At 62.2% G+C, this 55,213-nt stretch carries 64 protein-coding genes and 1 pseudogene (1 of these 65 cut by a window edge); 35 read left to right on the top strand and 30 right to left on the bottom strand.

Annotation, left to right across the window (positions count from 1 at the left end):
* From J1M87_RS26860 to istB, 9 genes and pseudogenes are all read left to right on the top strand, one after another.
* A protein-coding gene (locus J1M87_RS26860; protein ID WP_206492733.1) for a hypothetical protein crosses the window boundary here: on the top strand, positions 1–151 show its 3' end. Its footprint begins 785 nt before the window's first position; only the last 151 of its 936 coding nucleotides appear in the window; its start codon lies beyond the left edge, outside the window; it ends in the stop codon at positions 149–151.
* A gap of 1 nt (position 152) precedes the next feature.
* Positions 153–701, top strand: coding sequence for a hypothetical protein (locus J1M87_RS26855; RefSeq protein WP_206492732.1), 549 nt, complete (start codon positions 153–155; stop codon positions 699–701).
* 130 nt (positions 702–831) lie between these two features.
* Positions 832–1,986: pseudogene (locus J1M87_RS26850) on the top strand (IS3 family transposase).
* A 416-nt stretch (positions 1,987–2,402) separates the two neighbouring features.
* Positions 2,403–2,819 (top strand): SAV_915 family protein, encoded by a 417-nt coding sequence (locus J1M87_RS28935; protein WP_241257502.1) that lies wholly within the window; start codon positions 2,403–2,405, stop codon positions 2,817–2,819.
* Positions 2,816–3,100 (top strand): hypothetical protein, encoded by a 285-nt coding sequence (locus J1M87_RS26840; RefSeq protein WP_206492731.1) that lies wholly within the window; start codon positions 2,816–2,818, stop codon positions 3,098–3,100. The genes J1M87_RS28935 and J1M87_RS26840 overlap by 4 nt, the downstream gene beginning before the upstream one ends.
* Positions 3,101–3,102: 2 nt before the next feature.
* Entirely contained in the window at positions 3,103–4,170 is a 1,068-nt protein-coding gene (locus J1M87_RS26835; protein WP_206492730.1) for a hypothetical protein, read from the top strand.
* 295 nt (positions 4,171–4,465) lie between these two features.
* The gene (locus J1M87_RS26830; RefSeq protein ID WP_206492729.1) at positions 4,466–4,954 is read left to right on the top strand and encodes a hypothetical protein; all 489 of its coding nucleotides are present in this window, start codon (positions 4,466–4,468) and stop codon (positions 4,952–4,954) included.
* Positions 4,955–5,365: 411 nt separating this feature from the next.
* Entirely contained in the window at positions 5,366–6,883 is a 1,518-nt protein-coding gene (gene istA, locus J1M87_RS26825; RefSeq protein WP_206492728.1) for an IS21 family transposase, read from the top strand.
* The gene (gene istB / locus J1M87_RS26820) at positions 6,880–7,692 is read left to right on the top strand and encodes an IS21-like element helper ATPase IstB (protein WP_241257501.1); all 813 of its coding nucleotides are present in this window, start codon (positions 6,880–6,882) and stop codon (positions 7,690–7,692) included. The genes istA and istB overlap by 4 nt, the downstream gene beginning before the upstream one ends.
* 14 nt (positions 7,693–7,706) lie before the next feature.
* Here the strand turns inward: istB and J1M87_RS26815 are convergent, their stop codons facing one another.
* The gene (locus J1M87_RS26815) at positions 7,707–8,123 is read right to left on the bottom strand and encodes a nucleoside deaminase (protein ID WP_206492727.1); all 417 of its coding nucleotides are present in this window, start codon (positions 8,121–8,123) and stop codon (positions 7,707–7,709) included.
* 65 nt (positions 8,124–8,188) lie between these two features.
* Between J1M87_RS26815 and J1M87_RS29545 the strand changes: the two genes are divergently transcribed.
* Positions 8,189–8,266 carry a hypothetical protein gene (locus J1M87_RS29545; protein WP_374222429.1) on the top strand — a complete coding sequence of 26 codons (78 nt, stop codon included), beginning with the start codon at positions 8,189–8,191 and terminating at the stop codon, positions 8,264–8,266.
* Between the two features lie 216 nt (positions 8,267–8,482).
* Here the strand turns inward: J1M87_RS29545 and J1M87_RS26810 are convergent, their stop codons facing one another.
* Positions 8,483–9,301, bottom strand: coding sequence for a hypothetical protein (locus tag J1M87_RS26810; RefSeq protein WP_206492726.1), 819 nt, complete (start codon positions 9,299–9,301; stop codon positions 8,483–8,485).
* Positions 9,302–9,772: 471 nt separating this feature from the next.
* Here J1M87_RS26810 and J1M87_RS26805 point away from each other — a divergent pair, with 471 nt between their 5' ends.
* The 6 genes from J1M87_RS26805 to J1M87_RS26780 all read left to right on the top strand — a co-directional run bounded on the left by J1M87_RS26805 (position 9,773) and on the right by J1M87_RS26780 (position 13,354).
* Positions 9,773–10,297, top strand: coding sequence for a DUF3558 domain-containing protein (locus tag J1M87_RS26805; protein WP_241257499.1), 525 nt, complete (start codon positions 9,773–9,775; stop codon positions 10,295–10,297).
* A gap of 13 nt (positions 10,298–10,310) precedes the next feature.
* On the top strand, positions 10,311–10,712 hold the full coding sequence (locus tag J1M87_RS26800) for a hypothetical protein (protein ID WP_206492725.1): 402 nt from the start codon (positions 10,311–10,313) through the stop codon (positions 10,710–10,712).
* Between the two features lie 183 nt (positions 10,713–10,895).
* A complete protein-coding gene (locus J1M87_RS26795; RefSeq protein WP_206492724.1) occupies positions 10,896–11,105 on the top strand; it encodes an SAV_915 family protein in 210 nt (69 codons plus the stop codon).
* Positions 11,102–11,290: a hypothetical protein gene (locus J1M87_RS26790; RefSeq protein ID WP_206492723.1), complete on the top strand. Its 189-nt coding sequence runs from the start codon at positions 11,102–11,104 to the stop codon at positions 11,288–11,290. The genes J1M87_RS26795 and J1M87_RS26790 overlap by 4 nt, the downstream gene beginning before the upstream one ends.
* Before the next feature lie 2 nt (positions 11,291–11,292).
* Positions 11,293–12,309 (top strand): hypothetical protein, encoded by a 1,017-nt coding sequence (locus J1M87_RS26785; RefSeq protein ID WP_206492722.1) that lies wholly within the window; start codon positions 11,293–11,295, stop codon positions 12,307–12,309.
* Between the two features lie 256 nt (positions 12,310–12,565).
* The gene (locus tag J1M87_RS26780) at positions 12,566–13,354 is read left to right on the top strand and encodes a hypothetical protein (RefSeq protein WP_206492721.1); all 789 of its coding nucleotides are present in this window, start codon (positions 12,566–12,568) and stop codon (positions 13,352–13,354) included.
* Positions 13,355–13,459: 105 nt separating this feature from the next.
* Here J1M87_RS26780 and J1M87_RS26775 read toward each other — a convergent pair whose 3' ends face one another.
* The 3 genes from J1M87_RS26775 to J1M87_RS26765 form a co-directional block, all read right to left on the bottom strand.
* Positions 13,460–14,278, bottom strand: coding sequence for a hypothetical protein (locus tag J1M87_RS26775; protein ID WP_206492720.1), 819 nt, complete (start codon positions 14,276–14,278; stop codon positions 13,460–13,462).
* Between the two features lie 126 nt (positions 14,279–14,404).
* Complete coding sequence (locus J1M87_RS26770; protein ID WP_206492719.1) at positions 14,405–14,797, bottom strand: tautomerase family protein; 393 nt, start codon at positions 14,795–14,797, stop codon at positions 14,405–14,407.
* 412 nt (positions 14,798–15,209) lie between these two features.
* Entirely contained in the window at positions 15,210–15,350 is a 141-nt protein-coding gene (locus J1M87_RS26765) for a hypothetical protein (RefSeq protein ID WP_206492718.1), read from the bottom strand.
* Between the two features lie 67 nt (positions 15,351–15,417).
* Between J1M87_RS26765 and J1M87_RS26760 the strand changes: the two genes are divergently transcribed.
* The 5 genes from J1M87_RS26760 (at position 15,418) to J1M87_RS26740 (ending at position 18,502) form a co-directional block, all read left to right on the top strand.
* Positions 15,418–16,008, top strand: a complete 591-nt coding sequence (locus tag J1M87_RS26760) for a DUF3558 domain-containing protein (protein WP_206492717.1) — start codon at positions 15,418–15,420, stop codon at positions 16,006–16,008.
* A gap of 12 nt (positions 16,009–16,020) precedes the next feature.
* Positions 16,021–16,422, top strand: a complete 402-nt coding sequence (locus J1M87_RS26755; RefSeq protein ID WP_206492716.1) for a hypothetical protein — start codon at positions 16,021–16,023, stop codon at positions 16,420–16,422.
* Between the two features lie 128 nt (positions 16,423–16,550).
* Positions 16,551–17,153 carry a hypothetical protein gene (locus J1M87_RS26750; RefSeq protein WP_206492715.1) on the top strand — a complete coding sequence of 201 codons (603 nt, stop codon included), beginning with the start codon at positions 16,551–16,553 and terminating at the stop codon, positions 17,151–17,153.
* Between the two features lie 32 nt (positions 17,154–17,185).
* Positions 17,186–17,962: a hypothetical protein gene (locus J1M87_RS26745; protein ID WP_206492714.1), complete on the top strand. Its 777-nt coding sequence runs from the start codon at positions 17,186–17,188 to the stop codon at positions 17,960–17,962.
* Positions 17,963–18,004: 42 nt separating this feature from the next.
* Entirely contained in the window at positions 18,005–18,502 is a 498-nt protein-coding gene (locus tag J1M87_RS26740; protein WP_206492713.1) for a hypothetical protein, read from the top strand.
* A 145-nt stretch (positions 18,503–18,647) separates the two neighbouring features.
* Here J1M87_RS26740 and J1M87_RS26735 read toward each other — a convergent pair whose 3' ends face one another.
* From J1M87_RS26735 to J1M87_RS26690, 10 genes are all read right to left on the bottom strand, one after another.
* On the bottom strand, positions 18,648–19,505 hold the full coding sequence (locus tag J1M87_RS26735) for an alpha/beta hydrolase (protein ID WP_307830932.1): 858 nt from the start codon (positions 19,503–19,505) through the stop codon (positions 18,648–18,650).
* 304 nt (positions 19,506–19,809) lie between these two features.
* Entirely contained in the window at positions 19,810–20,052 is a 243-nt protein-coding gene (locus J1M87_RS29540) for a hypothetical protein (RefSeq protein ID WP_206492712.1), read from the bottom strand.
* The gene (locus J1M87_RS26725) at positions 20,049–20,306 is read right to left on the bottom strand and encodes a helix-turn-helix domain-containing protein (RefSeq protein WP_206492711.1); all 258 of its coding nucleotides are present in this window, start codon (positions 20,304–20,306) and stop codon (positions 20,049–20,051) included. The genes J1M87_RS29540 and J1M87_RS26725 overlap by 4 nt, the downstream gene beginning before the upstream one ends.
* A 204-nt stretch (positions 20,307–20,510) precedes the next feature.
* Positions 20,511–21,092, bottom strand: a complete 582-nt coding sequence (locus J1M87_RS26720) for a zeta toxin family protein (RefSeq protein ID WP_206492738.1) — start codon at positions 21,090–21,092, stop codon at positions 20,511–20,513.
* Between the two features lie 27 nt (positions 21,093–21,119).
* Entirely contained in the window at positions 21,120–21,473 is a 354-nt protein-coding gene (locus J1M87_RS26715) for a hypothetical protein (protein ID WP_206492710.1), read from the bottom strand.
* 82 nt (positions 21,474–21,555) lie between these two features.
* A complete protein-coding gene (locus J1M87_RS26710; protein ID WP_206492709.1) occupies positions 21,556–23,181 on the bottom strand; it encodes a long-chain fatty acid--CoA ligase in 1,626 nt (541 codons plus the stop codon).
* Between the two features lie 163 nt (positions 23,182–23,344).
* On the bottom strand, positions 23,345–24,406 hold the full coding sequence (locus J1M87_RS26705; RefSeq protein ID WP_206492708.1) for an alpha/beta hydrolase: 1,062 nt from the start codon (positions 24,404–24,406) through the stop codon (positions 23,345–23,347).
* 71 nt (positions 24,407–24,477) lie between these two features.
* Positions 24,478–25,362, bottom strand: a complete 885-nt coding sequence (locus J1M87_RS26700) for a hypothetical protein (RefSeq protein ID WP_206492707.1) — start codon at positions 25,360–25,362, stop codon at positions 24,478–24,480.
* A 71-nt stretch (positions 25,363–25,433) separates the two neighbouring features.
* Positions 25,434–26,789 (bottom strand): L-fuculokinase, encoded by a 1,356-nt coding sequence (locus tag J1M87_RS26695; protein WP_206492706.1) that lies wholly within the window; start codon positions 26,787–26,789, stop codon positions 25,434–25,436.
* Positions 26,790–26,799: 10 nt separating this feature from the next.
* Positions 26,800–27,804, bottom strand: a complete 1,005-nt coding sequence (locus J1M87_RS26690) for a LacI family DNA-binding transcriptional regulator (RefSeq protein WP_206492705.1) — start codon at positions 27,802–27,804, stop codon at positions 26,800–26,802.
* A 102-nt stretch (positions 27,805–27,906) separates the two neighbouring features.
* Between J1M87_RS26690 and J1M87_RS26685 the strand changes: the two genes are divergently transcribed.
* Complete coding sequence (locus J1M87_RS26685; protein WP_206492704.1) at positions 27,907–28,461, top strand: AAA family ATPase; 555 nt, start codon at positions 27,907–27,909, stop codon at positions 28,459–28,461.
* On the opposite strand, the gene J1M87_RS26680 is transcribed toward J1M87_RS26685, so the two are convergent.
* Both J1M87_RS26680 and J1M87_RS26675 read right to left on the bottom strand, forming a co-directional pair.
* Positions 28,446–29,453 carry a LacI family DNA-binding transcriptional regulator gene (locus J1M87_RS26680; RefSeq protein WP_206492703.1) on the bottom strand — a complete coding sequence of 336 codons (1,008 nt, stop codon included), beginning with the start codon at positions 29,451–29,453 and terminating at the stop codon, positions 28,446–28,448. The two genes, J1M87_RS26685 and J1M87_RS26680, sit on opposite strands and share 16 nt — an antisense overlap.
* Before the next feature lie 31 nt (positions 29,454–29,484).
* Positions 29,485–30,210 carry an SDR family oxidoreductase gene (locus tag J1M87_RS26675; RefSeq protein WP_206492702.1) on the bottom strand — a complete coding sequence of 242 codons (726 nt, stop codon included), beginning with the start codon at positions 30,208–30,210 and terminating at the stop codon, positions 29,485–29,487.
* A 407-nt stretch (positions 30,211–30,617) separates the two neighbouring features.
* Here J1M87_RS26675 and J1M87_RS26670 point away from each other — a divergent pair, with 407 nt between their 5' ends.
* The 3 genes from J1M87_RS26670 to J1M87_RS26660 are packed head-to-tail and all read left to right on the top strand — an operon-like array spanning position 30,618 to position 33,514.
* The gene (locus J1M87_RS26670; protein ID WP_206492701.1) at positions 30,618–31,397 is read left to right on the top strand and encodes an ATP-binding cassette domain-containing protein; all 780 of its coding nucleotides are present in this window, start codon (positions 30,618–30,620) and stop codon (positions 31,395–31,397) included.
* On the top strand, positions 31,394–32,491 hold the full coding sequence (locus J1M87_RS26665; RefSeq protein WP_206492700.1) for an ABC transporter permease: 1,098 nt from the start codon (positions 31,394–31,396) through the stop codon (positions 32,489–32,491). The genes J1M87_RS26670 and J1M87_RS26665 overlap by 4 nt, the downstream gene beginning before the upstream one ends.
* Positions 32,492–32,542: 51 nt before the next feature.
* Complete coding sequence (locus J1M87_RS26660; protein ID WP_206492699.1) at positions 32,543–33,514, top strand: ABC transporter substrate-binding protein; 972 nt, start codon at positions 32,543–32,545, stop codon at positions 33,512–33,514.
* 138 nt (positions 33,515–33,652) lie between these two features.
* Here the strand turns inward: J1M87_RS26660 and J1M87_RS26655 are convergent, their stop codons facing one another.
* Both J1M87_RS26655 and J1M87_RS26650 read right to left on the bottom strand, forming a co-directional pair.
* Complete coding sequence (locus J1M87_RS26655; protein WP_206492698.1) at positions 33,653–34,444, bottom strand: acyl-CoA thioesterase II; 792 nt, start codon at positions 34,442–34,444, stop codon at positions 33,653–33,655.
* Between the two features lie 79 nt (positions 34,445–34,523).
* The gene (locus J1M87_RS26650) at positions 34,524–35,573 is read right to left on the bottom strand and encodes an SDR family oxidoreductase (protein WP_206492697.1); all 1,050 of its coding nucleotides are present in this window, start codon (positions 35,571–35,573) and stop codon (positions 34,524–34,526) included.
* Positions 35,574–35,736: 163 nt separating this feature from the next.
* On the opposite strand from J1M87_RS26650, the gene J1M87_RS26645 reads away from it, so the two are divergent.
* The gene (locus tag J1M87_RS26645) at positions 35,737–35,979 is read left to right on the top strand and encodes an ArsR/SmtB family transcription factor (RefSeq protein ID WP_374222428.1); all 243 of its coding nucleotides are present in this window, start codon (positions 35,737–35,739) and stop codon (positions 35,977–35,979) included.
* Here J1M87_RS26645 and J1M87_RS26640 read toward each other — a convergent pair.
* Complete coding sequence (locus tag J1M87_RS26640) at positions 35,963–37,444, bottom strand: SAM-dependent methyltransferase (RefSeq protein WP_206492695.1); 1,482 nt, start codon at positions 37,442–37,444, stop codon at positions 35,963–35,965. The two genes, J1M87_RS26645 and J1M87_RS26640, sit on opposite strands and share 17 nt — an antisense overlap.
* A gap of 114 nt (positions 37,445–37,558) precedes the next feature.
* On the opposite strand from J1M87_RS26640, the gene J1M87_RS26635 reads away from it, so the two are divergent.
* Positions 37,559–38,062 (top strand): hypothetical protein, encoded by a 504-nt coding sequence (locus tag J1M87_RS26635; RefSeq protein ID WP_206492694.1) that lies wholly within the window; start codon positions 37,559–37,561, stop codon positions 38,060–38,062.
* A gap of 201 nt (positions 38,063–38,263) precedes the next feature.
* Here the strand turns inward: J1M87_RS26635 and J1M87_RS26630 are convergent, their stop codons facing one another.
* The gene (locus J1M87_RS26630) at positions 38,264–39,511 is read right to left on the bottom strand and encodes a TetR/AcrR family transcriptional regulator (protein WP_206492693.1); all 1,248 of its coding nucleotides are present in this window, start codon (positions 39,509–39,511) and stop codon (positions 38,264–38,266) included.
* A 173-nt stretch (positions 39,512–39,684) separates the two neighbouring features.
* Here J1M87_RS26630 and J1M87_RS26625 point away from each other — a divergent pair, with 173 nt between their 5' ends.
* Together J1M87_RS26625 and J1M87_RS26620 are read left to right on the top strand one after the other, a co-directional pair.
* Entirely contained in the window at positions 39,685–39,945 is a 261-nt protein-coding gene (locus J1M87_RS26625; RefSeq protein WP_206492692.1) for a LuxR C-terminal-related transcriptional regulator, read from the top strand.
* Positions 39,946–40,052: 107 nt separating this feature from the next.
* Positions 40,053–41,069: an SMP-30/gluconolactonase/LRE family protein gene (locus J1M87_RS26620; RefSeq protein ID WP_206492691.1), complete on the top strand. Its 1,017-nt coding sequence runs from the start codon at positions 40,053–40,055 to the stop codon at positions 41,067–41,069.
* A gap of 61 nt (positions 41,070–41,130) precedes the next feature.
* Here J1M87_RS26620 and J1M87_RS26615 read toward each other — a convergent pair whose 3' ends face one another.
* Both J1M87_RS26615 and J1M87_RS26610 read right to left on the bottom strand, forming a co-directional pair.
* Positions 41,131–41,574: an SRPBCC domain-containing protein gene (locus J1M87_RS26615; protein ID WP_051047991.1), complete on the bottom strand. Its 444-nt coding sequence runs from the start codon at positions 41,572–41,574 to the stop codon at positions 41,131–41,133.
* Between the two features lie 45 nt (positions 41,575–41,619).
* Entirely contained in the window at positions 41,620–41,961 is a 342-nt protein-coding gene (locus tag J1M87_RS26610; protein ID WP_206492689.1) for a helix-turn-helix domain-containing protein, read from the bottom strand.
* 110 nt (positions 41,962–42,071) lie between these two features.
* On the opposite strand from J1M87_RS26610, the gene J1M87_RS26605 reads away from it, so the two are divergent.
* The 3 genes from J1M87_RS26605 (at position 42,072) to J1M87_RS26595 (ending at position 43,815) form a co-directional block, all read left to right on the top strand.
* Positions 42,072–42,761 (top strand): DUF998 domain-containing protein, encoded by a 690-nt coding sequence (locus J1M87_RS26605; protein WP_206492688.1) that lies wholly within the window; start codon positions 42,072–42,074, stop codon positions 42,759–42,761.
* 64 nt (positions 42,762–42,825) lie between these two features.
* Positions 42,826–43,404 carry a DUF3558 family protein gene (locus tag J1M87_RS26600; protein ID WP_206492687.1) on the top strand — a complete coding sequence of 193 codons (579 nt, stop codon included), beginning with the start codon at positions 42,826–42,828 and terminating at the stop codon, positions 43,402–43,404.
* A 132-nt stretch (positions 43,405–43,536) separates the two neighbouring features.
* Positions 43,537–43,815: a hypothetical protein gene (locus J1M87_RS26595; protein WP_206492686.1), complete on the top strand. Its 279-nt coding sequence runs from the start codon at positions 43,537–43,539 to the stop codon at positions 43,813–43,815.
* 57 nt (positions 43,816–43,872) lie between these two features.
* Here J1M87_RS26595 and J1M87_RS26590 read toward each other — a convergent pair whose 3' ends face one another.
* Entirely contained in the window at positions 43,873–45,243 is a 1,371-nt protein-coding gene (locus J1M87_RS26590; protein ID WP_206492685.1) for a dicarboxylate/amino acid:cation symporter, read from the bottom strand.
* Positions 45,244–45,594: 351 nt separating this feature from the next.
* On the opposite strand from J1M87_RS26590, the gene J1M87_RS26585 reads away from it, so the two are divergent.
* Both J1M87_RS26585 and J1M87_RS26580 read left to right on the top strand, forming a co-directional pair.
* Entirely contained in the window at positions 45,595–46,272 is a 678-nt protein-coding gene (locus tag J1M87_RS26585; RefSeq protein WP_206492684.1) for a vancomycin high temperature exclusion protein, read from the top strand.
* Positions 46,269–46,970: an aminoglycoside 3'-phosphotransferase gene (locus J1M87_RS26580; RefSeq protein WP_206492683.1), complete on the top strand. Its 702-nt coding sequence runs from the start codon at positions 46,269–46,271 to the stop codon at positions 46,968–46,970. The genes J1M87_RS26585 and J1M87_RS26580 overlap by 4 nt, the downstream gene beginning before the upstream one ends.
* A gap of 18 nt (positions 46,971–46,988) precedes the next feature.
* Here the strand turns inward: J1M87_RS26580 and ehuA are convergent, their stop codons facing one another.
* Genes ehuA through ehuB form a run of 4 tightly spaced genes read right to left on the bottom strand, consistent with a single transcriptional unit; the run spans position 46,989 to position 50,057 of the window.
* Positions 46,989–47,750 carry an ectoine/hydroxyectoine ABC transporter ATP-binding protein EhuA gene (gene ehuA / locus J1M87_RS26575; protein ID WP_206492737.1) on the bottom strand — a complete coding sequence of 254 codons (762 nt, stop codon included), beginning with the start codon at positions 47,748–47,750 and terminating at the stop codon, positions 46,989–46,991.
* Positions 47,751–47,769: 19 nt separating this feature from the next.
* On the bottom strand, positions 47,770–48,414 hold the full coding sequence (gene ehuD / locus J1M87_RS26570; protein WP_206492682.1) for an ectoine/hydroxyectoine ABC transporter permease subunit EhuD: 645 nt from the start codon (positions 48,412–48,414) through the stop codon (positions 47,770–47,772).
* A complete protein-coding gene (gene ehuC / locus J1M87_RS26565) occupies positions 48,411–49,142 on the bottom strand; it encodes an ectoine/hydroxyectoine ABC transporter permease subunit EhuC (protein WP_206492681.1) in 732 nt (243 codons plus the stop codon). Before ehuC ends, ehuD begins: the two co-directional genes overlap by 4 nt.
* A 24-nt stretch (positions 49,143–49,166) precedes the next feature.
* Complete coding sequence (gene ehuB / locus J1M87_RS26560; RefSeq protein ID WP_206492680.1) at positions 49,167–50,057, bottom strand: ectoine/hydroxyectoine ABC transporter substrate-binding protein EhuB; 891 nt, start codon at positions 50,055–50,057, stop codon at positions 49,167–49,169.
* Between the two features lie 363 nt (positions 50,058–50,420).
* Between ehuB and J1M87_RS26555 the strand changes: the two genes are divergently transcribed.
* Positions 50,421–52,016 (top strand): ABC-F family ATP-binding cassette domain-containing protein, encoded by a 1,596-nt coding sequence (locus J1M87_RS26555; RefSeq protein WP_241257497.1) that lies wholly within the window; start codon positions 50,421–50,423, stop codon positions 52,014–52,016.
* Between the two features lie 9 nt (positions 52,017–52,025).
* On the opposite strand, the gene J1M87_RS26550 is transcribed toward J1M87_RS26555, so the two are convergent.
* A complete protein-coding gene (locus tag J1M87_RS26550; RefSeq protein WP_206492679.1) occupies positions 52,026–53,642 on the bottom strand; it encodes an AMP-binding protein in 1,617 nt (538 codons plus the stop codon).
* Between the two features lie 20 nt (positions 53,643–53,662).
* On the bottom strand, positions 53,663–54,910 hold the full coding sequence (locus tag J1M87_RS29350; RefSeq protein ID WP_206492678.1) for a DUF2786 domain-containing protein: 1,248 nt from the start codon (positions 54,908–54,910) through the stop codon (positions 53,663–53,665).
* Positions 54,911–55,213: the final 303 nt, after the last annotated feature.

Raw genomic sequence — 55,213 nt, 5'->3', positions numbered from 1 at the left:
TATCACCCATGCGGTCGCGGTCGGCGACTCAGAATCACAGGCTCAGACGCCAGAGGTAGTCATGGCAGCGATGACTACAGCGACAACAGACTTCAGGCGGAACCTATCCCTGATTCTTGGTGACGGTTCTGGAGACCAGGACGGAACATGAGATGACCAAGGTGCGGGCCGTCCTCGAGGACAGGCCTTTCGTCATCACGCTTCTACTGCTTGTGGCAGTGTCGGGCCACGCCCTGGCCGCCCACTTTCGTGACATTCCCGCGCCTGTCGAGCGTCTTGTTCGCGAGGCGGGGGATGGGACGGGGGTGAGCATCGCTCTCGGGTTGGCGTCAGTAGCCGCCATTGCCGCAGGTTTCGCCGGCGCAATCATCGTGTTCGGCATCAGCGGAGACACCGCCATCATGCGACAATTCCGGTTGAAGACCGCACGAGCTTTGCGCGCGAACTGGGTTTCGGTGATCGGCAGTTCGTTTCTCTCGGCAGTCCTTAGCCTCATCGCGGCGGGGTTTGTGGCTGCGCAATGGTATGAGTTGTCTGCACCAACCCTAACGTTTGGATTGCTGCTACTCATCCACAGCTTGCTAAGGATGATGTGGTTGTTCGGAGTCCTGTTGAGCTTGGTAACGACCCAGGACCAACGTGATGACCGTCGTGCTCGAACGAGAACGTTGTCGGACATATTCCGGAACCGAGCGGCCTAGACCTTCCAGTCCTTCGGGATTCGGCAACCTCGGCATGGGTGCCGTAACCGACGCCCGGGTCGGGACTGCCCCAGCTTTGGTTGACATCTGATCTGTGAGGATCGCTCCTCACGGTGGAAGGATGTTCACCATGCCGAAAGCATTTCCCGAGGAGTTCCGCCGCGACGTCATCGCCGTCGCACGCAAGGGCGAGGCCCCGTTGCGTCAGATCGCGAAGGACTTCGGAATCTCCGAAGGTTGCCTGCACCGCTGGCTCAAGATTGCCGATCGTGAAGACGGCGTCGTCCGTGACGGCCGGCAGAACCCTGGTGACGAGTCCGCTGAGCTGCGGGAGCTAAAGAAGCGCAACCGGCTGCTCGAGCAGGAAAACGACGTTCTGCGGCGAGCCGCCGCCTATCTGAGTCGAGACATACTCCCAAAATGATCTACCCGCTGGTCCTCGACCTTGCTGGCGACGGAGTACCCGTCACAGTGACCTGCCGGGTTCTCGGTTTCTCAACCCAAGCGTTCTACAAATGGAAGAAACAGCCAGTCACGCAACGAGATTGGGATGATGCGCATCTGATCAACATTGCTCGTGAGATCCACGACGACGACCCCGCATTCGGCTACCGCTTCATCGCAGACGAACTACCCGACCGCGGGATCACCGCCAGCGAGAACCGGGTCGCGCGGTTGTGCTCACAAGAACGCATCTGGTCGGTGTTCTCGAAGAAGCGAGGCCTGGACAGGAAGGCCGGCCCGCCGGTTCACGACGACCTCGTCGACCGTCAGTTCACCGCACGGGCCGCGGACGAGCTGTGGCTGACCTTTCGTCACCGAACACCGCACCGACGAGGGCAAACTGTATCTCTGCGCGATCAAGGACGTCTGGTCGAACAGGATCGTCGGCTACTCGATCGACTCCAGGATGAAGGCCTCGTTAGCGGTGTCAGCATTGGATAATGCTGTGGCGCAAAGAGGCTCGGTGGGGACTATCGTGCATTCGGATCGCGGTAGCCAATTCCGATCCAGGAAGTTCGTACATGCACTGTCGCGCAATGGGTTACGAGGTTCTATGGGGCGGGTCGGGGCGTGCGGTGACAACGCCGCGATGGAGTCGTTCTTCGCACTCGTGCAGAAGAACGTCCTCGACCGCCAGCGGTGGTCGACCCGCGAGCAACTACGGCTGGCGATCGTGACATGGATCGAAAAGACCTATCACCGCAAACGCCGTCAACGGCGCCTCGGCAAGCTCACCCCTATCGAGTTTGAGACAATCAACCGGACCGCACACGCGGCCTGAATCGCTCAACCCCACTAGTCAACTGAAGTCGGGGCAGTCCCGATGCCCGGTGTTGGTCTACCGTCCGTTCGAATGAGGCTGCCCTGGTGTCTGATCGGAACGTGATCTGCGTCTGACTCGCTCAGGACGATCCGACTGCCGGCTGGTGGCGCTTTGTGCTCGAAGGCGGCTACGCCAACGGTGGGGTCTGGATAGATCTTGCGAAACACGCTCAGGCAGTGGGTTTCACACCACAGACGCGGCTGATCTTCCGTCAGAGTCTCGAACCTGCTTACCTGAAGGAGCGGTCCCGTCTCATCCCGAGAACATGCCGAAACGGTGTGTGAACAGTGGTGTCGAAACGGTGGTGGTCGACCCGAGGACTTCGCGGAGTGGCCATGGCTGTTCGAGGCGGGGAATCGAACGGGGGAGGCGACATGGCAGGCGCTTTCTCGATGAGCGACCTTCTCGGTCGTAAGTGCTCGTCGCTCAGGAAAGGAACCGAACAGCCACTCGCTGCGTCTGATCTGTCGTGGGGCCGACCTCCCCGCGGTCGATCAGGGGAGAAGATGCGGCTACCGGACAACATTCCACCCGTGGTGTACGTGCCGTGCACTGCGCATGTCTCAGTCGTGGAGCAGGCAGTGGTCGATCTGCGGACCACCCGGGACGGGCGTAGTGCCCTGCTGGCGTATTCGGCACTGGATCGGCTCCACACTTGCTGTGGCGACGAGCAACCGTGGATGGTGCTCCCGAGCACGGCCCTGTCGAAGATTCACGAGTCGCATCCGTTCGACCTCCTGCTGATGGACGTCATGATTCCCCAGCACGAACGTCGGAGCGTCCACACATGACCCTGTATGTCGACGTCGCGGTGCTACGCGATTCCGCGGACGCAATGATGAAGATTGCCGACGACTTCGACAGCGCAGCGTCATCGATCCCCGACGCCGCCGATACCGGTATCGGAGCGCCGGCGCTGGCCGGGATGCTGGCGCTGTTCACCGGTCGCGCCAGCGAACTGCAGACCGCATTGGCGTCGTATTCGGTCGCGCTCGATGAGTGCGCCTCCGAATACGAGGCCCAGGACGCCGCCACAGCGGAGGAAGTCAACGCTGCGCTCTGGGAGAAGTGACGGTGCCCATCGACACGAAAGTCGACGGCAACGTGGGCTCGGTGCACGCCGTGGCCGGGTGGCTTCGCAACAGCTTCGCCGATGGCCTGCGCACCTCCATCGACACACTGGACACCACCAGAAATCGAACCGACGCCGGATGGGACGGCCCCGCATCCGAAGCCTTCTTCGCGCAGGCGCTTACCACCACGGACGGTGCCTCTCAGTTGGCAACTGCAGCAGCAGATTACGCCGCCAAGGTCGATGCTTTCGCTTCGGCGCTACAGGCATTGCACGACGGTATGCGTGACATCCGATCGGACGCAATCGATGCTGGACTCGACGTCATCGACGACGCCATCATCGAACCCATCGACGATGCCCTGCGCGATACTTTCGACGCTCTGGAGCGCAGAGTCGCGCAACTGCGCGGCGAAGAGACCATGGCGGGCGAGAAGCTCAAAGTCGATTACATCGACGCGGCAGCCAAGACCTTCTTCTTCGGTGGCTCGGTAGCAATCGGGTTGGCGCAAGCGGCGATGGAAACGCGCGCGTGGTTGATGACCACGAAAGCCAAAGGCCTGTATGCGCAGGCCGTTCGATGGGCCGAGTTTGCCCGCACGGCCCCCGCAGGGTCTCCCTTCTCGGCTGTCTACCGCGACTTCGGATTTTCCGACTTCCTTCGGGACCAAGCCGATGACGTGGTCCGGAATGCAGATGACCTGAACTCGAAGGCAGGAAGATGGGCCTTGCGGGCGGGAGGTGGCTTGGCGGTGCTCAGCATTGGCTACGACATCGCTAACGGTAAGCCCGTCGACCAGGCCGTCGTTGCCGGTGGTTTGGGGTTCGGGGCGTCGGTGGCCGCAGGTGCATTGATCGGCACCGCGATACCCATCCCTGGGGTGGGGACGCTCGCTGGCGCTATTGGTGGCGCAGCATTCGGCATCTTTACCTCGGGAATGGTCGACAGCCTGTACGAAGATGGGTTCGACTCGGTCGGCGATGCTGCGCAGGATGGCTTGAGTGCCCTCGTAGACACGAAGTCTGCGGTGTCCGACCTCACGACGGAAGTGTGGGATGCAATCTTCTGACTCGTCGAGCCATGGAACACCGGAGTACGTGGCTGAGACTCGTTTCGACTTGAAGTTCTCGGCGCAAATGCTGTGTCTCGAGTTGATCGGAATTCTTTTCTTGTGGGGCGGCGCTACTAACATGACCACTCTGGGCCCAGTATTTGGCACCGCGCTTATGTGCTTGTCCGGTATCTACTCCATCCCTCCCGTCATCCAACTGTTCTATCAACCTGGGACGTCATCGGGATCTCGTGTTCGACGTACGACGAGCGGGTCGACCGTGCGCTATCGGCATGCTGTGCTGTGGCTGTGTATGGCCGTCGTGGTGTTCGCTGGATCGGGAGTCCTACTCCTGGGTCTGGGCCCCGGTTCCCTGTTCGCCGTTATACCGTTCGCGGTTGTGGCGGCCGCGTGTTTCGCTTTCCCAGTAGTCATATTGACAGGCAAGGTGCGCCAGGGATTCGTGGAACTGACGCCCAATGGCGTCACCCAGCGGGGATACGGGTTCGTGAAGATGATCCCCTGGGAATTGATCAATGATGTCCGGCTGGAGCCGCACTGGCCGCCGTCGATTCTGGTGGTGACCGACTACTACCCGCCGTACTCGCATACCAAAACCACACGACTGCCGATGGACGCAAACCCCAGTCCGCTGCCTGGAGCCTTCATCGACTGTCGCTTCTTCGACATCCATCCTGTCGTTTTCGTCCAATGGATTCGCTTCTACCGCGACTACCCGACGCTGAGAAAAGAACTAGGTACTGATGCCGCCACCGAACGGCTTGCAAGCCTGCTGCCATGACCGACAAGACATGTGGAAAAGCTTCTGCGCCTAGACGGCCTACCAGGCAATCCTGTTGACGGATCGGGCGGCGAGCGTCATAGGGCCGGATGAAACCCAGTCAGTGTGAAGATCGTGAACCCAGCAGTATTGCTCATGCCTCCTCACCGATGTCTTCGAGCCACAGGCCCGGTCGCTCCTCCAACATGCGTTCCATGAGCTGCAGACAGGCGGGGTCGTCGACGACGTCGACCTGAACCCCATGTTCTGTCCGTGGCCATGAAAAAGTACCCACTGGTGGCCAGGTCGAGGTCCCCACTGGTGGCCAACTGAAAGTCCCCACCCCGTGTTCGTCGTGTCGATCAGGAACTCGTGGCCCGAGCGGTGACGGTGAAGGTGCCAACCACACACCGCACCGCCCGGGGAGTTCCATTGAAGTCTGCGAGGGAACGCATGGACATCATTTCCGTTTACCGCGAAGTCGGGTCGTACCGAGGAGCCGCCGAACTCGTCGGCACCACCCACAAGACCGTCAAACGCACCATTGAGAAGTTCGAAGCCGACCGGGCCGGCCAATCACTACCGCAGCGGGCCGAGCGTGAACGCAACTACGCCGCCGTCGCCGATCTGGTAGCCGAACGGGTCGACAAATCTCAGGGCAGAATCTCCGCGAAACGGATCCTGCCGATCGCCCGCAAGGCCGGCTACACCGGTTCAGACCGCAACTTTCGCCGCCTGGTGGCCGAGGAGAAGCAACGCTGGCGCACCGACCATCACCGCGGTCGCCGGCCCGCGGTATGGGCACCGGGCGACTACCTGATCATCGACTGGGCCACAGTGGGCGGACTGCACCTGTTCTGCGCCGTCATGGCGTACTCGCGGTGGCGGTTCGCTGCATTCGCCACCGGCGAGAAAGCAACCACCACAATGGCATTGATTGCCGAAGCGTTGGCTGCTGTCGGGGGCGTCCCGCGCAAGGTCCTCGCCGACCGCATGGCATGCCTCAAGGGCGGCGTCGTCGCGAACCTCGTCATCCCCACCCCGGACTACGTCCGCTTCGCTGCTCATTACGGGTTCGCACCGGACTTCTGCCACGCGAACGACCCACAATCGAAAGGGGTGGTGGAAAACCTCGTCGGCTACGCCCAACACGATCTCGCTGTCCCGTTGCTCACCGAAGCAGCCGTCGCCGGCACCACCGTCGATGTCCATACCGCCAACGCCGCCGCCAGGGTGTGGTGCACAGAAGTCAACGCCCGCATCCATTCGGAGATATGCGCGGTCCCGAACGACAAACTCGATCAAGAGCGAGAGTTGCTGTCTCCGTTGCCATCACTACGACTGGAGATCGGTCCACCACCGGTGACCCGCAAAGTCGACCGCCTGTCCTGCGTGCGGTTCGCGTCCGCGCGCTACTCGGTGCCCGTCCGGTTGATCGGCGCGACCGTCACTCTCGTCCAGAGCGAGGGACGGTTGGTGGTCGTCGAGCCGGCTACCGGTGAGGTCGTCGCCGAACACGACCTGGGCCAGCCGGGCACCGCGTCGGTCCTCGATGCCCACTACGGCGGTGCCCGACCCGCGCCCCATCGCGGCCCCAGACCGAGAACCATTGTTGAGCAACAGTTCTGCGCACTCGGACCCGAAGCGGAAGCATTCCTTGTCGGTGCCGCCGCGATCGGCAACACCAGGCTCGGATCCGAACTCGAGATCCTGCTGGCACTCGGTGCGGCGCACGGCACCGCGCAGTTGGTGGCAGCGTTGACCCGGGCGGTGGCCTTTCAGCGCTTCCGGGCCGCCGATGTTCGCTCGATTCTCGCTGCCGGTGCCGGAGCACCGCAGCCCAGGCCTGCCGGGGACGCGTTGATCCTGGACCTGCCGACCGCACCGACACGCTCCCTCGATGCCTACGCCATCCGGACCCCTGCCGCCGATACGCAGGTGCCGTCATGACCGACACCGCCACAACCGCAGCGACGAAGCCTCCGAAGATTGCTGCGCCCCAGCATGTTCCCGAACTCGCAGCCGATCTCGACGCCGGACTGCGGCGCCTCAAACTGGCTGCGATCCGCCGGCACGCACCGGAGGTGTTGATCACCGCGAAAACGCAACGCTGGACCCCGGAAGAAGTGCTGCGGACGCTCATCGAGTCCGAACTCGCAGCACGCGATGCCTCCAACATCGTCAACCGACTCAAAGCGGCCGCGTTCCCGGTGACGAAAACGTTGGAGTCCTTCGACGTCGCCGCGTCGTCGATCCAACCGAAAGTGTTCGACTACCTCTCCAGCCTGGAATGGGTTCGGAGACAATCGAACCTGGCCATGATCGGACCCGCCGGGACAGGCAAGTCGCACACCTTGATCGGACTCGGTGTCGCCGCCGTCCACGCCGGCCACAAGGTCCGCTACTTCACCGCCGCCGATCTCGTCGAAACCCTCTATCGCGGATTGGCCGACAACACCGTCGGCAAGATCATCGAATCACTGCTGCGGGTCGACCTGATCATCATCGACGAAATGGGCTTCGCCCCGCTCGACGACACCGGCACCCAGTTGCTGTTCCGTCTCGTCGCCGGAGCCTACGAACGCCGCTCCTTGGCGATCGGATCCCACTGGCCGTTCGAGCAATGGGGACGGTTCCTGCCCGAGCACACCACCGCCGCCTCGATCCTCGACCGACTTCTGCACCACGCCACCATCGTCGTCACCGACGGTGAGTCCTACCGCATGAAAGACGCACAACACCGAAAGGACCGCCCCTGAAAAACCGGGAAACATCAACACGGGCCGGGGACTTTCACCTGGCCACCAGCGGGGACATCAACTTGGCCATTGACATGTTCGCGGAGCAAGCTTTCCGACATCTCGAACGAGCGGTTCTCACCGATGACGATTCGCGGAATCTCGTACAGCAGCGCAGTTCCCGCACACATGAAACACGGGGACAACGTGGTGTAGAGGACCGACTTTCGATACACCGCAGCCGGCAGCCGTCCTGCTCGTTCGATGCAGTCAGTTTCTCCGTGACGGATCGCGCTGTCCATCTGGACCCGGCGATTCCGCCCCACCGCCAGTACTTCACCGTCGTGGACGAGTGCCGCACCGATCGGAACGCCGCCTTCCTCCCAGCCGATCCGGGCCTGCTCGCTGGCGAGTCCGAGAAAGTACTCGTCGGTGCGTGCGGGATCGGTCACGGTTCCTCCTGAGCGTCTACGAACTGTGGATGTAACCCTCGTCAGTCGACCAGGCGTCGGACAGAATGCCAAATTCCGACCTCGTGGTGACGGGTGAGGGCGTGTTCGATCGCACGTCGCTGACGGGCAAACTCGTCGGATAGGTCGTCCAAATATGTTCGGATGCTTCGGTTCCGGTGGCAGTGGTCGCCGGTGCGGTGTAATTCGGACGTCGAGGTGCGGACCGTGTCGTTGACGGATCTTTCCGGCAGCGTGGAGGCGGCCATGGCGGATCCGCGACGATGGTTGAGGGAAGCTGGCGTCTGGCGGACGAGATGTTGTGAAGTCCGGCAGCTCCGCGAAGTACTACCCGGTGATGATCATCTGTTGGCGTCGCCGGTTTGGTAGTAAGGCAGTGACTTCATCGCATCCAGGACGGCGGGTCGAAAAGGTTGCGGCACTATGTATTTGTCGTCGCATACCAGCCACCCGTCGGCGATGAATTGATCCAGCATGCCGCGGAGTATCAGTGCCTCGATGTGTTCGTACAGATCCCCGGCGGCGGCCGGGCCGACTGCAGGGAGCCGCGTCCGCGGAGTGTCCGTCATCGCGGCCAGAACGATCTGCCCGGCGACGACATCGACAGCGGGGGAAGGGCGGAGGGGATCCTCGGTGAAGAAGTGGCGACGGATGATGTGCGAGAGGGCTGTTCGATGCGAGGCCAGTCCACTGGGAAGCGCGTGGGCGAATTCGTGCGCATGCGGACCGGGAACTGCTGTGGTGGAGGTTAACTCGATCAATCCTGCTGCCTTCGCCGCATCCCACAGTGTCATCAAACCGGGAACCTCGAGCATCGATCTCGACCTCGATGCACGCATATCCAGCTCCACGCCGACGGCTTTCGCCAGCTCGCTGACCGACCCTGGCCTCGGGACACCTCTGCCGGCGATCGGTCGTGACCTGTCGAGCCAGCCGAGGAGTGAGCGAAGCTGCGCTATCGGCTTCGATGCCGTCAGCGCTGACAACTCTTCCTCGGCGTCCGGTGGTGCGAGCTCGATGGCGTGGGGCGACACCTGTACGACCGGAGACTGGACTGCCGGCTCGACGACGTCGGCGAAGTCCCAGGTGTTTCGAGATCCCCGGCGACCGAACAGTGGAATCACTTTTGCGAGGTCGCTGCCCGTGCGGTGGGGAGTCACACACACATCCTAGGAAGAGTGCGGAAGCCGTGACGGAGAGAGTCGAGCAGCGGGCTGGTGTCGAAGTGTCGCACGTAGGTCGATGTGCATGCCGGTTCATCGTTGACATCGGAATCTCTACCGGCGAGCCTTCAGGTGGTTCTTCCCGCACGACCAGAGACTCGACACGACGAAGGCGAAAGCTGGTTCCGCGTGCTCAGGCGAGAGTGGGCTCGAGTCGAACGAGGACGTGATTATGCGGCAAACGGATTGGTGATTCGCTGGGCCAGCCTAAGTTTTTTCGCCGCAATCCGGTGGCTGGGGGCTTCGGATCTGATTCGAGAGCGAAGTGCTTGAATCGGCAAACGCGACAGGAACTCGCATGGTGGGCTGGAACCGATTCGTCATGGGCTGCGTCCAACGCAGTGGACGGGGTCGACGAAACGGAATGGTGTGAACACAAAGCGATGGTGGGCAGCAGTTGCTGTTGGCATGACTGTGCTGGTCGCCGGATGTGGTGGGGTGACCGACGGTGCGCCGGCTGCGGCACCGTCGACGACGCCATCCGTCGCTACGCCCGCGTCGACGGCAGCGTGGGACCCGTGCACCATCCCGGATGAGGCGATCGAGGCGGCAGAGCTGGCAGTGGAAACCAAGAAGGCCAATTTGGTAGGGGAGCGTCCGATTTCGCCGGATTGGTCAACGTGCTTTTGGTTGAATCCGCTGCCGGACACGTGGTACACCCTCGGCATCTTCTCATCGACTTTCTCGTTGGACTATCTACGCGAGGCCGGCCCGTTCGAGCAGTTCACTCCGGTCGACGGGTTCGATGGCCTGCGGTTCCAACGCAAGATCAAGTACGACGAAGTCAGTTGCGGCATTGCTTTCGGGCGCGATGGAGGGGTCATCTACTTCATGCTCGACGGTTTTGTGTCGGCGGAACCTCTCGAAGATCCGTGCGTCGAGGTTGAACGTGTGGCGCGTTCGCTCCGTCCGTTCTTGCCGTCGTCGAAGTAGCAGGAGGAAGCCTATGGGTTCGGAACTGAACGATTTGGGGTCGTCGATGCAGCAGTGGCAGGCGCTGTCTTCGCAGGCCGAGGCAGGGGTGCTCGAGATTCCGGAGGGCGTGGCATTCCAGTGCGACGAGGTGTGCGCGGCATACATCAGGCACCTTGAACAGATGGTGGGCCAGACGAAGTCGCTCGTGGACGTGAAGGCCTTCGGCACCCTCGATTCGGCTCGCCAGCTCGGTGAGAAGTTCGAGAGAATCGCGTACAGCGGCGAGCGATCGTTGCGGGTGGTGCTCTTGCAGCACATCGATGTCATCGAATTGATGCGGTCGGTGTTCCGTCGCTACTTCGATGAGGCCGAGTACGCCGATCGGCGGACGCTGAAGTCGATTACCGACATCGCGGAGGGTGCTGGGAAGTAACACGGCGCTGCCCGGATGCTGCTCGGTTCAGATGGGGAACCGAACACCCACTCGCTGCGTCTGATCTGTCGTGGGGTTCGACCTCCCCGCGGTCGATCAGGGGAGAAGATGCGGTTACCGGACAACATTCCACCCGTGGTGTACGTGCCGTGCACTGCGCATGTCTCAGTCGTGGAGCAGGCAGTGGTCAATCTGCGGACCACCCGGGACGGGCGTAGTGCCCTGCTGGCGTATTCGGCACTGGATCGGCTCCACACTTGCTGTGGCGACGAGCAACCGTGGATGGTGCTGCCGACAACGGCCCTGTCGAAAATCAATGAGTCGCATCCGTTCGACCGGCTGCTGATGGACGTGATGATTCCCCAGCGCGAACGTCGGAGTGTTCACGCATGACCGCCGATACCGGTATCGGGGCGCCGGCGCTGGCCGGGATGCTGGCGCTGTTCACCGGCCGCGGCAGCGAACTGCAGACCGCATTGGCGTCGTACTCGGTCGCGCTTGACCAATGCGCCTCCGAATACGAGACCCAGGACGCCGCCACAGCCGACGAAGTCAACGCTGCGCTCTGGGAGAAGTGACGGTGCCCATCGACACGAAAGTCGACGGCAACGTGGGCTCGGTGCACGCCGTGGCCGGATGGCTTCGCAACAGCTTCGCCGATGGCCTGCGCACCTCCATCGACACGCTCGACGCCACCAGAAATCGAACCGACGCCGGATGGGACGGCCCCGCATCCGAAGCCTTCTTCGTGCAGGCGCTTACCACCACGGACGGTGCCTCTCAGTTGGCAACTGCAGCAGCAGATTACGCCGCCAAGGTCGACGCCTTCGCTGCCGCATTACAGGCATTGCACGACGGGATGCGGGATGTGCGGTCAGACGCCTCTACCGCCGGGCTGACTGTCCAGGGCGACATCATCCTCGATCCGTCTGATGACGAGCTACACAACATCTATATCGTGCTGGCAGGTCGGGCAGCCCAACTACGCGAATATGAAACAGCAGCAGGCGAAACCCTCAAAACCGACTACTTGTCTGCCTCAGCCAAAACGTTCTTCTACGGTGGTTCAATACTTGTCGGAATAGCCCAAGGGCTGGCGGAAGTCGACGCCTGGTTGATGGGTAAAAACTCGAAGTTCCACCTGGATGAGGCGCTGAAGTGGGCCGACCTTGCCCGCAATGCACCTGACGGATCACCCAGAGCGTTGGTTTATCGTGACTTCGACGCATCGACGATGGCGCGAAATCTCGGCGATGACCTGGCAAAATCTGTAGCCGAACTGGAGGCCAAGACAAAGTCTTGGGGCCTGCGAGCAGGTGGGGCGCTCGCCGGATTGAGCATCGCCTACGACATCTACGAGGGAAAGCCCGTCGATCAGGCGGTGATCGCAGGCGGCCTGGGGTTTGGTGCCTCTGTCGCGGCAGGCGCGCTCATTGGAACCTTGGTTCCGGTCCCTTTCGTGGGGACCGTGCTAGGCGCAGCGGGGGGGGGGCGCCGCAGTCGGCATCTTTACCTCGGGAATGGTCGACAGCCTATGGGTAAATGGAACGGACCAGGTAGGTACTGCAGCTTTGGAGGGCTGGGGTGCTGTAGTTGACACCAAGAATGCGATTTCCGACCTCACGACAGGAGTGTGGGATGCACTCTTCTGAACCTTCGATCCAGTGGACGTCACAGCATGTAGCCCAGGACGTCATCGGCCTTCTTCGACAGTCGCTTCTTCGACGTCCACCCGGTCGTCCTGACCCGATGGATCTGGCTATACCTCCACCATCTCAAACTCCGAGGTTTACTCGGATCAGGCACCGCCGCCGAGCGCCTCGCGAACCTGCTGCCATAAGGATAGGGACCGGATGAATACGTTCGACGCACCGACCAGTGGAACAGAAGAATATGTGCACGACAACCGAATCGACCTCAAATTCATTGCAGGCGTGTTATTTCTGGAATTCTTTGCCTTCGCGTTCGTATACGGCGCATCGGGACCAGAAGGTTCTAGTCCGGACATCGGAGGGATCCTTTTCGGTGTTGTACTAGGTCTGATCCCGGCCATGCGATTCATCCATCGTGCGGGGCGTCGCACTGGATTCGGCGTCCGTCGAACAGCAGCTGCGTCAACGGTCCGATACACTCACGGGGTACTCAGGTTGAGTATGCTTTTGGTGCTACTCGTAGCAATTGCACTCATAATGTTCGGCATTTCGACCGGCGAAGCGGGCGGGCTGATCATTTTTTCGCTCTTTTCCATCCCGTTCCTTGTCTCGTGGGCCGCACTTATCCGCAGTGAGAGGGGACGGCCCCGCATCGAACTGACAATCGACGGGATCGTTCAGCAAGGCCTCGGCTTCAAGAAAAGCATTCCGTGGAATTCGGTGGCGTCGGTTCTGCTGCAGCCGACATGGCCGCCCGCAATCGGAGTGATGGTGCCGTGGGGCGAACCGTTCGAGCACACCAAGACCTGCAAGTTGAGGTTGGACGAACAGCCGGGCCTCTTCTCAGGCGCATTCATCGACTGCCGATTCTTCGACGTCCATCCCGTCGTCCTCACCCAATGGATCCGCTTCTACCTCGAATATCCAACGCTCAGGCAGGAACTCGGTACAGATGCCGCCACAGACCGCCTCGCGAACCTGCTGCCATGATGGGGTAGCGTCGTGAGTAATGCATGGTTGAGGGAAGCTGGACGGCGTCTGGCGGACGAGATGTTGTGAAGTCCGGCAGCTCCGCGAAGTACTACCCGGTGATGATCATCTGTTGGCGTCGCCGGTTTGGTAGTAAGGCAGTGACTTCATCGCATCCAGGACGGCGGGTCGAAAAGGTTGCGGCACTATGTATTTGTCGTCGCATACCAGCCACCCGTCGGCGATGAATTGATCCAGCATGCCGCGGAGTATCAGTGCCTCGATGTGTTCGTACAGATCCCCGGCGGCGGCCGGGCCGACTGCAGGGAGCCGCGTCCGCGGAGTGTCCGTCATCGCGGCCAGAACGATCTGCCCGGCGACGACATCGACAGCGGGGGAAGGGCGGAGGGGATCCTCGGTGAAGAAGTGGCGACGGATGATGTGCGAGAGGGCTGTTCGATGCGAGGCCAGTCCACTGGGAAGCGCGTGGGCGAATTCGTGCGCATGCGGACCGGGAACTGCTGTGGTGGAGGTTAACTCGATCAATCCTGCTGCCTTCGCCGCATCCCACAGTGTCATCAAACCGGGAACCTCGAGAATCGATCTCGACCTCAGCGCACGCGGATCCAGCTCCACGCCGACGGCTTTCGCCAGCTCGCTGACCGACCCTGGCCGCGGGACACCTCTGCCGGTGATCGGTCGTGACCTGTCGAGCCAGCCGAGGAGTGAGCGAAGCTGCGCGATCGGCTTCGATGCCGTCAGCGCTGACAACTCTTCCTCGGCGTCTGGTGGTGCGAGCTCGACGTCGTGGGGCGACACCTGTACGACTGGAGACTGGACTGGCGGCTCGACGACGTCGGCGAAGTCCCAGGTGTTTCGAGATCCCCGGCGACCGAACAGTGGAATCACTTTTGCGAGGTCGCTGTCGGTTCGGTCAGGACGCACGAGCACATCATAGGAAAGGTGTAGGTGCGGTGACGGACCTGGATCTTTCCAGCGAACGAGGTCGGCCGGCAGCCGACCTCGTTCGGTTTGTGTCGCGGCCACGCTCGGTCGGTCGGCGCAGCGGGGCTAGAGCTGGCCCTCCAAGAACTGGGCCACACCGTGCCCGAACGACCAGTCAGCGGGGGTGTTCTCGGACACCGCGATGATCAGATCGTCGCCCGAAAGCCCGGTCTGCTCCTTCAACCGCTCGGCGAGCGTCGAGTACAGGGCCTTCTTGTTGTCCTCGTCCCGACCCTGCTGGGTGATCTGAATCATGACGAGGTCGTCGGAGCGGGTGTAGCCGAGGCCGGTGTCCTCGGCGATCAGGTTGCCGGGCTTGTGCTCGGTGATGATCTGGTAGCGGTCGCGCGGTGGGGCATCGAAGGTCTCACGCATGACGTCCTGGACGATGTCGGCGAGCTTCTTTACCTCGTCCGAAGTGCGACGGTTCTCGATGATGTCGATTCGCACGAGTGGCATGGTCTTTCCTGTCCTTCAAATTGATTGGTAGACGGCTCATACCCTCGCTCGAATTTCGATAAACCGAATGTCCGACCTCGGCACCTGAGGCGCTGACCACACCTGACGCTCAGCCGTTCACCCTCAAAAGCGGCCACTTGGGCCTGTTCGGCACCACGATGTAGCCAGACGGAACAACTGCACGTAGAACACGGCAGCCCACACGCTGCCACTCGCGCCGCGCGATGACTGTCCAATAGCAGTGACATGGTGACGGTGGGCGCACGGCGAACCCGAGTATCTGAGGCCAAGCCATCAAGTCGAGATCCTGGATCCGACCACGCGCGCGTTGGGGGCGAACGCACTCAGTTGGAGGCCGTCGGAATCGGTGAACCTCAGCTGCGCGCAGGGCTTGCGGTCTTCTATTCCGAGATCACACGCAAACTCGGTCGGCCAGGCCGAGCTGGCCGGTGGCGTCGATGACTTCGGCACCGTCGCGGACCTGACTTCGGATCTCCGCAGGTCGATATTCTTCCAGTTCAGAGCGCCATTGTTCTCCTTTGACGTGCAGCATCGATCGACCGGTGTAAAGCCCGAGGGCAACTGGCGGAACTGTCCGGTCACTCGCTGCGTCCAAGGTAATGGAAGGGTCGATGAAACGGAGTGATGTGAGCACTAGGCGATGGTTGTCGGTGGTTGTTATAGCGATGGTGCTGGGGGCAACAGGCTGCGCCGGAGCGACCGAGGGCGCACCCCTTGCAGCATCGTCGACGACCTCAACCGTCGCTACGCCTGCGTCGACGGCGGCGTGGGATCCGTGCACTATCCCGGACGAGGCAATCGAAGCCGCTGGGCTTGACGTAGAAACCAAGAGCGCCAATTTGGTTGGTGAACGGCCGATTTCGGCCGATTGGTCGACGTGCTTTTGGAGGAATCCGCTCCCAGAATCGTGGTATAGCGTCGGCATCTTGTCGTCGACGTTTTCGTTGGACTACTTGCGCGAGGCAGGACCGTTCGAGCAGTTCACTGCCATCGACGGGTTCGACGGTCTGCGGTTCCAACGCAAGATCAAGTACGACGAAGTCAGTTGCGGGATTGCCTTCGGCCACGAGGGTGGCGTGTTCTATTTCTTCCTAGAGGGTCTGGCCCGCATCGAGCCCCTCGGAGATCCGTGTGTCGAGGTCGAGCGCTTGGCTCGGTCGCTTCGTCCGTCAATGCCGTCGTCGATATGACAGGAGAAAACGATGGGTTTGGGACCAAGTGAGCTGGCTGCGTCGATGAGCCAGTGGCAGGCGCTGTCTGCTCGAGCAGAGGCCGGAGTGTTGGAAATTCCGGAAAATGTGGCGTTCCACTGCGACGAGGTGTGTGCGTCCTACATCAGGCATCTGCAGGACATGGTGGTGAAGACGGGACGGTTGGTCGACGTCGAGGCTTTCGGCACCCTCGATTCGGCTCAACAGCTTGGTCGGAAGTTCGAGAGGATCGCTCACAGCGGAGAGCGATCATTGCGGGTGGTGCTCTTGCAGCACATCGATGTCATCGAATCGATGCGCTCGGTGTTTCGCCGGTACTTCGACGAGGCCGAATATGCCGATCAGCGGACGTCGAAGTCGATCACCGACTTCGCGGAGGGCACGGGGAAGTGACCGTGGCAAGTGTGAATGGGTGAGAACACCAAACATGGCAGGATGCTTGTGCGCCAGTGACCGTCGGGTTCGTCGAACACCGATCGGTGCGGAGCAACGGTGAAGCAACTCTTTGGGGGAGAGATCTGTTGGGGGACATGCTGGGCACCGATCTCGATGACCTACTGGGTCTGATGATGGCGACGCAGGATGGCATTGTGGGCAAGCGCAGTGCTGCAGTGCTGACGTTGGTCGCCGCTGGAAGCGCGATGATAACGGACGGCGTTGCTCTCGCCGATCGCCTGGCCGAAGTGGACTTGGCGGTCGACAGGTGCGCGCAGAGCTGGGTAGGTGATGCCAGTGCTGCCGCGTCGATGTCTGCGATCTCGGAGGCAGGACTTGTCAGCAACGGTGCAATCGGTATCAAAGAAGTCCCTGACGTCTACAGGAGCGAGGACGGTACATCGCTGCTGCCGTACTCCCAAGCGTCCGAGAAATACATCGCCGAGCCCGATCCTTCGGTACGGCGTGCAGCCACCGCATCTGTGACCTACTTGATCGAGGGGGCCGGCATCTCGAATCTCGAGGAGTATGCGCGCAACGCAACAGGGGATGGGCAACGGGATTTGTTGACGGCGGCGATTCGACCCGAAGGCAACAACCCCAGCAAGGCCGAAATCTTGGACTGGCTGGCAAGCGGTGCATCAGGTCGTGACTTGAACAACCAATGGCCTGTGGAGATCTACGGATGAGAGTACTTTGCCGGCAGAAGGTAGTAGTCGCTGTGCTGATGGTCACGTTGGCGAACATCACGGCGTGCGGTTCTGTCGTCGACGGGCCCCAGGCTTCGGAGACAAGTGCAGCTCCGCGTTGGCCTGCCACCAACAACTACGAAGTTCCCGATGGCATCGCGAATGCAACGATGGTGTGGTCGGCGGAATCTGGAATCGACCTTTTTTCCATTGAGGGGACCCTGGCCCGTGCTACCTATGAATCGGTCGCTATCGGGTGGATGGTTGGATTGGATTACACATACATCGGATTTCCGGCCAGTTCCAATAGTGTGCCCGGTGGCCCGTTGTACTCTACGTTCCGTGCCGAAACGGGCGACGGCCCGTTTGCAGGAACAGTCAATGGTCATATTCAGCAGATAATTCCGACCGATACGGGTTTCGACGCAATTTCATGCTTGCTGACAGCAGGATTGGACGTCTCAGTCGATGGAAAATATGCCCCGTCAGGGCTCACCAACGGAGGAGGACAAGAGCTACGCTCGCGCTTCATTCGTGTTGATGACATTCCTTCGGTGCACCTCTCGGTCGCATCGTCTCCCACCGGTGGACTGCACTGGCAGGCACCGACCGACAACAGATTTGCTGGGTGGAAAATCGACGGTCTAATCGATATCGACCCGATCACATCGGGGACTGGTCGCTGCAATCCGTGGGCAAGATCGCTGTACCCGGACACAACTCCTGTCATCCCTCGTGACGCATACGCCAACGAAGATCCACCTCCGGTGCAGCCTGCGTATCCCGGATGGCCGGACGGAAGCAACTGACCTGTCTCCGAAAGACTTACGTGCACCCAAGGAGTAGAGCCCGTGATCGACGAAGAACTCGGAGCGAAAGTCCGTCGACTGCAACAAGCGGTCGACGAGGTCCACGGACACACGTACCTCGACGGCGTCAGCATTCGGACCGACGCCAACGGTCGACTCACCGAGCTCGTCTGTGGACACGAAGCATGGGGTCGCGGACCCGAGGTACTGGCTGAGACGATCATGCGTGCCTACCGACAGACCGCCGACGATGTCCTTCGACGCTCGACATCGATCATGGCGGAACTGCGGGACGACCCAATCGTGGCTCGTATCGTCGACGCGACCGACAGTAGATCTGACCCAGAATGTGGAAGCGAAAGGCCATTTGACGCAACGGGATCGGTGGCATGGTCACCACGGCCGTCCCATTCGGGTGAGATCTCCGTAGAGCAACAGGATCTTTCCGGGGCCTCATACATCCAGTCTGTGAACCGCGAAGTCGACGACCGCGAAGACGGCGGTGACGCATATTTTCATCGGAAGTCTTGGCTGGAATAGCATGTGCGTCGGCGTTCAATCGGCTGAGCAAAGCCTCGACGAACCGGTTACGTCGCGCCGAGGAGATCACCTGAAACGACAAATGTCCGATCCGTCCGGTCGATTGCTGCGTCAGACTCAGCCTGCGGTTTTCGGACGTTAGATGTCAGCCCAGCGCGCTCAGCAGCACTGCATCGAGTTCCCCCGCTGGCAGCATCGGCAACATGTGGTGGCTGCAGCCGGTCAAGACGACGGTGTGCGCGTGCGGGAGAACCTTCCCGACAGCGTCGGCAGCACGAGAACTGTCGTGCACCTTGCTGTCCCCGGCAAATACAACGGTGACGTCCGCGGACAGCGTCGCCCACCGATCTCGTTGTGGCCGGCGGGGGACCACTGGTTTCGCCGACGGGAAGTCGGCACCTCGTTCGGTGAGCTCGAGCCAGTCGGCGTCGAGCGGCGCATTCTGCGTTTCCCACCGGATCAGAGAGCGCATACGTTCGCGAGTCGGTCGCACCAGCTGCGGCACCGCGTGCAGGAGGTACGCCAGGCGCATGCCGACGAAACGCGAAGGGGGATCGAGGAGGACTAGTGTGGCAATGCGCTGCGGCCGGTGCAGCGCGTACGCGAGCGCCACCGTCGCCCCGTAGCCATGTCCGACCGCCGAGGTCCGCGTGACCTCGAGGGTGTCGAGAACCTGATCGAGCCAGGACATCAGGTCATCGACAGTGCGGATCGGCTTCCGACCGACCAGGCTTCGTCCGGGCTCACCCATCGGGTCGATTGCGAAGACCCGGTAGTGCCGGGCCAGGGTCGCGACGTTGGCGAACCAGACGGTCGAGGTTGCGCCGCCGCCGGGCAGCAGTACCACCGGCGGCCCCTCCACGTGTCCGGAGACGTTGACTCGGGTTGTGCCGTAGTCGGATTCGACGTCGATGGTGTCGATGGGCACCGGCCACTTGGCAAGCACGCGGTCGTAGGCCGCAAAGAATGCCTCGCCTGCGGAGCTAGTACTGAACCCGCTCACCGGACCCCCTAATATCTCGACAATCGAGATATTAGATCATCGTGATAGTTTTCGGCAACCCTCCCCCCGGGACGCTGACGCCGCCGACGAAGGAATGCGGGATGCTCAGGAAACTGTGAAAGGCATTGCGTCGCAACATGATGACTCGCGAATCGCCGGGTGAGGGGAGGTCGGCGCGGCCATGAGCGGCGCCTCGGCATGATGCTGTAAGCCGGTATCCCATGCACCGAACTGCGCCAGCACCATCAGTTCAGGACAGCTCGGTGCAGCGCTGATCGAGCGGGCGCTTCAACTGCTGTGCCTGCTAGTCTTCGAATCCGGTCACATCGAATTCGTCGAGTCGCTCGCTCAGGTATTCCCAATCTTCCGGCGGACTCGACGAAATGCATTCTTGTCCTGCGAGATCCGGTGCAGAAGCGCTGCCGAGGTAATCGCTGACGTATCGAGACACGACGTCGTTCCCCACACACGTCAGTGAGCCGGCGAGAAGATCGCCCTTGTAGACATCGGCTGCATCGACATCCCGCAGCTCGGATGCTGGGATCATGTCGGGTCCAGTGGCGGCACAGGCGATTCGGCGCGTGTCAGCAAGGTGATCTCGCAGCCCAGCGCTTCGGCGACAGCGACCGCGCCGTCGAGCTGCACCGTGTCTTTTCCGCCCTCGAGCGCGTGGACGGGCGACCGCCCCACGCCGGCGAGTAGCGCCAACTCGGCTCGAGTCATGTGCAACTGATGTCGACGAGCGACGAAGGCTCCGGCCAGCTCGCCAGAGTGCTTCCGGGCTCGTCGTGGTTCGGCCATGGTCACTCCTTGTGCTTGCGTAGGCATGCATATCGGAGCTTGCATCGCGAACTACCCAGCGAACAGGCCTTATGCCTTGCATGCAGGGCATAAGCGCCCACGATGGTGGCATCGGGACGCATTGATGGGCTTTTGGGGATGCGTTCTCGAGCTTGAAGATGGGGCGTGCGCACGCTGTGTCGCCCTGACGGCTGGTGTCGGCAGCTATCGACGCAGGGCCGGCGGCATCCAACTCGGCCACTCGGCCCGTCCTAGGAGTAACCCGCGATCGAACCGGGCGACAGTGTGGAAGGGGCGTCGTGCCGATGAATTGTCGTACACCTGAGCGCGATCGACAGTCTCGATGGCAGTGCGAAGGAGAGGCCACAGCCTGTCGTACCGTTCGCGAATCTTCGCCTCTGGAACCGAATGTCCACCGTGATCGACTCGGTTGTGTACTCGGGCCACTGCCGTTTCGACGGGAACTGCGATGATGTGCAGCGTCACCAAATAGCCTGCACCGACCGCGGACTGGACCAGTTCGAGCTTGGACTCGTGCGAGAAGACAGTTTCGGTGACAAATGATGTTCTTGCCGAGAGATATTGGACGCGCATCTCGGCAGCGGCCCGGGACGCGTCGTAAGCATGGGCCGACTCTTCGCCGGGCCATCGAGCGTTCGCGATCTCATCGGCGTTGACGAACGGAAGATGCATGACAGGCGATAGAACGCGTGCGTTGAATGTGCTTTTGCCTGCACCGTTGGGTCCGGCGAGTAGGTGTAGAACCGGGTCCGAGTTCGTTGTGATCACGATGGGCTGTCTCGGGAGCGAGATCTACCTGGGCTCGCTCCACCGGACGTTGCCGTCGAGGTCCGATTCGACGTATGAGCGACCTTCTGCAGTGAACTCACGCTCGAAGTCGAGCGATTCCGTCGCCGATTCGATCTGTTCGGTCCACTCCGCGCGGACGACTGCCTGCTTATACGGCGCGAGGTCGTCATAGCGTGCTTTACCTGCAAGAACATCGGCAATGTCGCGTGCCGAGACGCGATGTGAAAGCTCCATCTCTCGACCGATCAGCGCCCAATGTGCGATCTGCTGCGATGCACTTCGGCTCGACGACGATCCGGCCACTTTCGCAGCGTCATACAGGTCATCGTCGATACGGAGAGATGAGGTGGTGCCCATGGTGGTGTCCTATCGCCGCAGCAGTACCGCCAGTGTAGCAATCTGCCACACAACCGGGGGCCGTCGACGATGGAGGTGCCAGTCAGACCAGTTCGATGACCTTCAACGCCCCCTCGGCGTGGGAACTCCTCAGCCGCTTCTTGTCGTACTTCCCGACGCTCGTTTTCGGGACCTCGTCGATGAACGTCCAGCGTTCGGGCAACTGCCAATGCGCGACGCGACTGTCGAGGAACTCCTTGAGTTCCTCGGCCGTCACCGAGGCTCCCTCGCGGACGACGACAGCCACCAACGGCCGTTCGTCCCACTTCGGATCGGGCACACCGATCACCGCCGCTTCGCGCACCGCCGGATGCCCCATCACCTGGTTCTCGAGTTCGACCGAGGAGATCCATTCGCCGCCGGACTTGATGATGTCCTTCGATCGATCGGTCAGCCGGAGGTAGCCGCCTTCGGAGATGGTGCCCACGTCACCGGTCCGCAGCCAGCCGTCGTCGAACTTGTCGTCCGCGTCGGCGCGGTAGTAGCTGCCGGTGATCCACGGGCCACGCACCTCGAGTTCACCGACGGAGGTGCCGTCCCACGGCAACACGGTGCCGGCGTCATCGACCAGTCGCGCTCGTACCCCGGCGACGAATCTGCCCTGTGTGCAACGCAAGTCGAACTCGTCCTCGGGGGACAGGCCCGCGTCCGGCTTTCCGGAGGTGCCCAGGGGGGATGTCTCGGTCATGCCCCAGGCCTGCGAGATGTGGACGCCGTACTTGTCGTGGAATGCCCGCAGCAGACTCGGTGGGCAGGCCGCACCGCCGACCACCACGTCACGCAGACTCGACAGATCCGCCGGATGCTCGTCGAGGTGAGCGAGCAGAGCCTGCCAGATCGTCGGGACAGCGGCCGCGGCCGTCGGATGCAACGTCGACATCATTTCCGCCAACGGGCCGGGCTGCAGAAACCTGTCCGGCATGATCAGCGACGCACCGACCATCAGCGCCGAATAGGGCAGACCCCACGACATTGCGTGGAACATCGGCACGATGGCCAGCACCGTGTCGGACTGTGCAAGTGCCATCGCATCGGTCATGCACCCCTGCATCGAATGCAGATAGATCGAGCGATGCGAGTACACGACCCCCTTGGGGTCTCCGGTGGTGCCGGAGGTGTAACACATTGCGGCAGCGGATCGTTCGTCGAGCTCAGGCCAATCGAACTCCTCCGGCCGTCCGGCCAGCAGGTCCTCGTAGCCCAGCACCTCGATGCCGTCGGGTGCATCCACCTGTGCCGGGTCCACACCGACGACCACGAGGTGCCGGACGGTCTCGAACGTCGGGAGCCGGGGCGTGAGCAAGGGGATCAGGCTCGCGTCGGCGATGATCACCTGATCCTCGGCATGATTGACGATGTAGGTGAGCTGCTCGGGAAACAGTCGAATGTTGAGCGTGTGCAGCACCGCGCCCATCGCGGGAATCGCCATGTAGGCCTCCATGTGCGGGGCGTTGTTCCACATGAACGTGCCGACGCGCTGATCGTCGTCGATGCCGATCGATCGCAGTCCGTGTGCCAGTTGCGCTGCCCGCCTGCCCAAATCGCCGAACGTGACCGTGGTGGGGCCACTGTCCGTCCAGGTGGTGACCTCGGCCGAGGAATGGATGGACGTCCCGAATCGAACCAGCTGGCCGATGGACAGTGGGGTGTCCTGCATGGTGCTCTTCATCGATCGCGCTCCTGAAGTCTCCGCCGCGCACCTCGCTGTGCCGCGCGTCACATCATTCACACTACGGACTTCCGGGGAGGCGGGTGCGTAACTTGGCGACCGTGGCCAACCCGCCGGACGCCGACAGCCGCGCGTGATCCTGGCGACCACCGACGACTGACTATCAGGTGACAGCCAACGACGCGTCGACGGCAGAGATGATCTCGCCCCAGATCTCGGACGAGGGATCTACGACGGCGAAATGGCCACCCGGTCCCTCGACCGAGGTGACCGAATCGCCTCCGGCCGACGCGGCGGCGTAGTAGGCCCGGCTGATCTCGAGCAGATTGGGGTCGTCGTCGACAGCGCTGACCACCAGCTGCGGGACTCCGAGTGGAAGCCTCGAGATCGGCGACGACGCCTCGTACGTATCGCGTGCGTCAGCAAATCGGGCACCGATCGCATTCGATACGGCACCTTCGCCGAGCCACCGCTCGTCGCCGACCCGCAGATCGAGAACGCCGGCGAGACTGACGGCAAGGGCAGGTGCTACCGATGTCCCGACGGAATCGGCGGCCAGTCGCAGTGCCAACTGGCCGCCCGCCGAGTGGCCCATCAGGACGATTCGAGACAGGTCCAGTGAGTCGGGTGCAGTCTTCAACGCAGCAAGCGCTGCCGCGACATCGCCGGTCATCGTGTCCCAGCCGTGCTCGTCGGGTCGACGGTATTCCACGTTCCAGGTGGCGTATCCGCGCTGGGTCAGGTCGACGGCCATCGCGTCCATCAGATCGAACTCCCACCGCGAACGCCAATATCCGCCGTGGATGAGCATCGCGACAGGAAAGGGGTCGTCGCCCTCGGGCAACCGCAGCTCGACGCGTTGCTCGGGGTGATTCCCATACTTCAGGATCGTTCCGGGATGGAAGCGGTGGAAGTACGCGCTGTCGATGGCAAACCGCAGACCGTCGAGACCGCGGCCGCGAATGTGAGTGCGGATGCCCGGCGATCTGTCCGGTGTGCACTGGCCCAGATCGACTCGAACCACACTGCTGTACGGAGACACGTCGATCGGGATCCCGTCACCGGGAACGACGATCGCCTCGTCGGAACCCGCTGCGGCGTCGACGATTCCGCCCGTCAGTCCTCGGGCCGACAGCGCCCTCGCGACCACTTCCTGCGCCGTCGCGAGATCGGCGAACACGCCGGGAGCGGCAACGATATCGAGGTGCGTCGAGGGGTGAGTCATCGCTTCACGCTACCCAGAACGGCGTCGACCGAGCCCGAGAATGGGTGTCCGGGCTCGGTCGAAAGACGATGTCAGTTGTCGACGGCCTCGTTCAGCTCACGCAGCCGGGGCAGGGCGCGGTTGGTCAGCAGGTCTTCACGGGTCTCGGCGGAGACGGCCATGCTGTCCTTCCACAGTGATCGGCCTGCCATCGCTCCGCGTGCACCGTTGGCGACGGCGATGCGGACCTGCTCGATGAACGTCTCGTGATCGACACCCGCCGACAGTACGGCCCACGGAACACCCTGTGCCGCTTCGGTAACGGCTGCGCAGGCCTCGGCAGAGCCGGGGTAGGGGAGCTTGAGTACCTTGGCTCCGCATTCGACGGAGATACGGGTGGAATCGGCGATGATCTTGCCGAAGCCGGCCTTGTAGTCCGCGTCCGATTCGTCCTCGAGCTTGTAGGTCAGGATTTCGACGATGAGCAGCAGGCCCTCGGCGGCGCAGGCTTTGACGAGATCGCGGATCTCCTCGGCGACGCGGGAATCGAGGCCCTGCTTCTCGGGGCGCATGTAGAAGAGCATCTTGGCGACATCGCCGCCGAGATCACGCACTACGCGGGGGGTGACGCCGTCGACGAAGCGGGTAAAGCGCAGACCATCGGTCTCCTCGAAGCCGGAGGCGTCCATGCCGACGACCAGGGCCGTGTTGCGTGAGAGCACACCGTCGTCGATGATCTTCGGCAGTGCCACCTCCGGGTCCAGCAGGATTGCCGGGGCGTGATTGCCGAGGTAGCGAACCAGATCGGCCTTGGCCTCGGCGAGTTGCTCGACGGTGATCGAGCCCGGTCCGTCGGTCGCGTCCTTCATGACCGCTTTCATCCCGTTGCGCTGATCACCGGCGACGATGAGCATGTTGCCGTCGGCGGTGGAGATGGCGGCCATTCCGCGACGTTCGAGGGTGGTGAGTTCGTTCATTGTTCTCTCCTGGTGATGGGTTGGGGTCGAGAGCGAGCGGGACAACGTTGTCTCACTGCAGAGATGTGGGCTCAGATTTCTATGAGCGTGAGTAGCCGTGCTGCGAACAACGCTGCGCCGTACGCGGTGTCCTGGGAGCGAGTCGAGACCGAGACGTCCGGCAGGACCTGCGCGCGGGCGTCTCGCACGCTTGTCATGCCCGCCCAGCCTCCGGTCAGCAACGTGGTCGTGGCCGGTGGCACCTCGGCGTCGAGCGCCGCGACGAGTCGCGCCACTTCATCGTTGCCGTGCAACAGAATCGAACGAAACAGCTCCGCCGAATCGATTCCGTCGGTGCGGATCGTGATGGACAGAACGCCGTCGTCGTTGCGGGCACCGGCCACGTCGATGCCGCCGTCGGTGAACGGGCCGCCAACAGGCAATGCGCGCACCCGCTCGTCCAGAAGGTCGCGCCCAGCTCGATCGCTGATGTCGCACAGTTGCAACGCCCGTCGCATCAGCAATCCGGTCTTGACTCCCGCCACGAGCACATGCTGTCCTGGAACCACGTGTCGGACCGAGTTGATGAAATGCTCGGCCAGCCTGCTGCGCGCAGCGGGAGTCAGTGGAGCGTCGAGCACTCGCAGCAGCACCTCGGCGGTTCCCATCGACACGTGATAGCGGTCGTGGGGGATTGCCCCACCCGATACCGCGGAGACCAGGTGGTCATGACCGGCCACGGTCAACCGTGCCCCCGCGATGGCGTCGGGTACGGCTGGCCCGGTCGCGAATCCCAGATCGGTTCCGGCGTCGGCCAGGGGTGGGAGGAACTCGGCCCCGACGCCCAAGTGCGTCAACATCTCCGTCCACGGCTCGCCGGTGTCCTGATCGAGCAGCCCGGTTCGGGAACTGAGCGAATAGTCCGCCACCGCGCGGCCGCCGAGGGACAACACGACGAACTCGGGCAGATTGAACCAACGCAGCCCGGCCAGGTTCAGGCCGTTGTCGCGAAGGTGCGCGATCTTGACCACCGATACCTGGACGCCGACTGGAAGGCCTGTCTTGCCGGCGAACCGGTTACGGAGATCCGGGGGTAGTGCGTCGACCTGTTGCTGCCCTCGGGGATCGAACCAGGCGAACGCAGGTGCTCGGACAACGTTGTCTTCATCGAGAAGGAAGCCCGTCTCACCCATTCCGGACACTGCGATCGCATCGATGCGCGACGCACCGTCACCGGTCACCTCCGGTAGTCGACGTGCGACGGCATCGAGCAACTGACCGACGGTGGACAGCAGATCCTCGGCGGCGAGGTCGGTGGTTCCGCCCGGGCCGTGGCGCCATGGGGTTGGACTCTGTTCGATGAGCAGTTCGGTGCCGTCCTCGTCCGTGACGAGGATTTTGACGCCGGTGCTCCCGAGGTCCAGTCCCGCAACAAGTCTGGGGTTCACGGATTTGGTCTCATTTCTGTACGGGTAGGGGAAGTGCATGCGAGAGTCTCTCCACCAGCGTGGTGGGTGTGATCTGTTGCTCCGGCTCGAGGTATGGATCGTCGAAACGCTGCACCAGGCGATCGAACGCCACGGTGCCGATGCGATACGGATCCTGGTCGATGCAGGTCACCGATGGGCTGACGGCGTCGGCGAGCGAGAAGTTGCCGAACGAGACCATCGCCACGTCGGTGCGGTCGATTTCGTGCAGCACCGACACCACGGCCGTGGCATGTCGGGCATTGGCGACGAAGAAGGCGGTCGGTGGATTGCGTAGTGCCAGAAGCTTCTTCACGACAGGTCGCACCGAGTCTGCGGCATGGGACACCGGGGGAGCGAGAGCGGCCTCGGGCTCGTGGCCGAGGTCGGTGAGGACGTCGAGATATGCCTGACGGCGCAACTGGGCGGTCTGTAGTCGATCATCGAAGCCGAGCAACGCAATTCGGGTGTGTCCGCTCGCGACCAACTTCTCGACAGCGCGCCGTGCGGCACCGTAATCGTCCACGATGACCGAATCGAATCCCTCGATCGAGCGGTCGATGGTCACCGTGGGCAGCGTCCGACGCCGAGGGACGAGGAAGTCGCTGTGATCGCCGACAGGCGCGAGAATGATGCCCCGCACGTGTTGGCCGGCCAATAGCGCCAGCTGATCACGTTCGCGCTGGGCGTCGAAACCGGTGCTGCCCACGATGACGGCCAGTCCGTGTTCGAGAGCCCTGTCCTCGACTGCACTGACCAACGATGCGAAGAAGACGTCGTCGATCGAGTCGACGATGATTCCGATGGTGTTGCCCGATCCTGATTTCAGCGAGCGCGCAGCCGAATTGGGGACGTAGTTGAGGGTCTGCACCGCGGCCTCGACGCGTTCGCGCAGTTCGGGCAGGACAGTGTCCACGCCGTTGACGACGCGTGAGACGGTCTTGAAGCTGACGCCCGCCAAGGCGGCGACGTCTTTGATGCTTGCGCGCTCGGTCACGTGAACTCTCGATCGGAGGAAGTGTGCCCGCTGTACTGCCACTGCGAGACAACGTTGTCTTGTATGATTGCCGCTATGCCTCGTGTCTGTCAAGACGTTTCCGTGATCGATCGGGATCAACTGCCGGTTCTTGTCGTCGCAGGTGCTGCGGGAAGCGGAAAGACCACCCTGGGGCGCGAGCTGGCGCGCAGCTTCGGCGTCCCCTTGCTCGATCTCGATACCCTCACCAATCCGCTTCTGGATGAACTGGATTCGATCACGGGCGGACCGCATTGGAACAGTGCCGGCCCGCATTCGGAACGAATCAGAGCAGGCCGTTACGCGGTGCTGCTCGCCGCCGCGCGCGACCTCGTCGAGATCGGTCAGCGGCCCGTCCTCATTGCACCGTTCACCCGCGAACTGGCTGCGGGTGCCGAATGGGATCGGCTGGTTTCGAGCGTGGCCCCGGCCGCAACGATGGTGGTGCACGTCGATGGCTCACCCGAACTGTTGGCCCGCCGACGTGCAGCGCGCGGAGCGGCGCGGGATGCTCGACGGCCGATGGATGCCCCGGCGGAGAAGCCGCTCGTTCCCCACCTACGGGTCGATGCGGAACTGTCGACTCTGCTGCAGGTCGACCTCGTCGGGCAGGCTCTCCAGGATCAGTCTCGGCGGTGATCGGTTCCAGGAGTGCAGGATCGACGTTCGATGAGCTCGACGCCGAGGATGTTGCGACGCTTGTAGCGTTTGCCGGGATTCTCGATTCGGCCCAGCAGCCGCTCGATGGCCAACCGGCCCAGCCGAGCGGGATTCTGATCGATCACCGTCACCGGGGGCATCACTGCGTCGGCAAGCGGGAAGTCGCCGAATCCTACGAAAGCCAAGTGCAGTAGCTCCATCTGCTGCAGCACGGGCACACATGCCATGGCCACGCGTGCGTTGGAGAGAAACAACGCAGTCGGTGGATCGTCGAGCGCGGTCAGCGCGGACAGAGCACTGCGCGCATCGTCGCGGTCGAGAACGCCGAGCGCAATGAGGGAATCGTCGAACTCGATTCCCCTCGCCTGCAACGACTCTCGATACCCCACCAAGCGATTGCGGCTGGTAGGAATATTGACACTGTCGCCGATGACAGCGATGCGAGTGTGTCCCAGTCGAAGCAGATGATCGGTCGCCAACACGGCCCCGCCGTGATCGTCGTCGACGAAGCTGTCGGCTTTGAGCCCGTCGGGAGCTCGGTCCACGAAGACCGTGGGGGTCTTGTCTATCCACCGTTCCAAATAGCCGTGATCGGCACCCGTCGGCGCGATGATCAGACCGCTCAACTGCTTGCGTAGCAGTGACTCCACCAGCGCCTGTTCCTGATCGCCGTCGTGGCCGAGGCTGGTGACGAGAACCGCCATGTCGTTGCCGCGGGCCCGTTCTTCGATCGCCCGGGCGATCGAAGAGAAGAACGGATCGTCGATGTCGGGCACGGCGACACCGATGGCCGCCGCCTGCCCGTTGCGAAACGACGTCGCCATCGTGTTCGGCACGTAGTTGAGTGACTCGAGTGCCTTGCTGACTCGCGCACGAGTATCGGGGTCGACATGCGGATCGTTGTTGTACACCCGTGAGACGGTCTTGGCGCTCACCTTCGCCAGCGCTGCGACATCTTGCATAGTGGTCATGATCTACCCCCGTTCGGTCGTACTCGTTCGGTCAGCGACTGGTGTATCCGCCGTCGACCGGCAACGACACCCCGGTCACCATGGAAGCATCATCGCTCAACAAGAAGGCAATCGGCGCGGCAATCTCGTCCTCGGTAGCCCACCGGCCCAGCGGCATCTGCGCCAGGAACGGCTCTTCGATCTCGGGGCGACCCCAATAGAACGCAGACATCTCGGTCATGACGACCGTCGGATTGACGCCGTTGACGCGAATGCCGTGGGGGCCGAGTTCGAGGGCCGAGACGCGAGTGATGTTGTCCAGTGCCGCTTTCGAGGAACCGTAGGAGACGTGGCCGGTCAACGCGACGAGACTGGCCTGACTCGACACGTTCACGATCGCACCGGCACCGGCAGCGATCATGGCCGGCGCGGTGTACTTGATGACCAGCAGGGCACCGCGCGCGTTGATCGAGATGACCTTGTCGAAGATCGAGATGTCGGTGTCCTGAGGGGTGGCGATCTCGCCGCCGAAACCGGCGCAGTTGACCACTCCGTACAGCTCGAGGCCCGCGACGGCCTCGCGCACACTGTCCTCGGAGGTCAGATCGAATGCCAGGGGAGTCGCGCCGGTCTCGGCGGCCAGTTGATCCAGTGCGTCGACCGACTGACCCGCGGCGACGACGTCTGCGCCATCGTGCACCAGTCGCCGAACGGTTGCCGAGCCGATGCCGCCACTGGCGCCTGTCACCAAGATCTTGCGACCGTCGAACTTCGCCATGAGGTCTACCTTCACTGTTTCCGAGTGGTCATGTCATCGATGTCATCGGTCCTCTTCGGCATTCGTATGTCATCGGTGTCATGGACGGTACCGCAGCGTCGATCTCCCGGCACGGAAATCGGCCAGTTCGGTCGTTGTGGCTGTTCAGGGGCATCGCCGGATGGTCGGATTCAGCCTTCCGGCTGCGGCGGCGAGGTGGTGGAGCGACGATGTCATGTCACCGGTGACATGAATTTTCGCGAAACACGTGACAATGCGAGTCGTGTGGGTCACACTCGTTAACACAGCGAGCGCCACAGGAGCTCGACCTGCCGCGCAAACCCGGTTCCCGGACCGTGCTGAACCGGCATCGGCGGGGGACATCCTTCCCCACCTGAAGACTTTTCACATTCGACCGAGGAGTATCCATGGCCACCGTTGCACCTGCTGCGACACCGATCCTCGAAGCGAGAGGATTGGCGAGGAGCTTCGGAAACGTGCGCGCCCTCGACGATGCCGACTTCGACATCTACCCGGGCGAGGTGGTCGCCCTCATCGGCGACAACGGCGCGGGTAAGTCGACGATGGTCAAGGCGCTCTCGGGTAGCCTCGCCGTCGACACCGGCGAGATCCTGTTCGACGGCACAGCAGTCGATCTCGACAGTCCCACGGTGGCAGCGGAACTCGGCATCGAGACGGTGTTCCAGGATCTCGCACTCGCTCCGCACCTCAATGCTCAGCAGAACATGTTCCTCGGCCGCGAACTGCCGGCGAAAGGCCTGCTGGGGCATCTCGGATTTCTCGACGTGGCGACCATGCGCAAGCAGTCCCAGGACGCACTCGACGAACTCGGTGCGACGGTTCGCAGCCTCACCGTCCCGGTCGGAGCCATGTCGGGTGGTCAGCAGCAGGCCATCGCGATCGCCCGCGCGGTGGCATGGGCCAAAGGCGTTGTGTTCCTGGACGAACCGACGGCGGCCCTGGGAGTGGTGCAGACCCGCAACGTTCTCGACACCATCCGCAGAGTCGCCGACCGCGGCGTGGCAGTGGTCTTCATCAGTCACTCGATGCCGCATGTCATCGAGGTCGCCGACCGCGTCCAGGTGCTGCGGATGGGCAAACGCGTCGCCACGCTCGATGCCAAGAACACGACCATGGAAGAACTCGTCGGTGCGATGACCGGCGCAACCACCGGAGCCACACGATGAGCAATCAGACGATCACCCCATCGCTCGAACCACTGCCTCCCGGCAACAAGCCGTCCCGACACACGTTCGACCTCGTCGAGTCGCTCGGAAAGTTGGCCCGGGTCCAGGTCTTTCAGATCGTGCTGGTGCTGGCGGCCATCTGCCTGGTGTTCTCGATCATGGCGCCCGGCAGCTTCCCCGAGTGGGGAAACATTCGCCAGATCATCCAGAACGTCTCCATCCTGGCCGTCCTCGGAATCGGCATGACCTTCGTCATCGTCACCAGCGGCATCGATCTTTCCGTCGGATCGGTCCTCGTGTTCTCCGGTGTCGTCTCGGCCAAGACGATGGCCGCGATCGGCGGCGACGGATGGGGAGTGGCCGCCATCGGAATCGTGGTGGCACTGTTCTGCGGCCTGTGTTGGGGATTGCTCAACGGGTTTCTGATCGGCAAGGCCAACGTGCCACCGTTGATCGTCACCCTCGGCACGCTCGGCGGCGCGCTCGGCCTGTCGCAGGTCATCACCGGTGGCGTCGATATCCGAGATGTACCACCGGTTCTGGTCGACACGATCGGCTACGGTAACTTCCCGGCCACCACCGTTCCGTTGATTTCGAGCATCGCGTTGGTGCTCGTGGTGATCTTCGGAATCGTGCTGCACCGCACCAAATTCGGCCTCTATACGTTCGCCGTCGGATCCAAGGAGCAGTCTGCTCGCCGGGTCGGCATCAAAGTCGACATGCACCTGGTCAAGGTCTATGCGCTCTCGGGCACTCTCGCCGGACTGGCAGGCATCCTGTCGCTGTCTCAGTACGGCACCACTGCGATCGCCGGACAGTCGCAGACCAACCTCAATGTCATCGCGGCCGTGGTCATCGGCGGAACGAGCCTCTTCGGTGGTATCGGAACCATGTTCGGAACCGTCGTCGGCTTGTTCATCCCGGCGGTCCTGCAGAACGGTTTCGTGATCGTCGGGGTTCAGCCCTTCTGGCAGCAGGTCGCCGTCGGCGCGGTGCTGATTGCCGCGGTCTACTTCGATCAGCGTCGCCGCGACGCAGCGAGCCGAGGCCAGTCGCCCAACTCGCTCAAGAAGCTCTGGTCCCGAGGGACCTAGTTCACCTCGTTTCGATCTTCCTTCCTTCAACCACCGACAAGAAAGTCGACCATGATCACATCACGCACCGCCGTCGTTGCACTGAGTGTCGCTTCGGCCTCCGCCATGTTCCTTGCGGGTTGCTCGTCCAACTCCGGAAGCGGTGACGGCAGCGGCAAGCTCGCATTCATCCAGGGCGTCAGCGGCGACGAGTTCTACATCAGCATGCAGTGCGGAATCGAGGCGGCCGCCGAGGCCGCAGGCGTCACCGTAGACACGCAGGGACCGGTCAAGTTCGATCCCACGTTGCAGAAGCCGATTGTCGATTCCGTCGTGGCATCGCGGCCATCGGCGATCCTGATCGCACCCACCGACGTCGCGGCGATGCAGGCACCGCTCGCTGCTGCAGCGAACGCGGGCATCAAGGTCGTCCTCGTCGACACCACCATCGAAGACCCGTCCATCGCGGTCTCGGCCATCTCGTCCGACAACAAGGGTGGCGGTGCCGAGGCATTCAATGCCATCGCGCAGCTCAACCCGTCCGGCGGCAAGGTACTCGTCATCTCCACCGACCCCGGTATCTCCACGGCCGACGCCCGAGTGGCCGGATTCGAGGAGGCAGTCGCGGCCAACTCCGCCTTCGACTACCTGGGCGTGCAGTACAGCCACAACGACCCGGCCGAAGCCGCGCGTCTGGTCTCGGCAGCACTGGCGAAAGACCCCGATATCGTCGGTATCTTCGCCGCGAACACCTTCGCCGCCGAGGGCACCGCAACCGGCGTCCGGCAGGCAGGTAAGCAGGACCAGGTCAAGATCGTCGGATTCGACGCCGGTCCGGCTCAGGTCAAGCAGCTCCGCGAAGGAACCGTGCAGGCGTTGATAGCCCAGCAACCCGACACCATCGGCACCGACGGCGTCGAGCAGGCCATGGCCGCGATCGACGACAAGCCGGTCACTGCAGACATCTCCACCGGATTCCACGTCATCACCGCCGAGAACATCGACGGTGACGGTGCGCAGTACGTCTACAAGTCGTCCTGCTGACCTCTGGTCCCTCGAACTGCGGTGGTGCTCCTGGTGGCAGCTGATGCCCGGGAGCGCCACCGCTCACCAGTCCGGCTCGAACCATCCGACCCGGGGAACCCGTCATAACCGCCTGCCGGAGCAGGCAGTGGGAGTCGGTCAACCCTTGTAGTACACCACCTGGTGGCTCGTGGCCAGCAACGTTCCAGTGTCGGTCCACAGTTCGGCCGTCTGATCGAAGTAGCCCCGATGGAACCGGCGCGCGCGAGCAGTACCGAGGACGTACCCGTCGGAGTGGTTGTCGAGATCCTCCGGTGTCGCGAAGTAGTGGGTCGTCAGCGAGATGGTGCCGGCCGGCACATAGCGACCGAGGCGCTGAAAGACCCTGGGGTAGAACACATCGCTGAGCGAGGTCAGTGCCGCGAAGTCCAACGGACGAGGTGGAGTGTCACGTATCCAGAGAGTCTCGGTCGAGTCCGGCGACTCCTGGTCGACGAGAGCGCCTGCCACGAAACGCATCTCGTAGTTCTGTGCCCAGGCAATCGCGTCGGGAAGACCGCCTCGGGGAGTGTCGGAGGGGGAGGGGACTGCCGGTGCCGGTGCCTCGGTGTCGTCCCATGTCTCGCGCCTCGTCCCGAACACCGCGGTAGCCGTGGTGGTGACGGCCCCGTCCTGGATGAGCTCGAGGTACCAGTGCTGATTGCTTCGGTTGGTACGCACCGGACGTGCCACGATGTCGAACTCGCCCTCGGCGACGGGACCGGCGAAGTTGACCGTCAGCGAGACCGGCGAACCGAGGCACTCGGGATGCAGCTCGATGGCACGAACGAACGTCGCGGCGGTGAGACCACCGAACGGGCCGACCATATTGTTGTACGGTGCCGACGTCCTACCGCGGTAGGTTCCGTTGCCGACGGTGTCGAGTGCCACTGCTGTGTCGAACGGATGCATTGGTTCTCCCGTGGGTGTCGATCGGCGTTCGTGCCGACTCAAACTATCCGGCTCCTCGGCTCGGGGCGCAGGTGGCTCCTCACGGAATAATGCGCTGCTGCCGTAGCTCGGCGACGATGCCCGCGAACATCGCCTCGGTGTCGACGAACCGATGAAAGCCCATGCGACGTGCCTTGGAACCGTCCGCTATGACGTCGTAGTCCCACGCGAACACGAAATCTCCGAAGGCCCAGGACGATACGTCGGAATACGGAATTTTCTGCAGTCCGTTCTCTGTGACGATCGAATCCCACAGCGGTTCCTTGTCTGCCATGACCTCGGCCAAGGACATCGGTAGCGGAGTTGCGGTGTCGAGGTCGAAGAGACCAGCGATGCGCGGCCACATCTCGCTCCAGCGAAACAGATCGCCGTTGGTGATGTTGAACGCCTGGTTGGCGCAGGCCGGCGTGGTGGCCGCCCATGCCGTTGCCTCCGCCAGTAGCGATGCATCTGTCATCTCGAGCAGAGCGTCGAAGGCACCGGCCTTGCCCGGGAACCGCATGGGTACGTTCAGCTTCGTGCACATGGTGGCGTACACGGCGATGACGGTGGCCAGATTCATCGGATTTCCCAGCGCGACACCGCACACCACCGACGGCCGGATGGCCGACCACGTCCATTGCTTACCGACTTGGTGCGTGTCGAGAAACTGCTGCTGATCGACGTTGAACTCGGGTGGCATGTGAGGCGGATCGGATTCGCGCGCGGGGGTTTTGAAGGGCCCCAGGTGCGCCCCGTACACCTTGTATCCCTGCATCAGACTCACGTGTTCGAGATTCGGCGAACTCTTCTCGATGGCTGTGACCACGTTGACGAGCATCGCGAGATTGGGGGCAACGAGTTCGGCCCAGGTCGTCCTCTCCTGGTAGGCGGCGTAGAAGATATGAGTGACGTCGGTCAAATCGGACAGCCGACGGTGGGTCTGGTCGGCGTCGAGCAGGTCCACCGCGATGTGCCGGACGCGTCCGCCGTCGATTCCACCGCGGCGTGAGAGCCCGACGATGTCCCAATCTCCTGTGTGCTGCAGATGATCGACCAGATTGCCGCCGATCACTCCGTTGGCTCCCACTACCACTGCTACGCCCGTCATGGCCCGCTCCTATCTGTACATCGCGATATTGCGATGCCACGATTAAACCACAGATCGGCATATCGCGATATTGATGTAGGGTGGACCGGTGGCTGACGAACTGGACCCCGCAGAGCTCACCGCAGTGTTCGGTGCGCTCAGCAACCCCGCGCGATTGGCGATCATGCGGTGGCTCAAGGATCCCAGCGATTTCCCGCCCCAGCTCGAACCCGCGGAAGACGTGGGAGTGTGCCTCAAACACATTCAGTCGAGGGCGGGTGTCTCCCAATCCACCGCCTCCCAGTACATGGCCGTGCTGCAACGCGCACAGCTGGTGACAAGCACCAAGATCGGCCCCTGGGTGCACTACAAACGCAACGACGAATTCCTCGACCGGGTGGCAGAAACGATCAAGACCGACTTGTGAAGCGGTCGATCGCTTGATCGACCGCGTCGATGGAAGAGTTCGCAGCCAGTGCCCGCTCGCGCAGCGTGCGCCGGTCGCTCGCGCGGGCGATGGCGCTCAGGTCGATGCGTTGCAGTAGCTTCTTCGTCACCGGCCGTTTGCTGTCCCAGAATGCCAGTGCAGCAATGAGATCGGTGGACTCCTGGCCGGTCAGCAGCGCATAGGCGACTGCGCAGGCCGTAGCGTCCTCGAACGGCAGGAGGTAAGTAGTGTCGTCGAACACCGCAGGTTTGCCGTTGTACGGGCCGACCATTCTGAACTGCGGAACCTTGTGGAATCCGGAGATTGCGATCTTGTACGGCGCAAACGTGTACGGCCCGACGCCGAAGATGCAGAACCGAGCGCGATTTCGGTAGATCGACGACTTTCGACCATCGAGTGCGATCGCGTTGTCGGTCAGATACTTCCACAGCTTCGGCGCACTGTCCGCCAACTGCGCGGTGTCGTCACCGGTGTGAGATTGCGGCACGATCATCCACCGCGACACCGCGCTGAGCTTGTCGCGATAGACGTCGGTGCATTTGAACAGCGGATACAGATAGTCGGCTTCGATGTCCACACCGGTTCCCAGTTTGGTTCGTGGGCCGTTGTTTTCGGTCAGTTCCATGACGGCAGACGCGTCGTGCTTGATGCCCTGACGCCATATCAGAGGACTTGGGCCGTCGAAGTGCTTGCTTCGCTCGTAAGCGTCGACATCCGCGACGAGTTGCCCGTCCACCACTCCGATTCTGCTGTCCGGTTGTGACGCATCGATGCTCGGAAATGCCTGCGCCGTGTAGTCGGTCATGCCCGGCCCGAGTTCCACGCTGAACCAGCATGCATCGACTCCCGCGGCGAACCACTTCTTCGCATCGATCATTCGTAGGCTCGAACCGGTCACCGGAAGCTGCCGTCGAGCGCAGTGCAACAGAATGTTTCGAGCCACCTGGGTCTTGCAGATCATCGCAATGGTCACCGGCCGGTCGCTGAACTCGGTGAGAAGTTTGACCCAGATGTATTCTGCGATATCGAAATTCGAGCTGCCAGTGATCGCGTCGATACCACGGACGTTGTCGGTGTTCGCGCGAGCTGGTCTGTTGCTCGAGCCCAGGACGGAGAGCTGAGAGTTGGTCACCCACGGTGGGTTGCCGACGACGAGCATCGGGCCCGGCTCCGACATCCACGCGATATCGCGAGCCAGATCGAAATCGAAGATCGAGGCGGTGACCACCCTGCCGAATGTCGATGCGGCCGCCGCATACTCGGGCTGGACTTCGATTCCGACGCGTTCGGCACCGGGGTGCTGTTCGCCGATGACCGACAGGAAGTTCCCGACGCCGCACGTGGGTTCGAGGACCCGAGCCCACCGTCGTCGAGGCAATGCGCTCACCAACGCGCGCGCCAACTCGATCGGGGTCTGGAAATCCCCGAACTCGTTGTTGGGCATCGGTGCCTCCGGCAGTGGTGCGGACAGGTGCCGTCCGTGGCACCGGAGCATAGCCTGGGGTGCGACTCCCAGGCGCGGCGCACACCACCGCCGCAGGCGCTAACGTAGAGGTCGATGAAGCATTCTCGTGTAGCCCTGGTCCTGTCGACTCTGGTGTTCATCGGTGCCCTGACCTGGCTCGCCGTCACAGCGGGGGACCACGTGCCCGCACACTTCGACGGATCCGGTCAGGTCGACCGCACGGAGTCGAAACAATCCTTCCTGCTCACGATGGGCGGCATCGGATTCGCGCTGGTGGGACTATTCGCGAGCACAGCGTGGTGGTTTCCCAAGATTCCGGCGTCCATGGTTAATCTGCCGAGTCGGACCGTGCACGAGTACTGGACTGCTGCGGAGAATCGACCCGAACTGAACCGGAAGATGGCCGAGGACCTCGAGTGGATCGGCGCGGGAACGGCATTGCTGCTCGCCTGGATCACCGGCGTTGCGGGTGCGACGACAGGGGACTCGGTCAGCGTCTGGGCACTTGCCGTACCCACGGGGCTGTACATGCTGGCCATACTGGGATACGTGGTGTACATCGTCAAAGGTGGCCGGTACCGCGTTCCGAAGGATTGACTCAGGCGAAGAGTTGAATCAGGGAGTGCCTGCAGCACAATGAATTTCGCGTTGTTAGCGATTGCGACGAATGTCGCGCAACATTCATACCATTCGTTTTGCTAATCGTGCTGGGTGTGGCCGTCAGGCGACATCCTCGCTGCACGCGAGCGGTTCGCCGACGGAATTCGGCATGTCCGAAAGCACGCAGTCGGTCGATGCTCAGCGCGCGCTGAGTCCGTCGAGGAGAAGTTCACCGACGAACCTCGCGTTGTCCTGAGGGCTGTTCTGCCGACGGGTGAAGCACCTCATCAGCAGCGTGTTGGTGATGCCTGCCGCGAGATCGAATGGGGTCGAGCTCGTTCGGAAAACGCCGGTGTCCTGCCCTCGCGCAATGACCGGTGCGATGATCGCCGGTAGGTTGAGCTTCTCTTTGATCGAGATGAGTCCCTCCGGCTCGCCGTAGGTGTCGTGCGCGACGGCGACGAGGAGAGCGTCCATGAATTCGAGTTCATCGGCGGTGAGTTGCGCGCACCGCAGCATGTGATTGTGCAGAATCGTGAGCTCGGCGAGGCCGAGCAACTGGTCGTCGGCAACCGACTCGCGCAGGCCGTCGAATCGGTTCTGCAGTGCTGCAACGATGACCGACGGCTTGGTCGGAAACAGTGTCTTGCACGCTGCCCTCGGCACTCCTGCGATATCGGCGACGTCGTCCATTCGCGTCATGAAGTAGCCGCGCTTTCCGAACTCGTCGCGCGCGGCAGTGACGATTGCAGCGCGCGGATCGCGAGGGAGCGGCCGCGTCTCGACCGGTACACCGGCTTGCTTCACGACATCATCGAGGTGTTGATGATGTCCCGACGTGTCGACGACGGCCCCGAGGAAGGCGAGGACCGCGTCGGACATCACATCGGCCGATACGGACGAAGCGTCCACCCGACTGCGGATGCGAAAGCCGTCGATCACGGCATTGACCGTCACCGCGAACGATCGAGCCGTGAAGGGACGGCGGAAGGTTCCACCGTCGGGATCGAACAGTGCCTCGAAGGCCTCCAACACGGCATCGTCTCGAACGCGGTAGCTACCACCCAGTGCTGCGGAACCAGGTCCGTTGAAAACATGATCGAGAAGAGTCGCTGTGCTGCCCTTCCGATCGATGATTGCCGAATAGTAGTGCGCGACGAGAGCCGACACCGCCGCCCGAATCGATCCGCTGCTGTTCGTCATCTGGTTTCGAACGGTGTCGTGAACATCCGTGGGTGGAGGAGTTCGGGACAGATGCTCGACGACCGCGGCGAGAAAGTCGGCTTTGGTATCGAATTTTCTGAAGAACGTCGCAGTCGACGAGTCGGCCTCGTGGACGACGTCCTCGATTCGTAGTCCGCGTTCGAGAATCTTCTGCGGCTGCGCGACCAACAACGCAATACCCGCCTCGACGAAGTGGGTGGCGGTCGCATCGAGGTCGGTCATAGCGGCGGACTTTACCGAGGTGAGATCAACCGTGTCGGCGGAAGTGAAAGTATTCACTCTCAGGTGAGAGCAATCCAGGTCATTCCTCGGAGTGACGCAGCAGCGTAAGTGCGGTGTCATTGGCGGTGTTCGCGCCACCGGGACAGCGGTGGTGCCCGAAGTCAAGGATGTCCATGACAGTTCTCGATATCCGCGTCGGCGACGCACCCGACCCACGGCTCAGTGCCCGTGAAATCGAAGTACTCACCGCCTGGCTCATCTCCGACTCCAAAGCGGAGGCATCGCGCTCGCTCTATCTCTCGATGGGAACCGTCAACACACACCTGACTCGCATCAGGGCCAAGTACGACGCGGTGGGGCGGAGCGCACCGACCAAGGCGACGTTGCTGGTGCGTGCCCTTCAGGACGGATTCATCGATATCGACGAGTTGTGAGTACCTACCGCGGCCCGAGGCGACGACCGGCATCTTCTCGACGGTGACATGCAGCCGTTTACCAGGGATTACGACCGAAAAATGAGACATATGGAACACTCGAGCGTGTGAACCGAGTCTCCCGAATCGTCCCTGCTGTTGCTGCCACCACGCTGGTCCTGAGCGCCTGCGGGTCCTCAGAATCGACACCGCCGCCCACGGACGACACCACTCGGGCATCGGCATCGTCGACGACCTCGAACCCGAGCAGCGCCATCGTCTACAACTTGCCGGGCAGCGACGTGTTCCCCGAGGGCATCACGGCCGCCGACGACACGTTCTATGTCACCTCGACATCCGATGGTGCAGTGTTCCGCGGAACCGTCGGATCCCCGGATGTGTCGGTGTTTCTGCCCGGCGGTGCGGATGGACGGACCGGTGCCGCAGGAGTCGACGTCACCGACGACGACGATCGCGCCGACTACCTGGTGATCGCCGGAGGAGCCACGGGCAAGGTGTGGGTCTACGACGCCAATTCCGGCGATCTGGTGGCCACCTTTGGCAATGGTCTCGGTGCTGATGCGACGTTCCTCAACGACGTTGCGATTGCCGACAACGGCGATGCCTATGTCACCGACTCACGGAATCCGGCGCTGTACCGGATCCCGTTCGAGCAGATGACGGCAGGCACGCGGAACGGTTCGCTGGAGACATTCGTGAACTTCGACGGGACCCCCTTCGTCTACGGCGAGGGATTCAATGCCAACGGAATCGTCGAGAACGACAACGAATCTGCGTTGATCGTCGTGCAGTCCAGCACCGGCAACCTGTATCGCATCGACAAGACGAGCAAGGAAGTCACGCAAGTGGACCTCGGCGGTGCGACGCTCGCCAACGGCGACGGGCTCGAGATGGATGACGACACCCTGTACGTCGTCCGCAACAGAGATGGCCTCATCGCACAGGTCGATCTCGACGACGACGGAAGAGCAGGCGTGGTCACCGGCGAGATCACCGACGCATCGTTCGCCTACCCGACAACCGTTGCAGCAGTAGATGGTCGACTTCTCGTAGTGAACAGTCAGTTCGACAAGCGTGGGGAAGAGCCCGTCGAGCCGTTCACCGTGAGCTCCGTTCCGAAGTAGAGCGGCTTCGCCGCATGTGCGCGGAAGTTCGTAACAGAGAACGAAGTTCCGCGCACAACGATCAATCGGCGAGGATGGTGTCGATCTGGCCGATAGCCAGCCTCGTACCCTCTTCCATGCCCATCGCGACGAGTTCTTCGAGCTGTTCGAGGGAATCGAAGCGGCTTCGGATCGTCATCCGTGACATTGCGTCAGCTCTGTCTATGGTCACGGCTGTGTGTATCGTCGGCATCTCGGACGACGGGTCGCCGCCCTCGTCGGTGAATCTGTCGTCGAAGCTCAGCGACGACGGCGCAGTGATTTCGGTAAAAACCCAGCAGTAGCAGATCTTTTCACCGTCAGGTCCGGTCATGTAGTACGCAGCGCGTCCGCCAGTCCTGAAGTCATGGGTCTCGAAGGTGACCGGCCAGTTGGGCGGGCCCCACCACTTCTCGAGCTGGCGTGGGTCCTCCCAGATCTGCCAGACCCGTTCGACGGTCGCGTCGAACTCTGCGAGCACGACCATGGTCAAGTTCTTTGCATCCCTGTGTGAGCTGATGTAGGGCATTGTTCAGCCTTTCTGGTTCTGGGAAAGAAGATCGTCGATGCGGTCGACTCGGTGTCGCCAGATATCCTCGTAGTGGTCGAGCAATGCACGGGCTGTTGCGATAGTGTCCAGTCGAACTCGCACGATCTGCTCCCGCCCGCGCTTGTGCTTGGTGATCACCGCGGCGCGTTCGAGAACCGCAACGTGTTTTTGTACAGCGGCGAAACTCATGGCGTAATGAGAAGCCAATTCCGAGACCGACTGTTCGCCGATAGTGACCTTGGCGACGATGTCGCGACGCGTCGTGTCCGCGAACGCCTGGAACAGGCGATCGACCTCGGCGTCACTCAGCTCATCTACAACCATATGGTTGTACGTTAGCGGGGTGTGCAAGTTCGGTCAAGAGCGCCGATCGATTCTTCGGGCAACATGGAGTACGGACGGCGACCGTCGTCGTTCCATCGGGCGGAGGCAGCGTGCAGATTCGAACAGCCAGGATCGGCGTGCTGTTGATTGTGCTGGGTGCTCTCGTGGTGCTGATTCTCGATATCCACACCGCATGGCAGACGCCCTCGCATCTGCGTCGCACGATCAGCGAATACGGACTCGGCGCACAGCAGTGGGTGTTCTCGATCGGAGTCGCTCTACTAGCTCTGGGCTCGGCACTGACTCTTGTTGCCGCTCTGCGGCAGCGCCTCACAAGACCCACAGCGACGGCGTCGATCTGCTTGGTGCTCTGGACAGTCGGGCTCGTGGCGGTGGTGGCCGTGCCTAAGCAGGACTGGGCCAACGACGCGTCGCTGAGCGTCGGTGGGGCGATTCACCGGATCGGGGCCGCTGTGGCATTCGCCAGCATTCCCATCGCGGTGATTGCGTTCTCGCGTCCATGGATTCGTGACGCTGTGTGGGCGCTCCGCGCCCGAATCACCCTGGCACTGAGCCTGTTGTCCCTGGTGACGCTGCTTCCTATCGCGTACGCCCTGGCGGTCGGTGCCACCGGCCCGCGACCCTGGTACCGGGTGGTCACTCTGGGATACGTGGAGCGGGTGCTGGTCGTCGCCGAAGTCATTGCCCTGATCTCACTGGCCCTGTGGGTGCGGGCCGCGGAACGCAGACGTTCTGCCGCCGTCGAGTCGCAGGAGATCAAAGCCTCCCAGCCGGCATAGGGAACCGACCGGGCACCTGTCGCGTCCAACCTTTCAGTGACGTCTGTCTCGAGAGGTTGAACGAATGCGGGTTGTGGGTGGGCGTCGACTTGCGGCGGCGTGTGCTTCGGCGCTGTTGCTGGCGGGCTGCGGGTCCTCGACGCAGGGGGTTCCGATCGCGAGTGGGAGTTCTTCGACTTCTGGGACAGCGACAACGGCTGTGGCATCGGGTCCGGGGGAGCCGTTCGATCCGTGCACCATCCCCAAGGACGCGGTGACAGCAAGCGGGCTGGACGTGAGCACGGAGAGGGCGGACTTCGCTGGGATTACAACGTACCCCGGGTGGAAAGGGTGCACCTGGGATGGGGCTGCGCAGAACAGCTGGTACTACGTTGCCGTTCTGTCGTCGATGGAGTCCATCGAGGAATTGCTACGCAGTCCTTCGTTCGTCCGCGTCTCGGACTTGGATGTGGCTGGTCGAAACGCAGCACAACTGCGGCACGCAGATGAATTGCAGTTCCTTGGTTGCGCCGTTGCTCTGGGGACAGATGGTGGGTTGATCGTTCTCGACCTTCAAAAAAAGGGGTCACGCGAATTGGAGGGAGATGCATGCGCCGAGGTCAATCGTCATGCAGCCGATTTGGAATCGTTCTTCCCGAAGTAGACGAGAGGGTTGCTGATCACGTTGGAGCCTTACCGGTTGCATGAAAACCTCGACCACTGGCGTGGTCTCCGGGATCGAGCAGCGGCGGGCGAACTCGAAGTCGAATCGGGAGTTGCAGAGCGGTGTGACGCGGTGTGCGCCGACTACCTGACAAAGCTCGACCGCATGCTCGAGATGACGGCTTCTTTGGCATGGCCGGAGTCTTGGGGAGACCTCGACTCCGCCCAACAGCTTCAGGCAAAATTCACGCGGATGGCCACAGGTGAACAAGGCTCCGCCCGTTTCGCGATCAAGCAACAGATCGAGATCATCAAGACGATGCGGGAGTTCTTTCGACACTATTTCGCGAGCGTCGAGGCCACGGATGCCGACACCGCCAGGGCAGTCGAGGCGCTGATACCTCCGAAATAGACGATTCCCGACGACCCAGGTACACGGTCGGCAGGAATCGTCTACGGAGATATGTTGCTAGCGAGCAAGTTCCACTTCGTCCTCGTCGACGAACGGATCACCGTTCCGAGGAGCGTTGTAGCGTTCGAGGTCGAGGATTCCCTCGCGCTTGGCGACGATGGTCGGTACCAACGCCTGGCCGGTGACGTTGACGGCGGTGCGACCCATATCGACGATCGGTTCCACTGCGAGCAACAGACCGACACCGGCGAGCGGCAATCCCAGAGTCGACAGCGTCAGCGTGAGCATGACCGTCGCACCGGTTGTTCCGGCCGTCGCCGCAGAACCGATCACCGACACCACGATGATCAACAGATAGTCGGTGATGGTCAGCCCGATGCCGTAGAACTGAGCCACGAAAATCGCAGCGATCGCGGGATAGATCGCCGCGCACCCATCCATCTTCGTTGTCGCCCCCAGCGGCACCGCGAACGATGCGTACTCACGCGGCACTCCGAGGTTGCGCTCAGTCACACGCTCGGTGAGCGGCAGAGTACCGATGGACGAGCGCGATACGAAGCCCAACTGCGTTGCCGGCCACACACCCGAATAGAAGTTGCGCACCGAAAGGCCATGGGCGCGAACGATCATCGGATACACCACGAGGAACACAACCGCCAGACCGATGTAGATCGACACGGTGAACACACCGAGCGAACCGATGGCGTCCCAGCCGTACGTCGCCACCGCGTTCCCGATGAGTGCTGCGGTGCCGATCGGTGCGAGACGAATGATCCACCACAGCACCTTCTGCACGATGGCCAGCAGCGACGCATTGAACGCGAGGAACGGTTCGGCTTTCTTGCCCACCTTGAGTGCAGCGATACCGATCGCTCCGGCAATGACCAGCAATTGCAGGATGTTGAAACTCAACGACGTGGTCGCGGCACCGCTCTCCGCAACGGAGGTCTTTGCTCCGAGCGCAAGAAAGTTGTTCGGCACCAGTCCAGTGACGAACGACCACCAGGAGCCGACACTGGACGGATCCTTCGCCGAGTCCATACCGGCACTGGTACGCGAACCGGGCTGTGCGACCAGCCCGATCACGATGCCGATGATGACGGCGATGAAGGCCGTGATGGCGAACCACCGCAGCGTCTGAATAGCGAGGCGGGCGGCGTTCGCGACCTCCCGTAGGTTGGCGATCGAACTGACGATCGCCGTGAACACCAGCGGGATCACTGCGACGGTGAGAAGTTTGACGTAGCTCGAACCGATTGTCGAGAGAGTGCCGACCAACCAGTTTTCGTTGCCGTCGGCGGCCTCGGGCATCGAGCGGGCAATGAGCCCGACAATGACTCCGAGTACGAGGCCGGCAACGATCTGTGGACCGAACGCGTTTGCCCAGGTGGGGACACGGCGGGTTCGGGTAGCGCTGGGCGCAGACATGGGTATGCCTTTCGAAAGGGGAGAGGTGTCGTCGAAGGTGGACGACAGAGACGCACGTCGGCGCATAGGCCGAACGGAGGGGAGCGCGGTCTAGAGAACCGTCAACAGGTAGCGCTGGCTTGCAGACGCAAGTCGACATAACGTCGAGAGGTCAGCAGCGGATTCACCGATCAGACGGTACTCCGCCGCTGAAATGTGCTGGCGGGCAGGTCCTGGTCTGAAGGTTCACTGCTCTGAGGATTCTCTGCTCTGAGGATTCACTGTGGAATCGGTATGGGTGCTGTGCTGCGTCGATCCGACGCCATCCGAGTGCGTTAGTTTGAAGTTTCTTGTCGCCGACGAATCGAGATCATGAGTACCGAATCGAAGCCCCGATCAGTGGCCGGACGCCTCGTTCGTGCCCTGTGTGCGCTTGTCGCCGCGTTGGTCGCCATCATCGCGGCATCGGCGGGATGGGTTGCGTATGCAACGGCGGGAAAGGTCTACGACGTCGACGATGCGCCGGACGCACCGGTGGCCATTGTTCTCGGTGCGCAGGTGCGTGACGGTAAGCCGATGCGGTTTCTGGCGGGTCGTCTCGACACCGCGATTGCGTTGATGGCGGCCGGAAAGATCAAAGCGATCCTGGTCTCCGGAGACGCAGACGGTAACTCCGGCAATGAGATCGAAGCCATGACCGGCTATCTGATCGAGCACGGAATCGATCCCGAGGTGATCATCGGCGACGATCACGGCATCGACACCTACGACACGTGCGCCCGAGCGAAAGAGACCTTCGGTGTCGAACGAGGGTTGATCATCAGTCAGCGCCTGCACGTCTCGCGCGCAGTCGCGTTGTGCGAGGACATGGATCTCGAGATCGACGGAGTCACCGCCGAGTGCATCGACTGCAACACCTTGGCGGTGGTCCGCAACTATGCGCGAGAGTTGTTGGCGCGTCCCAAAGCGGTGTTGGATCTGTGGTCGGGACGCGACCCGGTGATCGTGTCCCCGCCCGTCGATTCACTGTCGGTCGTCACGGGCCGATGAGTGTGCCGGACGGAGCGGTCGCGATCCCCGACGCCGTGCGGGAATTGGCCGGTACCGCCGACATCGAGCCAGTGTGGTCGAACGAGTTGGGTGGTACGACATTTCGCCTGGGCTCGACGCGATACGTCAAATGGACGCCGGCCGAATCCGCGATCGATCTCGATGACGAGCGGCGACGCCTGGACTGGGTGATTCGCTACACCCCAGTTCCGAAAGTGATCGAACACGGTTCGGACTCCGAAGGGTCCTGGATGGTGACAGGTGCCCTTCCGTGGCAGAACGCGGTCGCCGATCGCTGGATGTCGAATCCTGCAGCTGCGGTTCGCGCAGCGGCAACGGGACTTCGAGCGTTCCACGACGACGTACCCGTCGCGCAGTGCCCGTTCGATTGGTCTGTGGTCTCTCGGATCGGCGATCGTGACCTGTCGACCGAATCACCCTCGATCGATCGACTGGTCGTGTGTCACGGCGACGCGTGCATGCCCAATACCCTGATCGCCGATGACGGCTCGTGGGCGGCGCACGTCGACATGGGCACCATGGGGGTCGCCGACCGTTGGGCAGACCTCGCACCAGCGATCTGGAGCACCGAGTTCAATTACGGCCGCAACTATTGTGCGGCATTCTTGGACGCCTACGGCGTCGACCTCGATCAGGATCGCCTCGACTACTACTTGTGGCTGTGGCAGTCGACCTAGCCCACCGTTACGCGTTCGTCATTCTGCGAGAACGGCTTTGAGGAATCGCTGAGTGCGTTCCTCCTGCGGATCGCTGAAGATCCGGGCGGGCGGGCCCTCTTCGAGGATCTTGCCCTCGTCGAACACCAGGACTCGGTCCGCGACATCGCGGGCGAAGCCCATCTCGTGCGTCACGATGAGCATCGTGATGTCGGTGGTCTCGGCGATCGTGCGCAGGACATCGAGGACGTCGGCGACGAGTTCGGGGTCCAGTGCAGAGGTCACCTCGTCGAGCAACAGGATGTCCGGATCCATCGCCAATGCTCGGGCGATGGCCACGCGCTGTTGCTGACCACCGGACAGCTTGGTGGGGTGCGCATTCTCTTTGTCCGCCAGCCCCACCGTCTCGAGCAGCTCGCGGGCGCGATCGGTTGCCTCGGACTTGCTCTTTCCGAGCACGTGGATCGGTGCTTCGGTGATGTTCTGCAGCACAGTCATATTGGGGAACAGATTGAACTGTTGGAACACCATGCCGATTCTCGTGCGCACCTTGCGTAGGTGCTTCTCCGAGGCGACGACCAGTTTCTCGCCCTTGCGCTGATGAGTCAGCGGCTCGTCCTCGATCCAGATGACGCCGTCGTTGACCTTCTCGATGGTCATCAACAGGCGCAGGATCGTCGTCTTACCGGAGCCACTGGGCCCGATCAGCGCGACGCGTTCGCCGCGGCGGACCTGGAAATCGAGGTGATCGAGTACCACATGATCGCCGAACTGCTTGACGACCTTCTCGAACTTGATCATCGGTGCGCTCGCCGAATCGTCAGTAGGCAAGGGACTTCTCCAGTCTTCTGATGAGAATCGATGTCGGGTAGCTTGCGAGCAGGAAGATCACGCCCGCCATGGTGATCGGTTCCAGGTATTGGAAGGTGCGTGCGCCGTATTGCTGCGCAGCAGTGACCATTTCGACGACGGTGATCGCGAAGAGGAACGGCGTGTCCTTGAACATCGAAATCGCGTAATTTCCCAGGGCCGGCGTTGTGCTACGTATTGCCTGTGGAAGAACCACGGCCCGCCAGGTCCTGGAACTGGGCAGCGAAAGCGCGCGCGCAGCTTCCCACTGTCCGGTGGGTACCCCATCGATTCCCGCACGGTATACCTCGGCCATGTATGTCGAGTAGTGGATACCGAGGACGGTGATGCCGATCTGCAGGGCAGAGAACTGCGGCAGCAAGTAGTAGGCGAACAGCAGTTGCACGATCAACGGCGTCAACCGGATGAACTCGGTGACCATCCGCAGCGGAACGGTGATGAATTTCGGTCCTGCGTGCCGCACCACAGCGATCAACAGACCGAGAGCCGCCGCGAGAACGAATCCGAGCACGGTGGCGAGCAGCGTGATCTTGAAACCGTCGAGCAGGAAGGGGAGCGAATCGAATGCCCGCTCCCAACTCCAATGTCCGTTCATCGTCCCACCCCCACGTTCTCGTTGACCTTCTCCGGGCGCAGGCTCAGTACTTCACGTAGCGAAGGCCCGACACCGAGCCGTCCCTTCGCACGGATTTCGAGGACATTCATGAACAAGGTGAGGATGTACGCGATGATGAAGTACAGCACCAACCCGATGCCGAAGGCGAACAAAGTGTCGCCGGTTCCGCGTCGAAGTTGCTCGATCTGATACGTGAGGTCCTGTAGCAGAATGAAACTCGCCAGTGCGCTTCCTTTGAGGAGCTGGATCAGCAGGTTCGTCAGCGGCGGGATCATCTGGACCCAGGCCTGGGGGAACACAACTCGATACAGGCGTTGCCAGGCCGAGAAGTTCAGTGCCAGTGCAGCTTCCCACTGCGGCCTGGCCACTGCCGAGATGGAACCGCGGACGACCTCGGCACCGTAGGCACCGTAGTTCAAGCCGAGAGCGAGAATTCCGCAGAACATCGAATCGAGTTGGAATCCCAGCAACGGCATCACGTAGAACAGCCAAAACAGCTGCACCAGTAGCGATGTTCCGCGGAAGAACTCGACCACGACGCGCGCCGGACCGCGGACGTACAAGTGACGGTTGCTCGCGGCCAAGCCCAGGATCAGCGACAGCGCGAAGGCGAGTACCGCACCGCCGAGCGTGAGGTAAACAGTGGTGAGGATCCCTTCCTGGATTCGCGGCCACGAATCCAGGAAGGCCTCGATATTGTCGTTCACGAGTAGTCAGCCACCCGGCGTCGTTCAGCCCTCACAGAGCTTCGCGGTGGTCAGCTCGGGATCCGGCAGTTCCTCTGCGGTGAAACCGTATTCACCAACGATGGACAGGTACTTGTCCGTGTCGGAGGTGATCTTGGCGAGTTCCTCGTTGTAGGCGTCGAGGAGTTCTTGGTCGTCGGTGCGGAAGACGGTCGCACCCGCGCCCACCTGCGGTACTCCGTCGATCTCGGCGACGAAGGACTCGGTGACGTCAACGGGAGCCGTCGGGTTGTTGTTCTTCATCCAGTTCAACGAGATGGCCGTCAACGCGAAGACATCGGCTCGCCCGGATGTCACGGCGTCCATACCGTCCTGTGGTGAGGCAACCTGAGTGCTCGGAATGTCAAGCGATTGAGCGTAATCGGACTCGATGGCACCGGTCATGGTGGCCAGGCGAAGGCCACTGTCCTTGACCGACTGCATGTCGGTCAGCCCCGCGGGGTTGCCCGTCGGAACCATCAGCGCGGTCGTGTAGTTGAACTCGGGATCACCGAACGCTGCTTGCTCGCAACGCTGCGGAAGAATCGACATTCCAGCGCTGACCACATCGAAGCGATTGGCCTGCAGTCCGGGGATCAACGCGCCGAAATCGGTGTTGACGCCTTCAACGTTGTCGATCCCGAGGTTGCCGAAGATTTCCCGGTGCAAGGCAATGGTGGCACCGGTCAACTGGCCGTTGTCCTCGTAGCTGTACGGAGCCTCACCTGCGACGCCGACGGTGATGGTGCCCGCGTCCTGCAGCGACTGGAGGTGATTCTCGTCGCCCGAGTTGGATGTGGAAGTGCACGCCGCGAGGCTGGCAGCGACGAGGGCTGCGCCTGCAATGGAACTGGCGATTTTCTTGGTGGAGACAGTGTTCAGCACAGTATGTGCCATGGGTCGAGGCCTTCCGGTCACGTGTCGTTGGACCGGACCTGCAGTGCAGAGGCGGATCAAGTGACCGCAGCTGAGCACGCCGGGCCGGTAGACGATCTCTATATATCGTTGCTGCTTCTTTTACCGCATTTGAACGTAGCACGGGCAATCACGACCCCGTTGGGCAAATGCGCTGCACACAGGCATCGCATAGTGGTGCTCATCCCGAAAACACCAGACCAGAGGGCATGAAACAGTAAAGGAAAACGAAACTATAACGATGGCAGGATGCAGCGAATCGAGCACCGAACGCGGCGACGATAGAGTGAGCGGTCGGGTTCGACACCACGCGCGAACCCACCCGTCTGCAGGAGATGTGAACGCTTGAGCTGGATCCGTTTGAACGACGTAGCCAAGGGCTACGACCAGAAGGTCATGCTACGAGAGGTGTTCTTCCGCCTCGCCGACGGCGACCGCATCGGTCTCATCGGACGGAACGGAACCGGAAAGACGACCCTGCTGCAGTTGTTGCTCGGACGCGAGGCCCCCGACACCGGGACCGTCGACGTCACCGAGGGCGCGCGCATCGGGTACTTCTCGCAATTCTCCGAACTCGACGGCAACAGCAGCATCCAGGCAGAGCTCGAGTCCTTGTTCGGCGCGGTGCACGAGATCGAGGCCGAGTTGGCGCAAGTCGAGTCGGCACTCGGCGGCGATCTCGACGAGAAGCAGATGTACAAATTCGTCGACCGCCAGGCCGAACTACTCGACGCCATGGAGAACGCAGGCGGATGGACCTACCACCAGCAAATAGACACGGTGCTGTCGATGCTCGGCTTCGACACCGAGCGACGCGAACTGCCCGTCGATCGGCTCTCCGGCGGCTGGCGCAACCGCGCGGCGCTGGCAAAGATCCTGATCGACGCACCGGACGTCCTGCTTCTGGACGAGCCGACCAACTTCCTCGACGTTGCCGGGATCGCGTGGCTGGAACGGTGGTTGCGAGATTTCCGCGGTGCGCTACTGGTTGTTTCACACGACCGCGCATTTCTCGAACAGGTGGTCACCAGCATCGTCGAAATCGAGAACCATCACCTGCAGACCTACGACGGGAGCTACTCGGAATACGTGCAGCAGAAGCAGTTTCGACTCAAGAGCCTCGAACGTGAATTCAGCAACGAACAACAGCTGTTGGCCTACGAGCAGGAAGCGATCAGCGACCGCAAGGAAGCGGTGAAGAATCCCAGCGGCGTTCTCAAACGCCGACTGGCCAACATCAAGAAGAGCAAGAGCCCACGACCGGTCGACACGGTGGTCACCGCCATCTACGGGGGACTGCACGTGCACGACGACCTGGCCGAAGTGTCGGGAATCGCCAAAAGCTATGGCGAGCACCGGCTTTTCGAGAACATCTCGTTCACCGTGCATCGCGGAGACCGCATCGCCATCACAGGGCCCAACGGCTGTGGAAAGACAACCCTCGTCGACATTCTGGTCGGTGCCGAGCAACCGGACGCCGGCAAGATCAAATGGAAGACCAAGGCTCCTGCCTTCATCTACTACAACAAGGTGCTGGCCGATCTCGACCTGGACGACACCCTTTCGCATTCGGTCAACGCGATGCCGGGCAGCCTCGCGCTGACGGCGACCAAGAAGGAGGTCCACCGCTTCCTGACGCTGCTGCAGTTCTCCGAGATGGATCTCAAATCGAAGATCGGAGTGCTGTCCGGAGGACAGAAAGCGAGAGTTGCTCTGGCTCAGTGCCTGCTGTTCGGTGCGGGTGTCATCGTGCTCGACGAGCCCACCAACCATCTCGACCTGCAGAGCACCCAGGTGCTCGAACGTGCCCTGATGGCGTTTCCCGGCGCGGTGATCCTCGTGAGCCACGACAGGTTCTTCGTCGAGAAGGTCGCGTTTCGACAGTTGTCCTTCGACGGCAAGGGCGGGGTCACCGAAATCGCCGGCGTGCAGATGGCCTGACGTTGTGGGCTACCCGTTGATCTTGGACGCGGACGTGCCCCACTCCGCATCGCGCAGTTCCTTCTTCCTGATCTTGCCGGTCGAGGTCTTCGGCAATTCGACGATGAACTCGACGTTGCGCGGGGCCTTGTACGAGGCGATGGCCGATTTCACGTGCGCCACGAGATCGGCCTCGGATGCGTCCGCGCCCGGTGCCAGCACCACGAAGGCTTTGGGTCGCTCTCCCCACTTGTCGTCCGGTACGCCGATCACGGCGACATCGGCGACAGCGGGGTGGCTGGCCAGTGCCTGTTCCACCTCGATCGTCGAGATGTTCTCACCGCCGGAAATGACGACGTCCTTGGCGCGATCGAGGAGCTGAACGTAGCCGTCCGGGTGCATCACACCGAGATCTCCGGAATGGAACCATCCGCCCGCGAAGGCCTGCGTCGTGCCGGCGGTGTCGTTGTAGTAGCCCTTCATGACGTTGTTGCCGCGCATGACGATTTCGCCCATTTCCACGCCATCGTGTTCGACATCGATCAGTGCTCCACCGGGACCGGGCTCGTTGCGCACCACGCGTAGTCGGTCGGCAGTGAGCATGCCGACTCCCTGCCGGGCCAGCCGTTGCGCCTGCTCGTCGGAGGCGAGTTCGAGCCACTCCTGTTTGGCCTCGCACACCGAGTACGGTCCGTAGGTTTCGGTGAGACCGTACACGTGCACGAGGGTGGCCCCGAGAGCACGAATCTTGCCGATGATCGTCGGGCTCGGGGGAGCACCCGCCGTGACGATGGTCAGTGGGCGATCCAGCGAATGTGCCTGCGCTGCAGTGGCAAGAGTGGTCAGTACGGTCGGTGCACCGGCAAGATGGTCGACGCCGTCGTCGATGGCCGACCAGATCGCGTCCCCGCGCACTCCACGAAGGCAGACGTGCGTGCCGGACGCAGCCGTGACCGCCCACGTAGTGCACCAACCGTTGCAGTGGAACATCGGCAGTGTCCACAGGTAGCGGGTATCGATGTCGAATCCCTGGTGGTGCAGTTCGCCCAGCGAATTGAGGTACGCACCGCGGTGGGTGTACATCACGCCCTTGGGTCGGCCGGTGGTGCCCGAGGTGTAATTGATCGTGATGGTCGAGGTCTCGTCGTCTACCTCCCACGCCACCGGCTCGTCCGAGCCGCGTTCGAGGAAAGCGTCGTAGCGAGTGGTGTGCGGCAGCTTGTCGTACGTGCCGTCCACCGAGGGAGTCTCGACGATCTCGGTGACCGAATCTGCGATGGGATCGGTTCCGAGCCCGGCCAGCAGTGCCGAATCTCCGACCAACAGAACCGAACCGGAGTGATCGCAGATGTAGCGAACTTCGTCCGGTGAGAGCCTGGTGTTGATCGCGACCAGAACACCGCCGGCCAGCGGCACCGCGTAGTGGGCGAACAGCAGCTCGGCCGAGTTCGAGGCGATATAGGCCACCCGATCGCCATGGCCCACGCCCGAGGCGCGCAACGCGTGCGCGAGCCGGGTGACGGAGGCTGCGAACTGTTCGTAGGTGAAGGTGCGCGGACCATCCTCGACGGCGGTTTTGTGGGGATGAACCTCCGCAGCGCGTTCGAGGAAGCGAAGTGGCGTCAACGGAGTATCCAGACCGGTCATGTCAGCCAATGTAGCGCGCACTACGAGGCCAGATCGGGTTTGTCGATACGTTCGCGCCCACCGGTCAGGTCCGCGCGTTCGGCGGCGGTCCGGCCCGCAAGCCAGCCCTGGGCATTGTCGCTGCCGAACTTCATGGTTTTCGTCGATGGGTACCTGGCAGCGTAGACACGGTCCACTGCATCGGATCGCTTCGCCATGATCGGCACCAGAGCCGACCCGTGTTGTTGTGTTGCCGCCGCAGTGGCTCGCCTGCGTGCGTCCTGCAATCGTTCGCCGACTCGATGGGCGTATGCGATCAAGAACGCATTACGGAAGCTGCGTGTCCGCGCGCCCGGGGAGTCGGCGACCTCGTCGAGTGCGCGCGCCGATTGAACCAGCAACGAGGTGTACAGAAGCTCGCAGAGATCGAGATCGACGGGCATACCGATCACGGTCGCCAGCAAGTACTTCTTCGTCCATACCGTTCTGGCACCGTTGGCCGTGCACACGCTGTGCAGTAGAAGCAGTTTGGCTTTCGAGTACGGATTGCTCACCATGATGCGACGACTGATGACATCGTCGATCAGGCTGCGAGGATTCCCCGTATCGAGGAGAGCGCTGTCGATCGCATAGCGCGTCATCAGGTTCTGGGCCTTGGCAGAGAACGCCTCGGCCTCGGCGGGGAATTGCGTCGACTCGGCTTTGGCCAGTAACCCTCGTATTCTCCCGAGCATCTTCGAGTCGGCCTCCTGCCGCGGACCGGTGGACGTCTTCGATGTCCACCGAGCGGGAGGGGGCAGGAGTGTCTCGAGGGGTAACAACCATGTTGCGCAACCGAGTACGAGCAACAAGGTGTACCACGAGTGTGCCGATGTTCGCCGGATGCGCGAACGCCATCGCCGAAGTCGGTCGGCGGACGTGCCGCCTGCAGATTCGACGCCGAGCTCGGACAACTGATCTCGCCAGGAATCCGGAGCGAGCCTGTCGGCAGAGCTTCGTGCTGCATGAGAGCCGATCGCCTCGATCATGACCACGGCGCCGTCCCCTCCCGCGCTCTGACGCGCCACGTGTACCAGTTCGGCGGGCTGCCAACCGTTCTCGAAAGCCGCGTCGAGAGCATCGTCGAGTATTTTCGCCGCGCGATCGTGCACCGACACAGCACGGTTGATCTCGTCCGCGGCGGACAGGCGATCTGCGATCAGCTGGGTCATTACCTTGGCCGACGACCCCAGCTGGGCGAAACCGATTCCCCTGTCGAGCAATTCGTTCGGTTCGGAATCCGCGCGCACATTCGTAGCCTGCGTGTACTCGAGAAAGCTATCCACATCTGTACGACCCATCGTTGTCCCCTCCACGTTCCCCCGGTGTGGCCCCCGAACTTTTCGGTGAATCGCAGAGTAGGGGAGGGGTACGACACGTTATTCGAACATGTCAGCGAGGGTCGAGCATCTTCAGCAGTTCTTCGACCGACAGCAGTCCGAGACTCGCTGGAAGGGTCGGAACAGCAGCGGCGGTGGGCGGTGCCGTCGACTCGACACTGCTGAGCGCTCGGGTGGTGACTGGCGGGCGCATTGATCCAGGCCGCGGGTGGG

Origin of the sequence: Rhodococcus sp. KRD162 (assembly GCF_017168335.1) — a bacterium.
Classification (GTDB): domain Bacteria; phylum Actinomycetota; class Actinomycetes; order Mycobacteriales; family Mycobacteriaceae; genus Rhodococcoides.
The sequence above is the reverse complement of the archived record's forward strand: the minus strand, read 5'-3'. Positions and strand labels throughout refer to the sequence as shown.

Bases quoted from the DNA above. Each gene is read 5' to 3' on its own strand.
- J1M87_RS26760 (WP_206492717.1), top strand. From the start codon at position 15,418: ATGGAAGGGTCGATGAAACGGAGTGATGTGAGCACTAGGCGATGGTTG.
- ehuB (WP_206492680.1), bottom strand. From the start codon at position 50,057: ATGGCACATACTGTGCTGAACACTGTCTCCACCAAGAAAATCGCCAGT.
- J1M87_RS29545 (WP_374222429.1), top strand. From the start codon at position 8,189: ATGCCAAATTCCGACCTCGTGGTGACGGGTGAGGGCGTGTTCGATCGC.
- J1M87_RS26645 (WP_374222428.1), top strand. From the start codon at position 35,737: ATGCGGTGGCTCAAGGATCCCAGCGATTTCCCGCCCCAGCTCGAACCC.
- J1M87_RS26725 (WP_206492711.1), bottom strand. From the start codon at position 20,306: ATGGCCGAACCACGACGAGCCCGGAAGCACTCTGGCGAGCTGGCCGGA.
- J1M87_RS26765 (WP_206492718.1), bottom strand. From the start codon at position 15,350: ATGCTGCACGTCAAAGGAGAACAATGGCGCTCTGAACTGGAAGAATAT.
- J1M87_RS26660 (WP_206492699.1), top strand. From the start codon at position 32,543: ATGATCACATCACGCACCGCCGTCGTTGCACTGAGTGTCGCTTCGGCC.
- ehuA (WP_206492737.1), bottom strand. From the start codon at position 47,750: ATGATCAAGTTCGAGAAGGTCGTCAAGCAGTTCGGCGATCATGTGGTA.
- J1M87_RS26705 (WP_206492708.1), bottom strand. From the start codon at position 24,406: ATGACTCACCCCTCGACGCACCTCGATATCGTTGCCGCTCCCGGCGTG.
- J1M87_RS26650 (WP_206492697.1), bottom strand. From the start codon at position 35,573: ATGACGGGCGTAGCAGTGGTAGTGGGAGCCAACGGAGTGATCGGCGGC.
- J1M87_RS26755 (WP_206492716.1), top strand. From the start codon at position 16,021: ATGGGTTTGGGACCAAGTGAGCTGGCTGCGTCGATGAGCCAGTGGCAG.
- J1M87_RS26800 (WP_206492725.1), top strand. From the start codon at position 10,311: ATGGGTTCGGAACTGAACGATTTGGGGTCGTCGATGCAGCAGTGGCAG.
- J1M87_RS26625 (WP_206492692.1), top strand. From the start codon at position 39,685: ATGACAGTTCTCGATATCCGCGTCGGCGACGCACCCGACCCACGGCTC.
- J1M87_RS26805 (WP_241257499.1), top strand. From the start codon at position 9,773: ATGACTGTGCTGGTCGCCGGATGTGGTGGGGTGACCGACGGTGCGCCG.
- J1M87_RS26680 (WP_206492703.1), bottom strand. From the start codon at position 29,453: ATGACCACTATGCAAGATGTCGCAGCGCTGGCGAAGGTGAGCGCCAAG.
- J1M87_RS26610 (WP_206492689.1), bottom strand. From the start codon at position 41,961: ATGGTTGTAGATGAGCTGAGTGACGCCGAGGTCGATCGCCTGTTCCAG.
- J1M87_RS26780 (WP_206492721.1), top strand. From the start codon at position 12,566: ATGAATACGTTCGACGCACCGACCAGTGGAACAGAAGAATATGTGCAC.
- J1M87_RS26665 (WP_206492700.1), top strand. From the start codon at position 31,394: ATGAGCAATCAGACGATCACCCCATCGCTCGAACCACTGCCTCCCGGC.
- J1M87_RS26630 (WP_206492693.1), bottom strand. From the start codon at position 39,511: ATGACCGACCTCGATGCGACCGCCACCCACTTCGTCGAGGCGGGTATT.
- J1M87_RS29540 (WP_206492712.1), bottom strand. From the start codon at position 20,052: ATGATCCCAGCATCCGAGCTGCGGGATGTCGATGCAGCCGATGTCTAC.
- J1M87_RS26670 (WP_206492701.1), top strand. From the start codon at position 30,618: ATGGCCACCGTTGCACCTGCTGCGACACCGATCCTCGAAGCGAGAGGA.
- J1M87_RS26635 (WP_206492694.1), top strand. From the start codon at position 37,559: ATGAAGCATTCTCGTGTAGCCCTGGTCCTGTCGACTCTGGTGTTCATC.
- J1M87_RS26640 (WP_206492695.1), bottom strand. From the start codon at position 37,444: ATGCCCAACAACGAGTTCGGGGATTTCCAGACCCCGATCGAGTTGGCG.
- J1M87_RS26590 (WP_206492685.1), bottom strand. From the start codon at position 45,243: ATGTCTGCGCCCAGCGCTACCCGAACCCGCCGTGTCCCCACCTGGGCA.
- J1M87_RS26580 (WP_206492683.1), top strand. From the start codon at position 46,269: ATGAGTGTGCCGGACGGAGCGGTCGCGATCCCCGACGCCGTGCGGGAA.
- J1M87_RS26585 (WP_206492684.1), top strand. From the start codon at position 45,595: ATGAGTACCGAATCGAAGCCCCGATCAGTGGCCGGACGCCTCGTTCGT.
- J1M87_RS26790 (WP_206492723.1), top strand. From the start codon at position 11,102: ATGACCGCCGATACCGGTATCGGGGCGCCGGCGCTGGCCGGGATGCTG.
- ehuD (WP_206492682.1), bottom strand. From the start codon at position 48,414: ATGAACGGACATTGGAGTTGGGAGCGGGCATTCGATTCGCTCCCCTTC.
- J1M87_RS26840 (WP_206492731.1), top strand. From the start codon at position 2,816: ATGACCCTGTATGTCGACGTCGCGGTGCTACGCGATTCCGCGGACGCA.
- J1M87_RS26550 (WP_206492679.1), bottom strand. From the start codon at position 53,642: ATGACCGGTCTGGATACTCCGTTGACGCCACTTCGCTTCCTCGAACGC.
- J1M87_RS26700 (WP_206492707.1), bottom strand. From the start codon at position 25,362: ATGAACGAACTCACCACCCTCGAACGTCGCGGAATGGCCGCCATCTCC.
- J1M87_RS26600 (WP_206492687.1), top strand. From the start codon at position 42,826: ATGCGGGTTGTGGGTGGGCGTCGACTTGCGGCGGCGTGTGCTTCGGCG.
- J1M87_RS26855 (WP_206492732.1), top strand. From the start codon at position 153: ATGACCAAGGTGCGGGCCGTCCTCGAGGACAGGCCTTTCGTCATCACG.
- J1M87_RS26710 (WP_206492709.1), bottom strand. From the start codon at position 23,181: ATGAAGAGCACCATGCAGGACACCCCACTGTCCATCGGCCAGCTGGTT.
- J1M87_RS26770 (WP_206492719.1), bottom strand. From the start codon at position 14,797: ATGCCACTCGTGCGAATCGACATCATCGAGAACCGTCGCACTTCGGAC.
- J1M87_RS26715 (WP_206492710.1), bottom strand. From the start codon at position 21,473: ATGGGCACCACCTCATCTCTCCGTATCGACGATGACCTGTATGACGCT.
- J1M87_RS26615 (WP_051047991.1), bottom strand. From the start codon at position 41,574: ATGGTCGTGCTCGCAGAGTTCGACGCGACCGTCGAACGGGTCTGGCAG.
- J1M87_RS26675 (WP_206492702.1), bottom strand. From the start codon at position 30,210: ATGGCGAAGTTCGACGGTCGCAAGATCTTGGTGACAGGCGCCAGTGGC.
- J1M87_RS28935 (WP_241257502.1), top strand. From the start codon at position 2,403: ATGGCAGGCGCTTTCTCGATGAGCGACCTTCTCGGTCGTAAGTGCTCG.
- istB (WP_241257501.1), top strand. From the start codon at position 6,880: ATGACCGACACCGCCACAACCGCAGCGACGAAGCCTCCGAAGATTGCT.
- J1M87_RS26830 (WP_206492729.1), top strand. From the start codon at position 4,466: ATGGCCGTCGTGGTGTTCGCTGGATCGGGAGTCCTACTCCTGGGTCTG.
- J1M87_RS26655 (WP_206492698.1), bottom strand. From the start codon at position 34,444: ATGCATCCGTTCGACACAGCAGTGGCACTCGACACCGTCGGCAACGGA.